At 72.7% G+C, this 56,682-nt stretch carries 49 protein-coding genes (2 of these 49 only partly in view); 26 read left to right on the forward strand and 23 right to left on the reverse strand.

The features are described from left to right. Window positions 1-1,525, reverse strand: partial view of a DHA2 family efflux MFS transporter permease subunit gene (locus tag BM419_RS08685; protein WP_091926200.1) — the 5' portion only. It extends 155 nt beyond the left edge of the window; 1,525 of the gene's 1,680 nt are visible here — the first part of the coding sequence; its start codon is at window positions 1,523-1,525; its stop codon lies beyond the left edge, outside the window. Beyond that, window positions 1,522-2,799 (reverse strand): HlyD family secretion protein, encoded by a 1,278-nt coding sequence (locus tag BM419_RS08690; protein ID WP_091926201.1) that lies wholly within the window; start codon window positions 2,797-2,799, stop codon window positions 1,522-1,524. The genes BM419_RS08685 and BM419_RS08690 overlap by 4 nt, the downstream gene beginning before the upstream one ends. 194 nt (window positions 2,800-2,993) lie before the next feature. On the opposite strand from BM419_RS08690, the gene BM419_RS08695 reads away from it, so the two are divergent. Together BM419_RS08695 and BM419_RS08700 are read left to right on the forward strand one after the other, a co-directional pair. Next, a complete protein-coding gene (locus tag BM419_RS08695) occupies window positions 2,994-3,656 on the forward strand; it encodes an HdeD family acid-resistance protein (RefSeq protein WP_091926202.1) in 663 nt (220 codons plus the stop codon). A 160-nt stretch (window positions 3,657-3,816) separates the two neighbouring features. Then, on the forward strand, window positions 3,817-6,276 hold the full coding sequence (locus BM419_RS08700; RefSeq protein WP_091926203.1) for a PBP1A family penicillin-binding protein: 2,460 nt from the start codon (window positions 3,817-3,819) through the stop codon (window positions 6,274-6,276). Between the two features lie 4 nt (window positions 6,277-6,280). Here the strand turns inward: BM419_RS08700 and BM419_RS08705 are convergent, their stop codons facing one another. Next, entirely contained in the window at window positions 6,281-6,709 is a 429-nt protein-coding gene (locus BM419_RS08705; protein ID WP_091926204.1) for a DUF1810 domain-containing protein, read from the reverse strand. Window positions 6,710-6,823: 114 nt separating this feature from the next. Between BM419_RS08705 and BM419_RS08710 the strand changes: the two genes are divergently transcribed. Next, window positions 6,824-7,204, forward strand: a complete 381-nt coding sequence (locus BM419_RS08710) for a hypothetical protein (protein ID WP_091926205.1) — start codon at window positions 6,824-6,826, stop codon at window positions 7,202-7,204. On the opposite strand, the gene BM419_RS08715 is transcribed toward BM419_RS08710, so the two are convergent. After that, entirely contained in the window at window positions 7,191-7,460 is a 270-nt protein-coding gene (locus BM419_RS08715; RefSeq protein WP_091926206.1) for a hypothetical protein, read from the reverse strand. The two genes, BM419_RS08710 and BM419_RS08715, sit on opposite strands and share 14 nt — an antisense overlap. Before the next feature lie 206 nt (window positions 7,461-7,666). Here BM419_RS08715 and BM419_RS08720 point away from each other — a divergent pair, with 206 nt between their 5' ends. Continuing rightward, the gene (locus BM419_RS08720) at window positions 7,667-7,939 is read left to right on the forward strand and encodes a DUF2061 domain-containing protein (RefSeq protein WP_091926207.1); all 273 of its coding nucleotides are present in this window, start codon (window positions 7,667-7,669) and stop codon (window positions 7,937-7,939) included. Between the two features lie 89 nt (window positions 7,940-8,028). Further along, window positions 8,029-8,826 (forward strand): 3-oxoadipate enol-lactonase, encoded by a 798-nt coding sequence (gene pcaD, locus BM419_RS08725; RefSeq protein ID WP_091926208.1) that lies wholly within the window; start codon window positions 8,029-8,031, stop codon window positions 8,824-8,826. A 57-nt stretch (window positions 8,827-8,883) separates the two neighbouring features. Here pcaD and BM419_RS08730 read toward each other — a convergent pair whose 3' ends face one another. The 7 genes from BM419_RS08730 to BM419_RS08760 all read right to left on the reverse strand — a co-directional run bounded on the left by BM419_RS08730 (window position 8,884) and on the right by BM419_RS08760 (window position 15,240). Continuing rightward, window positions 8,884-9,198 (reverse strand): hypothetical protein, encoded by a 315-nt coding sequence (locus BM419_RS08730; protein WP_091926209.1) that lies wholly within the window; start codon window positions 9,196-9,198, stop codon window positions 8,884-8,886. A 325-nt stretch (window positions 9,199-9,523) separates the two neighbouring features. Continuing rightward, the gene (locus tag BM419_RS08735) at window positions 9,524-9,937 is read right to left on the reverse strand and encodes a CREC-EF hand family protein (RefSeq protein WP_042675620.1); all 414 of its coding nucleotides are present in this window, start codon (window positions 9,935-9,937) and stop codon (window positions 9,524-9,526) included. 194 nt (window positions 9,938-10,131) lie between these two features. Beyond that, window positions 10,132-10,377 (reverse strand): hypothetical protein, encoded by a 246-nt coding sequence (locus BM419_RS08740; RefSeq protein ID WP_091926210.1) that lies wholly within the window; start codon window positions 10,375-10,377, stop codon window positions 10,132-10,134. 98 nt (window positions 10,378-10,475) lie between these two features. Then, the gene (locus tag BM419_RS08745; protein ID WP_091926211.1) at window positions 10,476-12,095 is read right to left on the reverse strand and encodes an ABC transporter substrate-binding protein; all 1,620 of its coding nucleotides are present in this window, start codon (window positions 12,093-12,095) and stop codon (window positions 10,476-10,478) included. A 153-nt stretch (window positions 12,096-12,248) separates the two neighbouring features. Beyond that, window positions 12,249-13,310, reverse strand: a complete 1,062-nt coding sequence (locus BM419_RS08750) for an MBL fold metallo-hydrolase (protein ID WP_020092592.1) — start codon at window positions 13,308-13,310, stop codon at window positions 12,249-12,251. Window positions 13,311-13,438: 128 nt separating this feature from the next. After that, window positions 13,439-13,675 (reverse strand): DUF6894 family protein, encoded by a 237-nt coding sequence (locus tag BM419_RS08755; protein ID WP_020092591.1) that lies wholly within the window; start codon window positions 13,673-13,675, stop codon window positions 13,439-13,441. A 308-nt stretch (window positions 13,676-13,983) separates the two neighbouring features. After that, window positions 13,984-15,240, reverse strand: coding sequence for a transglycosylase SLT domain-containing protein (locus BM419_RS08760; protein WP_091926270.1), 1,257 nt, complete (start codon window positions 15,238-15,240; stop codon window positions 13,984-13,986). A 349-nt stretch (window positions 15,241-15,589) separates the two neighbouring features. Here BM419_RS08760 and BM419_RS08765 point away from each other — a divergent pair, with 349 nt between their 5' ends. The 11 genes from BM419_RS08765 to BM419_RS08815 all read left to right on the forward strand — a co-directional run bounded on the left by BM419_RS08765 (window position 15,590) and on the right by BM419_RS08815 (window position 27,937). Then, window positions 15,590-16,780 (forward strand): inositol-3-phosphate synthase, encoded by a 1,191-nt coding sequence (locus tag BM419_RS08765; RefSeq protein WP_056526026.1) that lies wholly within the window; start codon window positions 15,590-15,592, stop codon window positions 16,778-16,780. A gap of 40 nt (window positions 16,781-16,820) precedes the next feature. After that, window positions 16,821-17,750, forward strand: coding sequence for an HD domain-containing protein (locus BM419_RS08770; RefSeq protein ID WP_091926212.1), 930 nt, complete (start codon window positions 16,821-16,823; stop codon window positions 17,748-17,750). 44 nt (window positions 17,751-17,794) lie between these two features. After that, a complete protein-coding gene (locus BM419_RS08775; protein ID WP_091926213.1) occupies window positions 17,795-18,976 on the forward strand; it encodes a class I SAM-dependent methyltransferase in 1,182 nt (393 codons plus the stop codon). Then, window positions 18,976-19,971 (forward strand): Gfo/Idh/MocA family protein, encoded by a 996-nt coding sequence (locus tag BM419_RS08780; RefSeq protein ID WP_091926214.1) that lies wholly within the window; start codon window positions 18,976-18,978, stop codon window positions 19,969-19,971. The genes BM419_RS08775 and BM419_RS08780 overlap by 1 nt, the downstream gene beginning before the upstream one ends. Before the next feature lie 219 nt (window positions 19,972-20,190). After that, window positions 20,191-21,792 carry a YcaO-like family protein gene (locus BM419_RS08785; protein ID WP_091926215.1) on the forward strand — a complete coding sequence of 534 codons (1,602 nt, stop codon included), beginning with the start codon at window positions 20,191-20,193 and terminating at the stop codon, window positions 21,790-21,792. Next, on the forward strand, window positions 21,789-22,661 hold the full coding sequence (locus tag BM419_RS08790; RefSeq protein ID WP_091926216.1) for a sugar phosphate isomerase/epimerase family protein: 873 nt from the start codon (window positions 21,789-21,791) through the stop codon (window positions 22,659-22,661). Before BM419_RS08785 ends, BM419_RS08790 begins: the two co-directional genes overlap by 4 nt. An 85-nt stretch (window positions 22,662-22,746) precedes the next feature. Further along, entirely contained in the window at window positions 22,747-23,985 is a 1,239-nt protein-coding gene (locus BM419_RS08795; RefSeq protein ID WP_091679479.1) for a glycosyltransferase family 4 protein, read from the forward strand. A 42-nt stretch (window positions 23,986-24,027) separates the two neighbouring features. Then, window positions 24,028-24,786 (forward strand): PIG-L deacetylase family protein, encoded by a 759-nt coding sequence (locus BM419_RS08800; protein WP_091926271.1) that lies wholly within the window; start codon window positions 24,028-24,030, stop codon window positions 24,784-24,786. Beyond that, entirely contained in the window at window positions 24,776-25,405 is a 630-nt protein-coding gene (locus BM419_RS08805; RefSeq protein ID WP_020092581.1) for a uracil-DNA glycosylase, read from the forward strand. The genes BM419_RS08800 and BM419_RS08805 overlap by 11 nt, the downstream gene beginning before the upstream one ends. A gap of 152 nt (window positions 25,406-25,557) precedes the next feature. Beyond that, window positions 25,558-26,646, forward strand: a complete 1,089-nt coding sequence (locus BM419_RS08810) for a lysylphosphatidylglycerol synthase domain-containing protein (protein ID WP_020092580.1) — start codon at window positions 25,558-25,560, stop codon at window positions 26,644-26,646. Window positions 26,647-26,665: 19 nt separating this feature from the next. Next, the gene (locus BM419_RS08815; RefSeq protein ID WP_175556283.1) at window positions 26,666-27,937 is read left to right on the forward strand and encodes an ATP-binding protein; all 1,272 of its coding nucleotides are present in this window, start codon (window positions 26,666-26,668) and stop codon (window positions 27,935-27,937) included. Here BM419_RS08815 and BM419_RS08820 read toward each other — a convergent pair. Next, complete coding sequence (locus BM419_RS08820) at window positions 27,919-28,530, reverse strand: glutathione S-transferase family protein (RefSeq protein ID WP_091926217.1); 612 nt, start codon at window positions 28,528-28,530, stop codon at window positions 27,919-27,921. The genes BM419_RS08815 and BM419_RS08820 overlap by 19 nt on opposite strands. Before the next feature lie 174 nt (window positions 28,531-28,704). Here BM419_RS08820 and BM419_RS08825 point away from each other — a divergent pair, with 174 nt between their 5' ends. From BM419_RS08825 to BM419_RS08835, 3 genes are all read left to right on the forward strand, one after another. Then, entirely contained in the window at window positions 28,705-31,179 is a 2,475-nt protein-coding gene (locus BM419_RS08825; protein ID WP_091926218.1) for a heavy metal translocating P-type ATPase, read from the forward strand. Then, window positions 31,176-31,637 carry a Cu(I)-responsive transcriptional regulator gene (gene cueR, locus BM419_RS08830; RefSeq protein ID WP_056526064.1) on the forward strand — a complete coding sequence of 154 codons (462 nt, stop codon included), beginning with the start codon at window positions 31,176-31,178 and terminating at the stop codon, window positions 31,635-31,637. The genes BM419_RS08825 and cueR overlap by 4 nt, the downstream gene beginning before the upstream one ends. Before the next feature lie 99 nt (window positions 31,638-31,736). After that, a complete protein-coding gene (locus tag BM419_RS08835; RefSeq protein WP_091926219.1) occupies window positions 31,737-32,909 on the forward strand; it encodes a M20 aminoacylase family protein in 1,173 nt (390 codons plus the stop codon). Between the two features lie 107 nt (window positions 32,910-33,016). Here the strand turns inward: BM419_RS08835 and BM419_RS08840 are convergent, their stop codons facing one another. Then, window positions 33,017-34,417, reverse strand: a complete 1,401-nt coding sequence (locus tag BM419_RS08840) for a leucyl aminopeptidase family protein (RefSeq protein WP_091926220.1) — start codon at window positions 34,415-34,417, stop codon at window positions 33,017-33,019. Between the two features lie 126 nt (window positions 34,418-34,543). Between BM419_RS08840 and BM419_RS08845 the strand changes: the two genes are divergently transcribed. The 5 genes from BM419_RS08845 to BM419_RS08865 all read left to right on the forward strand — a co-directional run bounded on the left by BM419_RS08845 (window position 34,544) and on the right by BM419_RS08865 (window position 42,372). Continuing rightward, a complete protein-coding gene (locus BM419_RS08845; protein WP_091679773.1) occupies window positions 34,544-35,365 on the forward strand; it encodes a tetratricopeptide repeat protein in 822 nt (273 codons plus the stop codon). A 436-nt stretch (window positions 35,366-35,801) separates the two neighbouring features. Next, on the forward strand, window positions 35,802-38,501 hold the full coding sequence (gene acnA / locus BM419_RS08850) for an aconitate hydratase AcnA (RefSeq protein WP_091926221.1): 2,700 nt from the start codon (window positions 35,802-35,804) through the stop codon (window positions 38,499-38,501). Between the two features lie 311 nt (window positions 38,502-38,812). Next, the gene (locus BM419_RS08855) at window positions 38,813-39,499 is read left to right on the forward strand and encodes a metal ABC transporter permease (RefSeq protein WP_091926222.1); all 687 of its coding nucleotides are present in this window, start codon (window positions 38,813-38,815) and stop codon (window positions 39,497-39,499) included. A gap of 217 nt (window positions 39,500-39,716) precedes the next feature. After that, window positions 39,717-41,378, forward strand: coding sequence for an OFA family MFS transporter (locus tag BM419_RS08860; RefSeq protein WP_051123735.1), 1,662 nt, complete (start codon window positions 39,717-39,719; stop codon window positions 41,376-41,378). A 76-nt stretch (window positions 41,379-41,454) separates the two neighbouring features. Then, window positions 41,455-42,372, forward strand: coding sequence for a LysR family transcriptional regulator (locus BM419_RS08865; RefSeq protein WP_020092569.1), 918 nt, complete (start codon window positions 41,455-41,457; stop codon window positions 42,370-42,372). Window positions 42,373-42,762: 390 nt separating this feature from the next. Here BM419_RS08865 and rpmG read toward each other — a convergent pair whose 3' ends face one another. The 6 genes from rpmG to BM419_RS08895 form a co-directional block, all read right to left on the reverse strand. Next, the gene (rpmG, locus tag BM419_RS08870; RefSeq protein WP_020092568.1) at window positions 42,763-42,930 is read right to left on the reverse strand and encodes a 50S ribosomal protein L33; all 168 of its coding nucleotides are present in this window, start codon (window positions 42,928-42,930) and stop codon (window positions 42,763-42,765) included. Window positions 42,931-43,036: 106 nt separating this feature from the next. Then, window positions 43,037-44,221 carry an MFS transporter gene (locus BM419_RS08875; protein WP_244540727.1) on the reverse strand — a complete coding sequence of 395 codons (1,185 nt, stop codon included), beginning with the start codon at window positions 44,219-44,221 and terminating at the stop codon, window positions 43,037-43,039. Continuing rightward, on the reverse strand, window positions 44,218-44,961 hold the full coding sequence (locus BM419_RS08880; RefSeq protein ID WP_091926223.1) for an NUDIX hydrolase: 744 nt from the start codon (window positions 44,959-44,961) through the stop codon (window positions 44,218-44,220). Before BM419_RS08880 ends, BM419_RS08875 begins: the two co-directional genes overlap by 4 nt. After that, window positions 44,918-45,382: a DUF983 domain-containing protein gene (locus BM419_RS08885; protein WP_042674345.1), complete on the reverse strand. Its 465-nt coding sequence runs from the start codon at window positions 45,380-45,382 to the stop codon at window positions 44,918-44,920. Before BM419_RS08885 ends, BM419_RS08880 begins: the two co-directional genes overlap by 44 nt. A gap of 23 nt (window positions 45,383-45,405) precedes the next feature. Further along, window positions 45,406-47,727 (reverse strand): ribonuclease R, encoded by a 2,322-nt coding sequence (gene rnr, locus BM419_RS08890; RefSeq protein ID WP_091926224.1) that lies wholly within the window; start codon window positions 47,725-47,727, stop codon window positions 45,406-45,408. A gap of 137 nt (window positions 47,728-47,864) precedes the next feature. After that, entirely contained in the window at window positions 47,865-48,203 is a 339-nt protein-coding gene (locus tag BM419_RS08895) for a hypothetical protein (RefSeq protein ID WP_091926225.1), read from the reverse strand. A 124-nt stretch (window positions 48,204-48,327) separates the two neighbouring features. Here BM419_RS08895 and BM419_RS08900 point away from each other — a divergent pair, with 124 nt between their 5' ends. Both BM419_RS08900 and BM419_RS08905 read left to right on the forward strand, forming a co-directional pair. Beyond that, window positions 48,328-51,411: a D-2-hydroxyglutarate dehydrogenase YdiJ gene (locus BM419_RS08900; RefSeq protein ID WP_091926226.1), complete on the forward strand. Its 3,084-nt coding sequence runs from the start codon at window positions 48,328-48,330 to the stop codon at window positions 51,409-51,411. Window positions 51,412-51,443: 32 nt separating this feature from the next. Further along, complete coding sequence (locus BM419_RS08905) at window positions 51,444-52,334, forward strand: ketopantoate reductase family protein (protein ID WP_091926227.1); 891 nt, start codon at window positions 51,444-51,446, stop codon at window positions 52,332-52,334. Between the two features lie 51 nt (window positions 52,335-52,385). On the opposite strand, the gene BM419_RS08910 is transcribed toward BM419_RS08905, so the two are convergent. From BM419_RS08910 to BM419_RS08925, 4 genes are all read right to left on the reverse strand, one after another. Further along, on the reverse strand, window positions 52,386-52,700 hold the full coding sequence (locus BM419_RS08910; protein WP_012320505.1) for a hypothetical protein: 315 nt from the start codon (window positions 52,698-52,700) through the stop codon (window positions 52,386-52,388). A gap of 17 nt (window positions 52,701-52,717) precedes the next feature. Beyond that, window positions 52,718-54,337, reverse strand: coding sequence for a hybrid sensor histidine kinase/response regulator (locus tag BM419_RS08915; protein WP_091926228.1), 1,620 nt, complete (start codon window positions 54,335-54,337; stop codon window positions 52,718-52,720). 132 nt (window positions 54,338-54,469) lie between these two features. Further along, window positions 54,470-56,443 carry an AI-2E family transporter gene (locus tag BM419_RS08920; RefSeq protein WP_091926274.1) on the reverse strand — a complete coding sequence of 658 codons (1,974 nt, stop codon included), beginning with the start codon at window positions 56,441-56,443 and terminating at the stop codon, window positions 54,470-54,472. A gap of 72 nt (window positions 56,444-56,515) precedes the next feature. Continuing rightward, window positions 56,516-56,682 carry the 3' portion of a response regulator gene (locus BM419_RS08925; RefSeq protein ID WP_020092557.1) on the reverse strand. It continues 214 nt past the right edge of the window, so 167 of the gene's 381 nt are visible here — the last part of the coding sequence; its start codon lies off the right edge, out of view; its stop codon occupies window positions 56,516-56,518.

The raw sequence follows: 56,682 nt of genomic DNA on the forward strand, positions 1-56,682 counted from the left end.
CCGTCGCCTGGTTCTGGGCCTCGATGCCGGCGTAGCCGTGCTCGGAGAAGTACTGCGTCGCCTGCCGCATGGTCTCCTGATAGGCCGGCGAGGCCGGGTTGACGCTCTCCACGAGGCGGCTCTGATGGAACTGGCTCCGGTAGGCCAGGATGTTCTGCGCCAGGGAGACGCCCATCGAGCCGCCGACGTTGCGGGCGACGTTGATCAGCGCCGAGGCCTGGTCGGTCTGGTCCTTGCGGATTCCCTCGTACGAGGCCGAGGTGATCGACAGGAACACCATCGGCAGGCCGATGCCGATATAGACCCGCGACCACGCGAAGAACGCGAAGGTCGTGCTGCCGTCGATCCGCGTCAGGTCGTACATGCCCAGCGCCACGATGGTCATGCCGGTGGCGATCAGCCATTTCGGCTGGACGTAGGACGAGATCCGGCCGGTGAGGAACATCATCACCACCGTGACGATGCCGCCCGGGCCGAGGACGAGGCCCGACAGGGTGGCGGTGTAGCCGTAATATTCCTGCGTGATCTGCGGGATGAACTGCGTGGTGGCGATCAGGATCGCCCCGGTGAACATCATCACCAGGAAGCACGAGCCGAACTGCCGGTTGCCGATGAGGCGGAGGTCGACGGCCGGGTTCTCGCGGGTCAGCAGCCACGGGATCATGGCGATGAACGAGACGACCATCAGCACGCCGGACACGTTCATCAGCGTCGAGGTGCCGAACCAGTCCTTCCGCTGGCCCTCGTCGAGGATCACCTCCAGCGAGCCGAGGAACAGGGCGACCAGCACGAAGCCGACGATGTCGAAGCGGATGCCCTTGCGCACCAGGGCGCGGCGCTCCTTCTTGGCCGCGTCGCTGTCCTCGATCAGCCAGTACATCAGCCCGAGGGCGATCACGCCCACCGGCCCGTTGATCAGGAAGCACCAGTGCCAGGAGGCGTTGTCGGAGAGCCAGCCGCCGAGCGTCGGGCCGATCACCGGCGCCACCACGATGGCGACCCCGTAGAGCGCGAAGGCTTGGCCGCGCTTCGCCGGCGGGAAGGAATCGGCCAGGATCGACTGCGCGAGCGGCGCCATGCCGCCGCCGCCGAGCCCCTGCATCACCCGGAACAGCAGCAGCGATTCCAGGCTCCAGGCGAAGCCGCACAGGATCGACGAGACGGTGAACAGCGCCACCGACCACATGAAGAACGCCTTGCGGCCGTAGCGCTTGGCCAGGAAGCTCGACGCCGTGAGCGTGATCGCGTTGGCGACGAGGTAGCTCGTCACCACCCAGGCCGCCTCGTCCGGACCGACCGCGAGGCCGCCCGAGATGTAGCGCAGGGCCACGTTGGCGATGGTGGTGTCGAGCACCTCCATGAAGGTCGCCAGCGCGACCACGCCGGCGATCAGCCACGGATTGTGGCCGCCCGGCGCCTTCCCGGACGCGGCCCTGCCGCCTGCCGCCTTGCCGCCTGCCGCCTTGCCCGCACCCGGCCTGCGCCCCGGCGCGGCCGCGCTCCCCCGGCCGGCCACGGCGCTCACCGCACCGTGACGGTCGGGACGATCGACATGCCCGGGCCGATCGCCACGTCCGTCGGCCAGGTCTTGACCACGATCTTCACCGGGATTCGCTGGGTCACCTTCACGTAGTTGCCGGTGGCGTTCTGCGCCGGCAGCAGGCTGAAGGCCGTGCCCGAGCCCGGCTGCACCGAGGCCACCGTGCCCTGGATCTTGCGGCCGGGATACGCGTCGATCTCGATGTCGACCGGCTGGCCCGGCCGCATGTCGGTGATCTGCGTCTCCTTGAAGTTCGCCGTCACCCAGATGTCGTCGGGCACGAACATCCCCAGGGTCTGGCCGGCCTGGGCGAGCTGGCCGACGCCGCCGGTGAGCCGCACGACGCGGCCGGCCTGCACGGCGCGGACCGTCGTGTAGCCGAGGTTCAGCTCGGCCTGCTCGACCTGCGCCCGGTCGCGGCCGAGCTGCGCCTGGGTCGAGGCCTTCTGGGCCTGGAGCGAGCCGACCTGCTTCTGCGCGGCGACCACGCTGGCATTGGCGCTCTGGACCGCCGCCTGCCGCTGCTGCAGCGTCGAGGTCGCCGACTGCGACTGCTGGACCGAGCCGGAGCCGCGCTCGGCGAGGTCCTTGTAGCGGGCCGCGTCCTCCTGGGCGAACTTCAGCGCCGCCTCGGCGGTGGCGACCTGCGCCTTGGACACCTCGATGTTGGCGTACTGCGCCTGGATCTGCGCGTCGATGTTCTTGATGCCGGCCTCGTCGGCGGCGACCTGCGCCTTCGCCTGGTCGAGGGCGATGTCGTAGTCGCGCTGGAAGACCTGGAAGAGGATCTGGCCGGCCTCGACGTGCTGGTTGTCGGTGACCGGCACGTCCACGAGGTAGCCGCCGACCTTCGGCTGGATCGAGATGCTGCGCGCGTCGACGAAGGCGTCGTCGGTGCTCTCGTAGGGGTGCATGTAGAGCAGCCAGTAGAAGAACACGCCGACGCAGAGCGCGACGACCGCGAGCCCGCCGAGCAGGAACGCGAGCGGGTGGCGCCGCAGGACGTTGGGGCGCCGCGCCTCGTCCCAGTCGTCGTCGGAATCCGCCGCGTCGTCGTCGGCCTGCCCGTCCCGCGCCTCGGGCGCGCCGTCGGCCTCGTCCGCGCCGGGCTTGCGCGCGGTCTCGCGGTCGGTCTCGAGGTCCGCAGCCGGCGCGGCGCGGTTGAGATCGAGCACGTCGCGCTCGCGCGCGACGGCCCGGCCGTCGGCCGGCCGCGGGCGCGCCTCGTCCTCGGAGAGGTGCCGCTGATCGTCGAACATGGAAAGTCGTCGCCCGATGGGCCGGCCACCCGGGGGTGACCGGGCTTGTCGCATCGCCCGCCTCAGGCAGCAAAAGCCGGCCGCAGGCCCAAGGTTCCACGCGCGGATCAGCCCGCCTAGGAACGCATGCCGCACTGCGGCGTTCTGCGCCCGGAACCTTTGCCGTTCCCGGCCTCAAGGCCCAGGAGTTCGCCATGACCAGCAGCCCATCCCCGACGCCGAACCGCCCCGGTTCCGGCCCCGCGACCACCCCCTCCGGCATCCCGCTCGTCGGCGCGGCGCGCCTCGACGCCATGAGTGCGGCCCTGGCGCGGAACTGGTGGCTCGTCGCACTGCGCGGCGTCGTCGCGGTCCTGTTCGGGGCGATCGCGTTCATCGCGCCGGGCGCCTTCGTACTGTCCCTGGTCCTGTTCTTCGCCGCCTACATGCTCGTCGACGGCGTCGTTGCCGTTGTCGGCGCGGTCCGGGCCGCGCAACGCCACGAGCGCTGGGGCTTCATGCTGGTCGAGGGCCTCGTCGACATCGTGGTGGGCGTCGCCGCGGTGCTGGTGCCGGCCGCGGCCGTCTGGGCGTTCGTGCTGCTGCTCGCCGCGTGGGCGCTGGTCACCGGCGGCCTGATGATCGCCGCCGCCTTCCGCCTGCACCTCCATTACGGGCGCTGGTGGCTGGGCCTCGGCGGCGTCGTGTCGATCCTGTTCGGCCTCGCGCTGCTCATCAACCCGGGCATGTCGGCCCTGGTGCTGACGTGGTGGATCGGCTCCTACACCTTCGCCTTCGGCATCCTCCTGCTGATCCTGGCCTTCAAGCTGCGCGCCCAGCACGGCGCCGTCGGTCCGGGAGCGCCGCTCGGCCGGTGAGCCGGCCGGGACCGGATCGGGCCCCGTGGCCCGATCCACACGGTGGCGGCGCGATCGACGCGCCGCCCGTCCCGCGACCCAACGGCTGCGGGACACCGCGACGGATGCGGCTTAGAAGGCTCGGTCGGCCGGATCGGCCGGTCCCGGAACACCCACCACGATGACGCCCGACGCGCCGGAACGCGCCCCGGCCGACGGGCCGAAACCGCCGAAGCCGGACCCCGCCGCCGACGCCCCGGACCCGCGGCTCGCCGCCCGGGAGGCCGGGCGGGCCGCGCGCGACCTCGCGCGCCATCTCCGGACCCTCCTCGCCGCGGCCGGGCTCGGCCTCGCGCGGGCCGGCCGGGCCCTGTCGGCCCGCGCGGCGGAGCGCGCGGCGCGGGCGCGACGGGCATCGGCGGAGCGCCCGCCCGCCGTCGCCGAGACGGACGCGCGCGCCCTGAACCGGCGTTCCCGGCCGATCCTCGGCCGCCGGCACCCGGCCCTGCTCGCCGCCGCCCTGTTGGTCCTGCTGCCGGCCCTGGCGCTGGCGATCTACCTGTTCGCGGCCTTCGTGAGCCTGCCGCCGCTGGGCGGCGCCGTGGTCGAGACCGGCCAGCGGGCGATCACCGTCGAGGCCGACGACGGCCGGGTCTTCGCCACCCGCGGCAGCTTCCGCGGCCAGAAGCTCACCGCGGCCGACCTGCCGCCGCACCTCGCCCAGGCGATCGTGGCGATCGAGGACCGCCGCTTCTACAGCCACTGGGGCATCGACCTGCGCGGCCTCGCCCGGGCGGCGTGGCGCAATCTCCGCGGCGGCGGCGTGCGCGAGGGCGGCTCGACCATCACCCAGCAATATGTCCGCCTGACCTCCCTCAACCAGGAGAAGACGCTCTGGCGGAAGGTGCAGGAAGCCTTCCTGGCGCTGCGGGTCGAGTCGACCATGAGCAAGGACGCGATCCTGCTCGGCTACCTCGACTCCGCGTATTTCGGCGCCGGCGCCTACGGCGCGGACGCGGCGGCGCGGCGCTACTTCGGCAAGCCCGCCAAGGCGCTGAACCTGCCGGAATCGGCGATGCTGGCCGGTCTGGTGCGGGCGCCCTCGCAGCTCGCCCCGACCCGCAACCTCGGGGGCGCCAAGGAGCGCGCCGACGTGGTGCTCCAGGCCATGGTCGAGACCGGCGCGATCTCGCAGGCCGAGGCCGACGCCGCGCGCAAGCAGAGCGTGACCCTGAAATCGCCCCCCGAGGCGCCGCTCGGCACCAACTACTTCCTCGACATGATCGCGGGCGACGTGAAGCGCCTCGCCGGCACCGACGGCGACATGACGGTGCGCTCGACCCTCAACCTCGACCTGCAGAGCCTCGCCGAGGGCGTCGTGGCCCGCCGCCTCGACAAGGACGGCGCCCGCCGCAAGGTCGGCCAGGCCGCCATGGTGGTGCTGTCGAAGGAGGGCGCGATCCTCGCCATGGTCGGCGGCCGCGACTACGAGGACAGCCAGTTCAATCGCGCCGTCCAGGCCAAGCGCCAGCCCGGCTCCCTGTTCAAGCTCCTCGCCTACCTCACGGCCTACGAGAAGGGCTACACGCCGGAATCCGTGATGGTCGACCGCCCGGTCCAGATCGGCGACTGGCAGCCCGAGAACGACGACGGCCGCTACCGGGGGCCCGTGCCCCTGCGGACCGCCTTCGCGCTCTCGATCAACACCGTGGCGGCCCAGCTCGGGCAGGATGTCGGCATCCCGGCGGTGATCGCCACCGCCCGCAAGCTCGGGATCCAGTCGGACCTGCCCAACGTGCCGAGCCTCGTCCTCGGCTCGGGCGCCGTGAGCCTCCTGGAGATGACCCGCGCCTACGGCTCGGTCCTGTCCGGGCGCACCCCGCTCCAGTCCTACGGCATCCAGGCGATCCGCGGAGCCGCGCCGCAGCCGCTCTACGTCCGCACCGACGCGGCCCCGGGCCCGATGCTGGCGCAGGAGCCGCGCACCATGATGCTCGACTCGCTGCAGGCGGTGGTGGAATCCGGCACCGGCCGCGCCGCGCGGGTGCCCGGCCAGATCATCGGCGGCAAGACCGGCACGAGCCAGGATTTCCGCGACGCGTGGTTCGTCGGCATGACCCCCGACCTCGTGGTCGGGATCTGGGTCGGCAACGACGACGACAGCCCGATGAACCGCATGTTCGGCGGCGAGATGCCGGCCGGGATCTTCCACGACTTCGTCCAGCGGGCCGCCGAGAAGCTCGCGAAGGGCAAAGCCCGCCCCTCGGCGGAGCGGGCCGAGCCGGCCCGGGCCGCCGCCGCGCCCGCGGCCGAACCTGTCGCGGCCGGCGAGGTCCGCGGCGTGCCGGAGGTGATCGATACCGGCACCCTCAACCTGCGCGGGCGGGTCGTGCGCCTCCTCGGCGTGGTCGGCGAGCGCGGCCATCTCGCCCGCCAGCTCGCCAGCTACCTGCGCCGCCGCGAGGTGGTCTGCACCGGCCTGTCCGACGGGGCCACGGCCCGCTGCCGCATCGAGGGCGACGACCTCGCCGGGCTGATCCTGGCCGCGGGCGGCGCCCGCGCCTCCGAGGACGCCCCGCCGGACCTCCTGGGCGCGGAGGAGCAGGCGCGCGCCGAGCGGGTCGGGCTGTGGGGCCGGTGAGGCGCTAGCCTGCCCCGAGCTTCGCCAGCGTCCGCGGGTCGGGGGCGCCGTCGAAGTAGCGCGCCAGCGCGTCGGCGAAGATCGGCTCCTTCGGCACGGCGCGGGCGAAGAGCGTCATGCTGGAGCGGAACTTCAGATCGTCGGGCGAGCCGAAGATCGCGTGGGCCGAGCGCCCGGCGACGGCGTTGACGGCCGCGGTGCAGGCGCGCAGGCGCGCGCCGAGCACCGGGTGCGCCGCGTAAGCCTGCGCCTCCGCGAGAGACCCGATGGCGTAGCGCTGCGCCATCGGGCTCGCGCCGAGCCCGGCGATCTGCGGGAAGATGAACCACATCCAGTGGCTGCGCTTGTCGCCGGCCTGCAATTCCGCCAGGGCGCGCCCGTAGACGCCCTCCTGCGCGGCGACGAAGCGGCCGAGGTCGTAGGTGTCGCTCATGCGCGGCTCCGTTGTTCCGGTCCCGCACCGTCAACCGCGCGGCGCCCGCCGGGGATGCAGGCGCGGGTCCGGAGTGCCGCTGACGCCGTGTCGGGATTGGTGTAAGCGCCGCCCATGCTCGGAACGCTCGTCGCCTTCATGGTCGCGAACCCGGCGATGAGCCACGCCCTGACGGCGATCCCCGAGACCGCCGGGGTGGCGGCCGTTCTGATCCTGCTGCGCAGTCCCCGACCGGAAGGCGTCGCGGCGCTCGTGGTCTCGACCTACTATTACGGCCGCGAGGCCGGGCAGCGGGAACACGTCCTCAAGCACGCGGGCTGGGACGCCGTTCAGGCGCATCTCGGCGCCGAGTTCCTGTACGGCTGGTCCCTGCCGAATCTGCAGCAGTGGGTGGCGCCGACCTGCGCGGCCTGGGCGGTCGCGGCCGCGATCTATCTGGTCCGGTCGCGGATGGCGCGGGCGGCTCCGCCGGGTGCCCAGCTCAGGCGCGGGTGAACGGTCCGTCCGACGGCCCGATCTCGCTCCGGTCTCCGAGGAGCCGCCGGCCCGAGGCGATGATCTGGACCGTCTCGCGGCTGGAGCACTGGCGCCGCGCCAGGGCCTCCAGGTCGCGCAGGTAGTCGATGACGGGACCACGCTGCTTGTCGGCTCGGCCGATCACCGGCTCGACCTTGGCGGTCACGAGGCCGCCGACCGTGTCCCAGAACTCCGCCGGTCGGATCGCGGCGTCGCCCATCGCAGGCTCGTGCATCCCCGGTCTCCTCTGTGCTCGCACCGCTCTTGTCGAGCGTTTCGGCCGCCGGCGCATTGACCCATGTTGAAGACGCTCCTCCGGAGCGCGGGGCTCGCGGCATCGTCATCCGCGCGCCGGGCGATCCGGCGGGGCAGCATCCGGTGCGCCGCCCCATAATGGACCGCGTCACCGCGCGCGTTTCGGATCGACCGCAGGGAGCCCGCATGCCCGCCGACGACGTCCCAACCCGCGATGCCCGCGCACCCGAGCCCACACGGACGCGCGCGCCCCCGGCCGGGGAGAGCCGCCTCCGCTCGATCGCCAAGGCCGTGAGCTGGCGCGTCGTCGGGAGCCTCGACACGCTGCTGCTGTCCTATCTGTTCACCGGCAGCGTGCTGGTCGCCGGATCGATCGCCTCGACCGAGACCGTGACCAAGACCGTGCTGTACTACCTCCACGAGCGCGGCTGGGGCCTGATTCCCCTCGGTCGCACCTGAGATCCGTCCGGGAGGCCGCGTTGCCCGCCAGCTCCGCCCCGCCGCCCGGCGGCGTGACATCCTCGAGAGCCCGAACCGGAGAGAGCCGCATGCCGCAGATCACCGTCGGAGGACTCGGCCTCCGCTACCACCTCGAGGGCCCGGAGGACGCCCCGGTCGTCGCTTTCTCGAACTCGCTGGGGGCGACCCTGGAGATGTGGGACGCGCTGGTGCCCGCGCTGACGGGGCGTTACCGGACGCTGCGCTACGACACGCGCGGCCACGGCGGGTCGGAGACGCGCGACGGGCCGGTCGCGATCGCGGATCTGGCCGGCGATCTCTCGGGCCTTCTGGACGCCCTCGGCATCGGACGCGCCCATCTCGTCGGCCTCTCGCTCGGCGGGATGACCGTGCAGGCGCTGGCGAGCGCCGATCCCGGACGCGCGCTCAGCGCCACCCTGATGGCGACGGCGGCCTTCCTGCCGACCCTGCAGAGCTGGGACGAGCGCGCCGCGACCGTGCGCGCCCAGGGGACGGCGGCCGTGGTCGAGGCGACGCTGGGGCGCTGGTTCACGCCGGGTTTCGCGGAGCGCGCCCCCGAGACGGTGCGGGCTGTCCGCGAGCGATTCCTGGCCTGCGATCCGGCCGGCTACGCGGTGTGCTGTGGGGCGATCGGGCGCATGGATCTCCGTCCGGCGCTCGGAGCCATCACCGCGCCGACCCTGGTGATCGCCGGCCGCGACGATCCCTCGACGCCCCCGGCCATGGCCGAGGAGATCTGCGGCGGCATCGCCCAGGCCGAACTCGTCGTGCTGCCCCGGGCGGCGCACCTGCTCGCCGTCGAGCGCGCCGAGGCGGTCGGCGGCTACCTGCGCGCCTTCCTCGACCGCGCCGCGCCGGGCGCGTAGGCGGGCCGCGGCGGCGTCGTCCCGTCAGTCGCCCGAGTGTTCGGGACCGCGGCCGCTTCAGTGGCAGGCGATCCCGACATCGGCGGGCGACATCTCGCGCGCCAGGCGCCGCCCGGTCCGCAGCAGCGCCTGCCCGAGCAGCGATACGGTCAGCGCGTCGCCGTCCTGCTCGGCCAGCCGATAGGCCGCGAGCAGGGCGTCGCCGAGATCGCCGAGCGTTGCCGCCGGCTCCGCGTCCGCGCCCTCCGGCCGGCTCCCGGCAATCCGGTCGCGTCCGTCCGCCGCCGCCGCGCCGTGCGGTCCCTCGGTCAGCGCGACCGGTCTCGCGCGGCGTCTCGCGTTGCCGTCGTCCTCTGGTGAGCCGTTCCGCATCGTCTTGGTCCCTCAACCACCTCGAGGGTGCACCTACAGGTTGCGGACCGTCAACTCCCTCCGACCGCGCCCGGCGAGCGGTCGAGCGTCGCAGCCGGCGCGGCGGCCGGACGGGGTGTCGGACGGGGTGTCGGATGTTCCGCCGGCGCGGGAGCGGCCGGAGCCCGCAGAACAATCGCCGCGATCCACAACTTTTACGTGCAGGCCCCATGGATCGGCGCGTCCGGGCGAAGGTTCAGGGTCGCCATGAACGCAGCAAGGCCCCCGCGGTCAGCGCCGCGGAGGCCTCGCTCATCCACGCTCCATCAGGAGCGCGCGGACGGTTTTACTTGATGAGGGCCAGGAGAGCCTTGCCGGCCTTGGAGTTCAGCTCCTTGGCGTCGAGGGTGCCGTCGTTGTCCGGGTCGGCCAGCTTGAAGCGCTCGCCGACGGCCGCGAGGTATTCCTTCTTGTCGAGGGTGCCGTCGCTGTCCGGATCAGCCTGCTTCACGCCGGAGGCGCTCAGGCGGCCCTTCAGCTCCTTGGCGTCGAGGGTGCCGTCGGCGTCCTTCTCGAGACGGTCGAAGGTCGCCGAGGCCACCGCCTCCACTTCCTTCATGTCGACGGTGCCGTCGTTGTCGGTGTCGATCATCTTGACGGCGCTCGCCCCGCTCATCGGCTTGGCGAAGGCGGCCGGAGCGGAGAGGCCGCACACCGCGAGGGTGACCGCCGCGAAGCCACTGATGAAACGTGAGGTCATTGCCAGATGCTCCCGAAATTTGATGCTCGATCTTCCTAGTCTCCGACTCACAGTGCCGCAAGTGCGAAATTCGACCCTGTGGGTTGCGTGCTGTCCCGGGTCGCGCTTCGGAGACGCGGCATAGAAAAAGGGGCCGGCGCGAGCCGACCCCCGAAGAGAGCGCACAATCGCCGACAGGCGATTCGCGCGGTGATTCAGTATCCGTAGCCGCGCCGCGTCACCGGGCGGTCGTCGTCGAACCGCTGGCGCCGGTAGAGACGATCCTCGTCGTAGGCGCGGTCGCGCCGATACTCTTCGCGGCGGAAATCGCGCTCCCGCTGGGCGCGGGAGCGCAGGTCGACACTCGGCCCGTCGGGACCGATATCGATTCGCTGCGCCGCAGCGGGGACGACGCTCGTCAGGGAGGCGGCCAGGACGGCGCCGGCAAGCAGGGTCTTCATGGGACTCTCCTTCGTGCGTTCGGAGTCCAACCCGTCCTCGCGCCGATCGTTCCCGATGTTCTCCCGTTCTTCCCGGAGCCGACGCAGATCCGGGCTGATCAGGCGAGCGTCGCCAGGTCCTGAAACCAGTGCTGCGCCTGGACGTAGTTCTTCACCCGCGACGACAATGCGTGTGGATTGGTGTCGTGAACGACCCAGACCTGCACGGCATCGTCCACGACGATTTCGTGGATGCGCGCGAGCAGCCGGTTCTGCTCGGCCACGTCGAGGCTCGCCTTCACCTTGTCGCAGAGGGCGTCGACCTCGGGGTTGCGGTAGTGGCTCCAGTTCACGCCGTTCGGCGCGATCTGCCGCGAATCGTAGAAGCGCAGGATCGCGTAGAACGGGTCGGAGGTGACGTAGGCGATGTTGCCGGCGCTGACGCCCTTGAGGCTCGGATCCGCGGCGCCCTGGCGCCAGGCCGTGTAGGCCACCTCCAGCTCCACGGTCTTGAACGCCACTTGGATGCCGATCTCGGCCCAGCTCTGCTGGACGAACTCGTTGATCGGCAGCGACAGCATCTGCCCGGTGCCGCCGGTCGGGATCAGGACCGTGGCCTTCACGGGGTTCTTCACCGAGTAGCCGGCCTCCTCGACGAGCTTGCGCGCCGCCTCGACGTCGGTCCGGATCTTGAAGCCCGGCTTGCCGAACCACGGGCTCGACTCCTGGACCTGACCGACGGCGGGCTGGGCGAGGCCGCCCATCAGCTCGACGACGCCCGCGCGGTCGATGGCGAGGTTGGCGGCCTTGCGCAGGCGCAGGTCGCGCCAGGGCGAGCCTTCCACCATCGACAGGTGGTAGTTCCAGACATGGGGCGTCTCGTTGCCCACGACCCGCATGCCGGCGGCCTTCAGGCGCGGCACCGCGTCGGGCGCGGGCGTCTCGATCAGGTCGACGCTGCCGGACAGGAGCGCGTTCACCCGGGCGAGGTCCTCGGGGACGCAGGCGAGGGTCAGCTTCGCGAGCTTCGGGACCCGCTTCGGGTTCCAGTAGCCGATGTTCGGCAGCAGCTCGAGGCGCACCCGCGGCACCAGCTGCCCCATCCGGAACGGCCCGGTCCCCGAGGGCTCGAAGGCGAACTTCGCCCAGTCCTTCCCGACCTTCTCGTACTGCGCCGGCGACGAGATCAGGAACCAGAGCATCTGGTAGGGGAACAGGCTGTCGGGCGTCTTGGTGACGACCTGGACGGTCTTGGCGTCGACCTTCCGGTAGCTCGCGACGCCGGGCAGGCGCGGGCGGACCTGGGACGCCTGCCGCTGGTCGAAATGCGGCGCCTCCTTGTTCAGCACCTTGTCGAAGTTCCAGATCACCGCGTCGGCATCGAAGGCCGACCCGTCGTGGAAGGCCACGCCCTCCCGCAGGTGGAAGGTCCAGACCTTGGGGTCGGCCGGGTCGGCCTCCCAGGCGGTGGCGAGGCCGGGCACCATCTTGCCCGGCCGGTCGGCGACGTCGAGTTCCCAGGCGACCAGGGGATCGTAGAGGGTCAGTCCGGTGAACTGGTAGCCACCCGCGCCCCGGTCCGGCTGGCCGGTCGTGAGCGGCAGGTCGGTCATGGAGATGCCGTAGGTCAGGGTGCCGTGGCCCGCGCCCTGCGCGCCGGCGCGGCCCGCCGCCCCCAGCGCCGCCAGGGCGACGCCCCCGGCCATCAGGGATCGGCGTGTCGGCTTGATCGGGTTCATCGTGTCTCTCGGCTGAAGGCGCGGGCGCCGCACGGAACGGCACCCGCCCTCGGGCGCGCGGCGGCGCGGACCGGGCCTCCACCCCATGCTGCATACAGAATGATGCACGCATCGTGCCCAATGGCCGCCGGCGTTCCCCGGATAGCCTGGGGGTCAGGCCTCCCAGACCTGGCCGGGCCTCAGGGCGACGAAGCGCTCGGCCGGGATGCCGGCCCCGCCGAGGGCCGCCGCCAGCGCCTCGGCGGGGCGCTCGACGCCCTCGTCGGTGAGCTGGAACGTGCCCCAGTGGTGGCCCAGCGCCTGCTCGGCGCCGAGCAGGCCGAAGACCTTGACCGCCTCGGCCGGGTCGACGTGCTGCGCCTGCATGAACCAGCGCGGCTCGTAGGCGCCGATCGGCAGCGTCGCGAGGCGCGGCGGCCCGAACCGCGCACGCACGTCGGAGAAGAGGGCGCCGTCGCCGAAACCGGTGTCGCCGACATGGTAGTGCACGCCGCGGGGCGAGGTGATCACGAAGGCGCACCACAGCGCCATGCGCCGGTCGTTGACGCCCCGGGCCGACCAGTGGTTCGCGGGCGTCAGGTGGACCTGCAGCCCGTCGCCGAGATCGACCGACTGTCCCCAGTCGCGGGTCTCGACATGCATCGTGTCGTCGTAGCCGCGCAGGATCGTGTCGTTGCCCAGCGGCGCCACGATCAGCGGCTGGTGCGCCTGCCAGAGCCGGGCGAGGCTCGGCCCGTCGAGATGGTCGTAGTGATTGTGGGTGACCAGGATCGCGTCGATCGGCGGCAGGTCGGCGAAGGCGATGCCCGGCGGGTTGACGCGCTTCGGCCCGGCGAAGCGGACCGGGCTCGCGCGCTTGGCGAAGACCGGGTCGATCAGGATGTTCCGGCCGGCGACCTGAACGAGGTAGCTCGCGTGGCCGATCAGCACGACCCGCAGGCCCTCGACGCGCTCGGGCGGCCGGTCGGCCGGGTAGGGGCTGGGGAAGCTCTTGGGCCAGGGCTCGCGCTGCCGCTTGGCCTGCCAGCGCAGCACGTCGGGGAGCGCCTTGTCGGTGGACTGACCGGGCAGGAAGAACCGCAACCCGTCGAAATGGTCGGAGGTCGGGCCGCGGTAGTACGGGTTCCGGCCGCGCCGGTGCGCGGCGTAGCCGACGCCGCCGAGCGTCATGACCGTGGCCGCACTCGCGACCGTGAGCAGGCTGCGCCGTTTCATGGGTCCGAGATGGCCGGAACCGGGGGCCGGTCAAGCACTGCCGCGGCGCGGCGGGGAGCCTCAGGGCGGTTTCGGCGCCGTCTCAGCGACGTCTGCAGGGACGCATCAGGCGGCCGGAGCGCGCCGGCTCACTCCACCATCTCGGCAGCGAGGGACAGGCGCGCCCGGTAGACCACCTTGCCGACGCCGTCGCGGACGCAGGCCACGTAATCCTGGCGCTCGACCTCCGGCAGCATGTCGCGGGCGATCGCCGACATGATCCGGGTGACCTTGGCGCGGGCCGCTGGAAGGTCCGGCAGGTCGAATCCGACCTCATCGTGGATCGGCTGGGAGCCGTCGTGCAGGTCGATGAAGTAGCGGGGCATCGGCGCCAAGCATCTCTAAGAGAAGTAGTCTGCCGATAGGATTGGTCTTGCTATGGTTAACAGTGCCTTAAAAGCCGAGCTTTGAGGCCGCTCGACGGTCGGGCGAAAGCCGCTTCCGGCCTCGGTGCGCCGCGCCCGCCCCGTCCCGACGTTTCGCGACGCCGCGGGCCGGCGCGGCCCGGCGCGGGAGACTTCCTCGGCGGACGCGGCCGGGAGAGCCGCCCGTCCGACGGATCCGGCGGGCCGAATTCTTCGGGCCGAAGCCGCGAGCCGGCCCGCTCAGGCGGGCCGGCGCCGCGATCCGGTCCTCACACGCCGTCCGGCGGCAGCGCCTCCGTCACCTCGACGCGGCGGTTGCCGGCCACCGGAACCGTCTCCTCGGTGGCGGCGACGTCGCTCTGAGCCGGCGCCCTGTCGAGCGCCTCGGCGACCGCCGCCACGCCCTGATAGCGGGTCAGCCGCCGGTCGATCATGCCGTCGATCCGGTCGTGCAGCTCTGACACGGTCAGGCTGCGGCGCTTGCCGCCCGTCTTCTCGGTGAACAGGCCGCGATTGGCCCGCGCCGCGGTGCGAAACTCGCGGCCGGCGACCTCGTCGGGCTTCTCGGAGGAGAGCGACAGGAAGCGCCCGGCGCTCGCCGTGCCGAGGAAATGGGCGAGGTACAGCTCGGTCGTGGTGAGCGCGCGCCCGACCCGGGCCTCGATCCGGTCGCGGTCGCGCTTGATCAGCTCGGCCGCCATCAGGGCGGCGACGCGCGGGTCGTTGCGCAGGCCGAGCACCCGGGCGCGCATGCTGCCCGTCACGGTGATCGCGGCGCCCCGGCCCTTCACGGCGGCGGCTTCCTCGGCGAGCCCGTAGCGCGCGCCGTAATCGCGGATCATCTCCAGCCAGGTGCGGGCAACGAACTGGAACAGGCCCTGCGCCGAGGAGGTCGCGGCCTTCGCCGCGGTGTCGAAGCTCGATTCCTTGTCGGCGAGCGCCATCATGTAGACGGGATCGACGCCGGCCTCGTCGGAGGCCTTGACGATCGTGTCGACCACCTTGCGCGGCACGCTGCGCTCGCCGAACTTGACCGCGTCCTGCTCCTGCGTCACCCGCGGCAGGGCCGCGAGGTCGTCCTGGATCAGGGCCGTGGTGGCGGGCTCCTGCTCCGGCAGGGGCAAGCCGTTCCAGGCATCCTTCGCCGGTGCCGATGCCGGTGCCGGTGCCTCTGCCGATGCCGCGGGCGCCTCGACGGGAACCGCGGGCTCGAACGCGCGTTGAGCGAGCTCCTGAGCGGCGCGCGGGCTGGTGTCGACCCGGTCGTGGGCCTGAGCGGCCGGAGCGAAGTAGGCGGGCGCGAAGGCGGCCTGCGGCAGGCCGAACCCGGCGACGAGCCCGAGGGCCAGCGTCCCGGAGATCCGGCCGAGGCCGGTGCGGCGAAGTGACCGGCGCCCTGCGTCGCGCCCGGCCCGCGGCAGCCACGCCACGGCTTCATCCTCGAAATGCCCCGTGCCGGTCAGGGTCTGCGGCACGAGTCGGTTCACGTCGTCGGCGCAACGCGCCGGCTCCGGGAAAACCCCCATCATCGGTCCTCTTCTAGATCGGTCCTTGCGTCCGCCCGGCTCTGACGGCCGGGTTTTTTCTGGAAGCGGCGGCCCTATCGACGCCGGCCGTGACCAGAATGGGACGGCCCCGTGATCCAAGCGTGGCACGGTCAAGGAAGGGTTAACCCTCCCACTTAGGGCCCCGTTAACGCCGCCGACCGGCGGCCGACCGGCCGCGCGCGGGACGACGGCGGGGCGATGTTGTCGCATTCGGGTTGGAACGGAGCACCGCCGAGCCAGTTAGGTACGGCCCCGGGGGGGTGAATTCCCGTCTCAGGACGGACCCTTCAAGACGCCACCCGCGTCCGCACAAGGACATCAGTTTCCGATGAGCATGCAGTCCGGTCGCCGCGTCGGTGTCGCCTTCGTTGGCATGGGAGGCGCCGTCGCCACCACCGCCATCGCCGGCATCGAGATGATCAAATCCGGCTCCAACCGTCTCGACGGGCTGCCGCTCGCCGGTCTCTCCGTGGCCGGCATGGCCGACTACAAGGACCTCGTCTTCGGGGGCTGGGACCTGAACGGCGACGACCTCGCCTCCGCGGCGAGCGGGCACGGCGTGCTCTCGAAGGACGACATCGAGAACGGCGCCCAGGTCCTGAAGGGCATCACGCCCTGGCCGGCGGTCGGCAGCGCGAAGTTCTGCAAGAACATCGACGGTCAGAACCGGATCGTCGCCAAGGACCACCGCGAGGCGGTCTCGGTGATCGCCAACGATCTCCGCCGCTTCCAGAAGGAGAGCAACCTCGACGACGTGGTCGTGGTGAACCTCGCCTCCACGGAGCGCTGGCCCGATCTCAGCGACCCGACCCTGAACTCCACCGCCGCCTTCGAGAAGGGCCTGGATTCGAGCGACGAGGCGATCTCGCCGGCGATGCTCTACGCCTACGCGGCGATCAAGAGCGGCATCCCCTACGCCAACTTCACCCCGAGCGTCGCCGCCGACGTCCCGGCGCTCCTCGACCTCGCCAAGGAGCTGAACGTCCCGGTGGCCGGCAAGGACGGCAAGACCGGCCAGACCATGATGAAGACGGTGCTGGCCCCCGCCTTCAAGGCGCGCGCCCTCCACGTCGACGGCTGGTTCTCGACGAACATCCTGGGCAACCGCGACGGCCTCGCCCTGAACGATCCGAACTCGCTGCAGTCGAAGCTCAACACCAAGGGCACGGTGCTCGACTCGATCCTCGGCTACCCGGTCGAGGACCACCTCGTGCACATCCACTATTACCGCCCGCGCGGCGACGACAAGGAGGCCTGGGACAACATCGACGTCACCGGCTTCATGGGCCAGCGGATGCAGATCAAGGTCAACTTCCTCTGCAAGGACTCGATCCTGGCCGCCCCGCTCGTCATCGAGATCGCCCGCGTCCTCGACCTCGCGAGCAAGCGCGGCGACGGCGGCGTGCAAGAGCAGCTCTCGACCTTCTTCAAGGCGCCGATGGTCAAGAACGGCCACGGTCCGGAGCACGCCTTCGGCAAGCAGGAGCAGATGCTCCGCGACTGGCTGGGCGTGCACTAGGCTTCGTCAGAACCAGGGGGCGGCTTTTCGGAACGAGACGATGCCAAGCGAGACTGAGCCGCCCCGTTCCGGCGCCGCCGCGCCGGAAGCGCTGCGCGACCTTCTGGTCGAGATGAACGACCTCAAGCGCGTCCGCTCCGCGGGCCGTACGGGCTCGATCGCCGAGCGGCTGTTCGCGCAGGGCTGGGGGCTGCTGACCGGCGGCGCCGCGCCGGACGACGTCGCCCTCGACATCGCGGCCGTCACGCTGGCCGCGACGCGCCTCTGCGACCTCGACGCGGCCTTCCTGACCGCGGCGGGGCTCTCGGACGAGGCCGCCTCCGCGGTGCTGGTGGCGGGGTTCGACGCCGTCACCGGAGAGCTCGATCCGGACCTCCGCGACCGCCTGCGCGCGCGGCTCGCGCCGCGTCCGGCCGGCCGGCCCGGGCCGCTGCCGGGCTTCGTCGGCGCCCTGGCGCAGCAGCCGCGGGCGGGCGTCACCTGCCCCGGCCGCGCCCGGATCCTGCTGGAGCCGCCGGAGAACCACGCCGAGCACTGCCTGATCGTGGCGGTCTACGGCGTCTGCCTCAGCCCGTTCTACCGGGCCGATCCCGGCACCGTGTTCCTGGCCGCGATGGCCCACCACTTCCACAACGCCGCCATGCCGGATGCCGGCTTTACCGGCGAGATGCTGCTCGGCGACCATCTCGGCCCGATCATGGCCACCACCACCGCGTGGGCGCTCGCCGAGCTCGACGCGCCCCTGCGGGCCCAGGTCGAGCGCGCCCGGGCGGTGCTGCCCGACGACGCCACCGCCGAGGGCCGCGCCTTCCACGCGGCCGACTGCATCGACCGCGTCCTCCAGATCGCCCAGCACCTGCGCGGGGCCTCGACCACGTTGGGGATGGTGCTCGACGAGTGGGAGCTGGTCCATGCCGGCCCGGTGAAGGGCTTCCACGATCGTGTCCTCGCCGACATGCGCATCCCTTGATCGCCGGACCCGGTCGCCCATCTGCCCGGGCGGCCCCGAGAACCATGATCCCGTTCGAACTCAAATCGCCGGACACCGGCAACCCGCTGAAGGCCGACGGCCCGCACGCCCTGCGCGACGCGGAGACCGGCGCGCGCTGGCCCGTGATCGACGGCATCCCGTACCTGCGGATCAACCGCGCGGCCCTGGTGGAGCGGGTGCTCGCCCATCTCGACGCCGGCGAGCCCGACGAGGCGCTGGCCGCGCTGCTGGTCGATCAGGACGATTGGTGGAACGGGCCGCCGGCCGATCCCGCCGGGATCATCCGCCTGATCAAGACGCGCCGCGAGGCGACCCTCCGCGAGGCGGTCGAGCTGCTCGGCTGGGGCCGCGTCGGCGACTACTTCCTGCACCGCTGGAGCGACCCGACCTTCCTGGCCGGCCTGTCGCTGCTGGAGGCGCACTGGAACGAGCCGGTCTGCGTCTTCGAGTTCGCCTGCGGCATCGGCCACTACCTGCGCGAGCTGCAGCGGCGCGGCTGCAAGGTCGCCGGCGCCGACGTGGTCTTCGCCAAGCTCTGGGTCGCGCGCCACTGGGTCGTGGCCGAGAAGGCGCAGCTCGTCTGCTTCGACGCCGGCTCGCCCCACTGGCCGATCCCTGGGGCGCCGGTCGACCTCGTCGTCTGCAACGACGCCTTCTACTTCCTCGACGACAAGGCGGCGCTCCTCGAGAACCTCCGCCAGAACGCCGGTGACGACGGCTGGCTGGCGCTGAGCCACATCCACAACCGCGACTGCCCGGGCTTCTCGGCCGGACGCGCGGTGACGGCCGAGGAGATCGCCGAGTTCTTCCCCGACGCCCTGGTCTACGACGACGCGGAGCTGACCCGGGCGCTGGTCGAGGCGCGGGCGCCGGGCCCGCAGGACCCCGCCGCCCTGCGGAGCTGCGAGGCGTTCTCGGTGGTGTGCGGTCCCGGGATGCGCCCGGCGCCGCGCGCCCTGGTCGACGGCCTGACCCTGCCGAAGCCCGGCACCGTGCTTCGGCTCAACCCACTCTACGTGCCCGAGGGCGGCGGTTACGTCATCCGCTGGCCCTCTGAGCGCTACGAGGCGGAGTACGCCCCCCGCGCAACGTACCCGCTGCACTCCCCGGGACCGGAGTCGCTGACCTTCGACGAAAGCCTCGATGCGTCGGAAACGCAGCGCGTGCGCGTGCGCGAGTTCGTCGACCTGCCGGAGCGGTGGTGATGGACGCGGTCGGCTGGGGCATCGTCGGCTACGGCTGGGTCGCCCGCGACTACATGGAGCCCGGCATCCGCGCGGCCGGGCACCGGCTGGTGGCGGTCAGCGATCCGAACCCGGAGAGCCGCGCGGCCGCCGAGCGGGCCGGTGCCCGCGTCCACGCCGATCTCGCCGGCCTGATCGCCGAGCCCGCGGTCGAGGCGGTCTACGTGGCGACGCCGAACCACCTGCACCGCGGCGCCGTCGAGGCGCTGGCCGCTGCCGGCAAGGCGATCCTGTGCGAGAAGCCCATGGCGGCGACGCTGGCGGATGCCGAAGCCATCGCGCACGCCGTCGACTCCCAGAAGATCTTCTACGGGACGGCCTTCGACCAGCGGCACCACCCGGCCCACCGGACGATCCGGGCGCAGGTCGAGGCCGGCCGGCTCGGCACCGTGACGGCGGTGCGGATCGTCTACGCCTGCTGGCTCGGTCGCGACTGGTCGGAGGCCGGGCAGCCCAATTGGCGGATCGACGCCGCCCAGGCCGGCGGCGGCGCCCTGATGGACCTCGCCCCGCACGGGCTCGACCTCGTGGACTACCTGCTCGGCGAGCCGATCACCACCATCGCGGCCCTGACCCAGACCAAGGCCCAGGATTACGCGGTCGACGACGGCGCCCTGCTGATCGGGCGGACCGCGGGCGGCGCACTGGCGAGCCTGCACGTCGCCTACAATTGCCCCGACGCGCTGCCCCGCCGCCGCCTGGAGGTGGTCGGCACGAAGGGTATGCTCGTCGCCGAGAACACGATGGGCCAGACGGCGGGCGGATCGCTGTCCTTCATCGACGGCGCCAGCGGCCGCACGGAGCCGCTCGCCTTCGACGCCGACAGCTCGCCCTTCACCGAGCAGGTGCGCGCCTTCGGCTCGGCCCTGCGCCGGCCCGAGGAGCGGGCCGCGTACGCGGCGTCCAGGGACCTTCACACGATGCGGCTCGTCGCCCGCGCCTACGGGCAAGGGTAGCGAGCACAGGATACGCAGCCACGGAACCACACTCCGGCATCTCCCACCCACGCCCTCATCCTGAGGTACCCGCGTCAGCGGGCCTCGAAGGAGGGCTCCAGGAATCGCGCGTCCGACTGGAGCCCTCCTTCGAGGCCTCCGCTGCGCTTCGGCACCTCGGGATGAGGGGATGAATGGGAGGGGGTGCGGCGCACGGTTCGAGGAAGACGGGAACACGACGTGACCAACGCAGACGCCTTCCACGACCAAGACGACCGCGCCCGCCACGAGCGGATCAAGGCGCCGCGCCCCTACCGTTTCGGCGCCAAGCGGCCGATCGAGGGCCTGCCCGAGACCTTGCCCGACCCGGTCAGGGCCTATCTCGACGTCCTGCCGGAGGGGCGCGTCGTCGGCTTCCCGCTGGCGCCCCTCGACCGCACCGGCATCCCGGTCTGGTTCGTGGCCCTGTTCCTCGACGACCCGTTCTTCGTGGGCGCGATGCCGTCGGGCATCGGCTACGGCGCCACCGACGACGAGGCGCTGATCGGCGCCGTGGCGGAGATCGCCGAGAACCTGATGCCGTCCCTCGCGGTGCTGCCCCGCGCGAAGGAGCGGGCGAGCTATACCGATCTCGCCCGCGTCTACGGCGCCAAGTCGGTCGCCGACCCGCTGACCCTGTGCCTGCCCGCCGGGTCCCCGGTCGGCCGCGACACGGTGCTCGAGTGGACGCCCGCGATCCGCCACGCCACCGGCGAGATCGTCCTGATGCCGCTCGACGTCGCCGCCACCGACTATTTCGAGCTGTCGGAGGGCTACAAGCCCTTCACCAACCTGATCACCAACGGCCTTGGCGCCGGGCCCGACGTGCCCTTCGCGCTGGGCCACGGCGTGCTGGAGCTGCTCCAGCGGGACGGCAACGGCCTGCTGTTCCGGGCCCTCGACCAGGGCGTGATGCTCGACCTCGACGGCATCGGCCCGGAGAACGCCGCCATGCTGGCCCGGCTGAAGGCGCTGGGCATCCGCGCGCTGCCGAAATTCGCCACCGACCAGTTCGGGCTGACCAACCTCTACGTCGTCGGCTACGACGAGGATCCGGCGCGCACCCCGGCGCCGATCGCCCTCTCGGCCTGCGGCGAGGCCTGCGACCCGGACCGGGAGCGGGCGCTCCGCAAGGCGCTGCTGGAGTTCCAGGCCGCGCGGGTGCGCAAGACCTTCGGGCACGGTCCCCTCGACATGGCCGCCACGGTGACGCCGCCCGGCTACGTCGACGCCTTCATCCAGAAGGCGCTGCCCAGCCTGGACCTCGAGGAGAGCCGCGCACTCCAGGCCATGCTCGAATGGATCGAGATGCCGGCGGCCGACCTGCGCGGCGTGCTGGCCGACACGGTCTACTCGGAGCGGAGCACCAAGCGCTTCGCCGAGCTGCCCTCTACCCCGGCCGGCGACGGCCACGCCCGGGGGAAGATCGCCTGCGACCGGCTGCTCGAGGCCGGGTTCGACGTGCTCTACGTCGACTGCACGCCGCCCGGGGGCGGGGTCGGCGTGGTCAAGGCGATCGTGCCGGGGCTCGAGGTCGAGACCATGAGCTACTACCGGATCGGCGAGCGCAACACGAAGAAGCTCCTCGACCGCGACCATCCGCTGATCAAGTTCGGCGCCGAGAGCGAGACCCTGCGGCCGGTGCGCCTCACGCCGGAGGCCCTGGAGCGGTTCGGCGGCCAGCCGCTGTTCGACGTGGCCCTGGCCGAGCGGATCGTCGGGCGGCACTATCCGCTCTACCGCGAGCCGGAATCGCACCACGCGCCGTTCCGGCTCGCCCAGCGAAAGGGGAGGGCGGCGTGACGCTCCGGTTCGCCTACAACACCAACGGCGCGGCCAACCACCGCCTCGACGACGCGCTCCACCTGATCAAGGCGGCGGGCTACGACGGCGTGGCGCTCACCCTCGACATCCACCACCTCGACCCCTTCGCCGACACCTGGGCGGCGGAAGCCGGCCGGGTGGCGAGCCTGCTGGAGAAGCTGGAGCTGACCTGCGTCATCGAGACGGGCGCCCGCTTCCTCCTCGATCCGTCCGCCAAGCACGAGCCGACGCTGGTGACCGCCGACGCCGCGGGCCGCGCCCGGCGGGTCGGCTTCCTCAAGCGGGCGATCGAGATCGGCGCCATGCTCTCCGCCGAGGCGGTCTCGTTCTGGGCCGGCGTTCCGAAGCCGGGCGTGGATCCCGGCGAGGCCCGGCGCTGGCTGGAGGAGGGGCTGCACGAGGTCGCCTCGTTCGCCGCCGAGGCCGGTGTCGTGCCCTGCCTGGAGCCCGAGCCCGGCATGCTGATCGAGACGCTCGACGACTACGCTTCCCTCTCCGTGCCGGGCTTGAAGCTCGCCCTCGACACCGGCCACTGCCTCGTCACGGGCGAGCGCGAGCCGGCGGCCGCCGTGCGGGAATTCGCCGACCGGATCGGCACCGTGGCGATCGAGGACATGAAGCGCGGCAGCCACATCCACCTGCCGTTCGGCGAGGGCGACATGGACGTGCCGGGTGTCCTGGAGGCCCTGGAGGCGGTCGGCTTCGGCAAGCTGATCTGCGTCGAGCTGTCCCGCGAGAGCCACCGGGCCGACGTGATGATCCCGCAGGCGCTGGACTATCTCCGCGGCTGTCGGCGCCCCGGCCCGGTCCTGGCCGGCGAGCAGGAGACGCGGCGGCAATGGCAGTGAGAGCCGAACCGCGGCGAGGCGAGGATCGGGCACGGGAGAGGGGGCGCCTCGGCGCGTCGCCCGGTCAATGCGAAGGTGCGGCGCGATGAGAATCCTCTTCCTCAGCCGCCGCTATTTCCCGGCGATATCGGGCATGAGCGTCTACGCGCAGAACCTGCTGCGCGAGCTGGTCGGCGCCGGCCACGACGTCACGATGATCTCGCAGTACCGGGGCGACGCCTTCGGCACCCGGGTCTACGGGGGCGGGCCGCCCCCGCCGGTGCCGGGCGTGCGGGTGATCGGCCTGGAGCAGCTCGGCGAGCAGGCGTCGGGCGACTTCGAGCGCGACATCGCCGCGATGGTGGACGCGATCTGCCGCGAGCACGCCCGACAACCCTTCGACATCCTGCACGCGCAATACGGTTACCCGACCGGCTGGGCGGTGCTGCTCGCCGCGCGCGAACTCGGGGTGCCGAGCGTCGTCTCGATCCAGGGTGGCGACGGCCACTGGGTCGGCTCCTGCTGCGAGACCCACCGGGTCGCCATGTGCGAGGTGCTGGCCCACGCCAACGCGCTGCTGATCGGCGGCGCCTCTTTCGTGGACGAGGTCTGCGAGCGGCTCGGGTCGGACCCCGCCCGCTTCACCATCGTGCCCGGCGCGGTCGACACCGACCGGTTCGCGCAGGGCACGCCCGACGGGCTGCCCGCGCCCCATCCGGGCCCGGTGCGGCTGTTCTACCACGGCCGGGTCGACCGCCGGAAAGGCGTGCTCGACTTCATCGAGGCCCTGGCGATCTTGCGCGCGCAGGGCACGCCGTTCGCCGCCACCATCTCGGGGATCGGGCCCGACGTGGACCCGGCCAAGGCGCTCGCCGCCGAGCGCGCCTTCTCGGAGCGGGAGATCGCCTTCACGGGCTACGCCGAGTACGCCACCGTGCCCGACCTCTACCGCCGCGCCGACGTGTTCGTCTCGCCGACCTACGCGGAGGGCTTCTCCAACACGATCCTGGAGGCGCTCGCGGCCGGGCTCGCCACCGTCTCGTGCCACGCGGTCGGCGTCTCGGACTGCCTGCGCGACGGGGAGAACGGGCTGCTGGTGAACCCGGGCGACGTCCCGGCGCTGGCCGCCGCGCTCACCCGGGTCATTGCGGACGCGGATCTGCGCCGCCGCATCGCGACGGCCGGCCTGGAGGAGTGCCGCCGCGTCTACTCGTGGCACGCGGTCGGGCGGCAGATCATGGACGTCTACGCCCGCGTGCGCGGCGAGCGGCCGGCCACCGGCTTCTCGCCGGATCTGCCCCACGATCCGACTTGTCGTTTCCGCGCCGAGCCGCACCTGCTCTGAGCGCGCGGGTTGGAACCCATCGAGACCGTCGCACCCCGGACCATGCCCACCGCGCTCGCCCTCTCGCCCCATCTCGACGACGCGGCCTTCTCGTGCGGCGGCCTCCTGGCAAGCCTCGCGCAAGCTGGCTGGCGCGTGGTGATGGCGACCCTGTTCACCGGCAGCGTCGCCGAGCCGAGGGGCTTCGCGCTCGCCTGCCAGCTGGACAAGGGGCTCGGACCGGAGGTCGACTACATGGCCCTGCGCCGGGACGAGGATGTCCGGGCTGCCGCGGCGCTCGGCATCGCGCCGCCCGTCCACCTGCCGTTCCGGGAGGCGCCGCACCGGGGCTACGGCTCGGCGCCGGAGCTCTTCGCCGACACGCGCGCCGACGACGGCGTCGCGGCCGAGCTCGCACCGGCCATCGCGGGGCTGATCGCCGCCGGGAGTCCCGATCTCCTCCTGGCTCCGCAGGCGATCGGCGGGCACGTCGATCATGTCCAGACCGTGCGGGCGCTGCGCGGCCTCGTGCCGGCGCAGCCGATCCTGTGGTGGCGCGACTTTCCCTATACGGTGCGGGAGGCCGCCCCGAAGGCGCCCCTCGCCGACCTGTTCGCCGACCTCGCCGAGCCGGCGATGCGCCTCGCCCCGGAGGCCCAGGCCCGGAAGCGCGCCGCCTGCGCGGCCTATGCCAGCCAGATCGGCTTCCAGTTCGGCGGCGTGGCCGGCCTCGACGCGCGCCTCGCCCGGGAGGAGGGCACCGAGCGCTTCCGCCGGTCGGGCCGCCTCGTCCCGGCGATCCCCGGCCTCGATGCCGGCTGAGCCGCGGGCGCCGAAGGCGCTGGCCGATCCGGAAGCCCTCGCGGCCCGCCGCGCCCTGATCGACAGCCCCCACATCGCACCGATCCGGGCGCTGGCGGCGCGCGTCGCGGCCGAGCGCGGCGCCCCGGTCCCGGCGCCCGACCCCCTGGACGGCGGCGTCGGCGCGCGGATGCTCCTCCTCCTCGAGACCCCCGGCCCGGCGGTCCTGCGCACCGGCTTCGTCACCCGCGACAGCGCGAACGGCACGGCCGCGAACCTGTTCCGCTTCCTCGCCGAGGCCGGGCTCAGCCGGGCCGACACGCTGATCTGGAACGCGGTCCCCTGGCTCATCCACGCCGAGGGCGCCCGCAACCGGGCGCCCCGCCGGGCGGAGGTGGCGGCGGCCGCGCCCTATCTGGCCCCGCTCCTCGACCTGCTGCCGCGCCTCGCCGTGGCGGTGCTGGCCGGCCGCTTCGCCGGCGAGGCCGCGCCCGCCCTCGCGGCGCTCCGCCCCGACCTTCCGGTGATCCGGGTGCCGCACCCGAGCCCGACCTATGTCTGCACCGCGCCGGAGGTGCCGGAGCGGATCCGGCGCGGCCTCGCGGAAGCGGCCGCGATCCTCGATCGGACCTCCGGCTGAGGATAGATCGCCCGTCACGGGCCTGCCTTCCCTGGCCTTGCGCCCCGGTTCGGCCTACATGCGGGGCAACGGGCCGCGGTCCGGGAGATTCCGGCACGGGCTGACGGCCTTCGGGCCGGGCCGCGCAGCCGGAAGGGCGGACGCCGATCGGCATGAATTTTCAGGGACAGCACCGGAGCCCGGCCGAGCCGGTCGAGCCGGTCCAGCACGATGCCGAGGCGGGCTCGAAGCGGAAGAGCCGGCGCAGCCGCTATGCCTGGATCGGCACGGCGGCCAGCATCGTGCTGTTCGCCGTCTCCCTCGGCGTCCTGTGGAAGCTCGTGCAGAGCGTCAGCTGGGCGGAGGTGCGCAGCGCCATCGCGGCGGCGACCGCCGAGCAGCTCGGGCTCGCCTTCCTGTTCGTCGGCATCAGCTACCTGTTCCTGACCGGCTACGACGCGCTGGCCCTGCGCCAGCTCAAGATCAAGGTGCCGTACCGGATCACCGCGCTCGCCTCCTTCACGAGCTACGCGGTGAGTTTCACCCTCGGTTTCCCGCTGCTCACTGCCGGGACGATCCGCTACTGGATCTACGCCCGGCAGGGGCTCTCGACGGCCAAGATCGCCGCGCTCACCGTCATCGCCGGCTTCACCTTCTGGCTCGGCATGGGCGTGGTGCTGGGCCTGAGCCTGATCATCGAGGCCGGCCAGCTCGCCGGCCTCGCCTTCACGTCGATCCGGATCAACCAGGGCGTCGGCCTCGCGGCGCTCGCCCTGGTGCTCGGCTACCTCGCCTGGGTCTCGGCCAAGAAGCGCAGCATCACCGTCAAGCAGTGGCGCCTGGAACTGCCGGGCGCCTCGGTCTCCATCGGCCAGATGATCGTCGGGATCGGCGACGTCTGCGCGGCGGCGGCGGTGCTCTACGTCCTGCTGCCGCAGGAGACGACGCTCGGCTTCACCACCTTCCTGGCGATCTACGTGCTCGCCGCCATGCTGGGGATCGCGTCGAACGCGCCGGGCGGGATCGGGGTGTTCGAGGCGACGATCCTGCTCGCCCTGTCGAGCCTGCCGCGCAACGAGGTGCTGACCTCGCTGCTGCTGTTCCGGGGCTGCTACTACGTCGTGCCGTTCGTGACCGCCCTGGCGATGCTCGGGCTGTACGAGATCGTCAAGCGCGCGGGCGGCGCCCGCGATCCCGGGCCTCCGGAGGGCACGGCCGGCCCGTCCGGCCGGGCGTGGCACGACGAGTCCGAGCCCCGCTGAGCGGCCGGCCGCGCCCGCCATGTCCGGCCGCCTGCGCAGCTCCCCCGCCTGGACCGGCGCCGCGATCGCCGCGGGCCTGCTCGGGCTCGCCACCGCGCTGGCCGGGCGGCTCGATCTCCCGCTGATCCTGATCGGCCTCGCGGCGGTCTGCCTGGGCGGCTGGCTCGGCGGGCGCGGCCGCGAGGCGCCCGCGCCGCGCCCGGCCACCACCACGCCGCGCCACGCCGTCGCCGAGGCGCTGCTCGCCCACGTGCCGGACCCGGTCATCCTGGTCGACCGGCGCACCCTGGTGCTGGAGGCCAATCCCGCCGCCCGGGCGCTCCTGCCGGCCCTCCACCAGGCCCGGCCGCTGTCCTTCGCGCTCCGCGACCCGGAGGTCCTCGACGGCATCGAGGCGGTGCTGAGTTCGGGCCTCCCGCGCCGCGTCGCGCTGTCGACCCGGGTGCCGCTGGAGCGGACCTTCGATGTCCAGATCGGCGCCCTGCCGATGCCCGACGGGTCCGGCGTCAGCGCGCTGCTGTTCCTGCGCGACCTCACCGCGGCCCGGCGCCTGGAGGCGATGCGGGTCGACTTCGTCGCCAACGCCAGCCACGAGCTGCGCACGCCGCTCGCCACCCTGATCGGCTTCATCGAGACCCTGCAGGGGCCGGCCCGCGACGACGCGCAGGCCCGGGAGCGCTTCCTGGAGATCATGCGCGTCCAGGCCCTGCGGATGACGCGGCTGATCGACGACCTGCTGTCGCTGTCGCGGATCGAGCTGCGCGAGCACGTCGCCCCCACCGCGGTGGTCGATCTCGGGGCGCTCGCCCGCCAGATGGTCGACGCCCAGGGCCCGCCCGCCGAGGCGCGGGGCGCCACGATCCGGCTGGAGGAGGGGGCGGGGCCCTACGCGGTCCCCGGCGACGCCGACGAGCTGGCGCGGGTGATCGAGAACCTGATCGAGAACGCCGTGAAGTACGGCGGCGGTCGGATCAGCGTCGGGCTCGCCCGCGAGGACGACCCGCGCCTCGGGCGCCGCGTCGTCCTGTCGGTGGCCGATGACGGGCCGGGCATCCCGCCCGAGCACATCCCGCGGCTGACGGAGCGCTTCTACCGGGTCGACGTCGCCTCGAGTCGCGCCCGCGGCGGCACTGGGCTGGGGCTCGCCATCGTCAAGCACAGCCTCAATCGCCACCGCGGCCGCCTCGCCATCGAGAGCGCGGCCGGCGAGGGGACGACCGTGCGGGTCAGCCTGCCCGAGTACGGCGCCGCGCCGCCTCGGTTCGCGGCCGATCAGGCCGGCCCGGTATAGGGGCCGATCCCGAGCCCGGCCTCGACGCGCCCGACCCAGGCGCGGATCGCCGGGTAGTCCGTCAGGTCGAAGCCCCCCTCGTGGGCCATGCGCGTGTAGGCGACGAGCGCCACGTCGGCGAGGGTCAGGGTCTCGCCCGCCATGAAGGCCGAGCGCCCGAGGGTGTCCTCCATCAGCCGCAGGGCGTCGGCGCCGCGCTCGGCGAGCTTCGGGTCGAGATCCTCGGGCGCCCGCTTGAGGTAGTGGAGCTGGTAGCGGCGGACCGCGATGTAGGGCTCGTGGCTGTACTGCTCCCAGAACATCCACTGCAGCATCCGGGCGCGGGGCAGGGGCTCCGCGGGGACCAGCGCGGAGCCCTCCGCGAGGTAGACGATGATCGCGTTCGATTCCGACAGCACGGTGCCGTCGGGCAGGACGACGATCGGCACGCGGCCGGCGGGGTTCAGGGCGAGGAACTCGGGTTTGCGCGTCCCGCCGCCCGGGACGTCGACGTCGCGCCAGACCGCCGGGATGCCGAGATGCGCCGCGACCCATTTGACCTTGAGGCAGTTGCCGGAACCCGGGTCGCCGTAGATCGTCAGCGGCTCGCTCATCGGTGTCCCCGTCGCTCCGGTGGGCGGTGACCTTGGCCGGACGGGCGCGATTCGACAACGGCCGCGGCCCGCATCGACCGGCCGGATCCGGAGCCTTGCCCGCGAACCCTTGACCTTCCCATCATGGGAAGCTCCATCTGACCGGGCATGGATGCTTCCAACCGGACCACCGCCATGTCGAGATCCGTCGCCCTGACCCTCCCCGTCACGGGCATGTCCTGCGCCTCCTGCGTCGGCCGCGTCGAGCGCGCCCTCGCGGCGCTGCCCGGCGCCCGTGACGTGGCGGTGAACCTCGCCACCCACCGCGCCAGCCTCGTCCTCGACGGGGCGACGAGCCCGGGCGACGTCGCGACGGCGCTCGCGGATGCCGGCTACCCCGTCCCAGAGACGCAGAGCCTGCTGGCCGTGGACGGGATGTCCTGCGCGAGTTGCGTCGGCCGCGTCGAGCGGGCGCTGGCCGCCGTGCCGGGGGTGACCGGCGCCAGCGTCAACCTCGCCGCCGGCCGGGCCGCGATCCGCCATCCCGAGGGGGTGGTGCCGATGGACGCGCTGGTGGCGGCCGTGGAGGCGGCCGGCTACGTGGCCCGGCCGGTCGAGGCCGGCCACCCGGTCGACCCTTCCGCCCGTCAGGCGGAGGAGGGGCGCGCCCTGCGCCGCGACCTGATCGTCGCCGCCCTGCTGTCGGTTCCCGTCGTGGTCCTCGACATGGGCGGCCACCTCCTGCCCGCGCTGCACGGCGGCCCGGTGACGGCCCTGGTCCAGGCCGCGCTGGCCACCCTGGTCCTCGCCGGCCCGGGGCGGCGCTTCTTCCTGCGCGGCGTCCCGGGCCTCCTGCGCGGCCATCCCGACATGAACGCCCTGGTCGCCCTCGGGGCCGGCGCCGCCTACCTGTACTCCCTGGTCTCGACCCTGGCTCCGCACCTCCTGCCGGCCGGGGCGGCGCACCTCTATTTCGAGGCGAGCGTCCTGATCGTCACGCTGATCCTGCTCGGCCGGACGCTGGAGGCCCGCGCCAAGGGGCGCACCGGCCAGGCGATCGCGCGGCTGATGGACCTGACGCCGAAGACCGCCCGGGTCGTGCGCGACGGCGCGGAGACCGAGGTTCCCCTCGACGCCCTCCGCCTCGGCGACGTCGTCCGGGTGCGTCCGGGCGAGCGGGTGGCGGCGGACGGCGCCGTGGTCTCCGGCACCAGCCACGTCGACGAGAGCATGGTGACGGGCGAGCCGGCGCCGGTGCGCAAGAGCCCGGGCGATCCCGTGGTCGGCGGGACGCTCAACGGCCGCGGCAGCCTCGACCTGCGGGTCGAGGCCGTGGGGGGCGCCACCGTGGTGGCGCAGATCGCCGCCATGGTGGAGCGCGCCCAGGGCGGCAAGCTGCCGATCCAGGCGCTGGTCGACCGCGTCACCGGGCGGTTCGTCCCGGCGGTGATCGGCATCGCCGCGGTGACCTTCCTGGCCTGGCTGGCGCTGGCACCGGCCCCGGCGCTGGGTCCGGCCCTGGTCAACGCCGTCGCGGTGCTGATCATCGCCTGCCCCTGCGCCATGGGGCTGGCGACGCCGACCGCCATCATGGTCGGCACCGGGCGCGCAGCGGCGCGCGGCGTGCTGTTCCGCGACGGCGCGGCGCTGCAGGGCCTGCGCGACGTGCGGGTGGTGGCCCTCGACAAGACCGGCACCCTGACCGAGGGCCGCCCCCGGCTCACCGAGATCGTCCCGGCCGCGGGCGTCGCGGAGGACGCGGTGCTGGCCCTCGCCGCCGCGCTGGAGACCCGCTCCGAGCACCCGCTGGCCGGCGCCGTCGTGGCGGCGGCCCGCGAGCGCGGCCTGGACCTGCCGGAACCGGACAGCTTCGAGGCGGTGGCAGGCTTCGGGATCTCCGGACGGGTCGCGGGCCGGGCCGTGGCCCTCGGCGCGCCGCGCTACCTGGAGCACCTCGGCGTCGCCCTCGACCCGGATCTCGCCGCCCGGGCCGAGGCGCTGGCGGGCGCGGGGCGGAGCCCGATCCACCTCGTCCTCGACGGGCGCCACGCCGCGATCCTGGCGGTGGCCGATCCCGTGAAAGCCGGCGCCCGCGCGGCGGTCGCGGCCCTGAAGGCGCGCGGCCTCGCGGTGGCGATGGTCACGGGCGACGATCCCGTCACCGCCGCCGGCGTGGCGCGGAGCCTCGGCATCGACGCCGTGGCCGCCGGGGTGCTGCCCGGCGGGAAGGTCGAGGCGGTTCAGCGGTTCCGGGCGGAACACGGGCCGGTGGCCTTCGTGGGCGACGGCATCAACGACGCGCCGGCGCTGGCCGAGGCCGATGTCGGACTGGCGATCGGCACCGGCACCGACATCGCCGTCGAGAGCGCCGACGTGGTGCTGATGTCGGGCGATCTGGAGGCCCTGGTCGAGGCCCTGGCGCTGTCGCGGGCGGTGATGGCTAATATCCGCCAGAACCTGTTCTGGGCCTTCGCCTACAACGCCGCGCTGATCCCGGTGGCGGCCGGCGTGCTGGTGCCGTTCGGCGGCCCGGCCCTGTCGCCGATCCTGGCCGCGGGCGCCATGGCCTTCTCGAGCGTGTTCGTCCTGGGCAACGCCCTGCGGCTGCGCCGGGCCGGCGGGCGTCCCGCGGCGGCCGAGGGGCCGGCGCTGGCCGCGAGGCCGGCATGAGCGCGGCGACCCTCACGATCGGCGAGGCGGCGCGCCGGACCGGCGTCTCGGCCAAGATGATCCGCTGGTACGAGGCGACCGGCCTGCTGCCGCCGGCCGCCCGGTCCGAATCCGGCTACCGCCACTACGGCGAGGCGGACCTGCACACGCTGCGCTTCATCCGCCGCGCCCGCGACCTCGGCTTCAGCGTGGACGCGATCGCGGATCTCCTGGCGCTCTGGCGCGACCGCGCCCGGCCGAGCGCCGGGGTGAAGGCGATCGCGCAGGAGCAGATCGCCGATCTGCGCCGCCGCATCGCCGAGATGGAGGGCATGGCCCGGACGCTGGAGCACTTGGCGGAGGCCTGCTGCGGCGACGCGCGGCCGGACTGCCCGATCCTGGACGACCTCGCCGCGGGCGACCATCCACCCGCGCCGCGGCGGCGCGGGCGCGGGATCACGGGGCGGGGTGCGGCGTGAGCGGGACGCCGCGGATACCGAGCTTGGCCGTTGACGGCGGCTCTGGCCCCGGCTTTGCTGGTCCGGCCCACCCGCAAAGGCCACGAGAGCCCCGCCCCGATGCCCGTCCTCGAACGGATCCGCGCTTTCGCCGACACGATGACGGCGTGGCGGCACGACCTGCACGCCCATCCCGAGCTGCTCTACGACGTCGACCGCACCGCCGGCTTCGTCGCCGAGACGCTGCGGTCCTTCGGCTGTGACGAGGTCGTCACCGGCATCGGTCGGACCGGGGTGGTGGGCGTCATCCGCGGCCGGGGACGCAGCTCCAACCGTGCCATCGGCCTGCGCGCCGACATGGACGCCCTGCCGATCCAGGAGGTGTGCGACCTGCCCTACCGCTCCACCGTGCCGGGCAAGATGCACGCCTGCGGCCACGACGGTCACACGACCATGCTCCTCGGCGCCGCCAAGTACCTCGCCGAGACCCGGGATTTCGACGGGGCGGCCGTGCTGATCTTCCAGCCCGCCGAGGAGGGTGGCGGCGGCGGCGAGGCGATGGTCGACGACGGAATGATGGAGCGGTTCGGGGTCGAGTCGGTCTACGGGATGCACAACATCCCCGGCATGGCGGTCGGCACCTTCGCGATCCGGCCGGGGCCGATCATGGCCTCGACCGATCGCTTCACGATCACGATCGAGGGACGGGGCGGCCATGCGGCCCTGCCGCAGAACGCCGTCGACAGCGTGCTCGTGTCGAGCCACGTGATCATCGCCCTGCAGAGCATCGTGTCGCGCAACCTCGACCCGGTGCAGTCGGCCGTGGTCTCGGTCTGCGCGCTGGAGGCCGGCGAGGCCTTCAATGTCCTGCCGCAGACCGTCACCATGCGCGGCACCATGCGCACGCTGTCCCAGGCCGTGCGCGGCGAGATCAAGGCGCGGATCGAGACCCTGGTGGCCGAGATCGCCGGCGGCTTCGGCGCGCGGGGCGGGGTCGCGTACGGGGCGAGCTACCCGGTGACCGAGAACCATCCCGCCGAGACCGATTTCATGGCCGGCGTCGCCGAGGCGCTGGTGGGTGAGGAGAACGTCGACCGGACGGTGGCGCCGATGATGACCGCCGAGGACTTCTCCTACATGCTCGCCCGCCGTCCCGGCGCCTACATGTTCATCGGCAACGGCGACAGCGCCTCGCTCCACCACCCGCACTACGATTTCAACGACGCGGCCGCGCCGTACGGGGCTTCCCTGTGGGCGCGCCTGATCGAGACCGGGCTGCCGCGCACCGCCTGAGCGCGCCCCCAGCCGCACCGTCATCGCGCGCGCAGCGACCCAGCCCACGCCGTTAGAGGTTGCGCAGCCTTGGGTCGCTTCGCTGCGCTCGCGATGACGAGAGGCGATCAGCTGCCGTAGCGGGCCTTGAGCAGCGCGTAGGTCAGCCGCGCCGTCTGGACCTCGCCGCCCTCCGGCCGGCCGGGCTTGGCGGAGGGGTTCCAGCCGTAGAGGTCGAAATGGCCGTGCGCCTTCGTGTTGGGCGCGAAGCGCCGCAGGAACAGGGCCGCGGTGATCGCCCCCGCGAACGGGCCGCCCGACACGTTGTTGAGGTCGGCCACCTTGGAATCGAGCAGGCTCGCGTAGGGCGCGTGCAGCGGCATGCGCCAGACCGGGTCGATCGCCGCCCGGCCGGCCCGCGCCACTGCCTCGGCCAGCGCGTCGTCCTCCGTGAAGAAGGCCGGCAGGTCCGGCCCGAGGGCCACCCGGGCCGCGCCGGTCAGGGTCGAGAAGTCGAGGATCAGGTCGGGGGAATCCGCGTCCGCGAGGGCGAGCGCGTCGGCCAGGATCAGCCGGCCCTCCGCGTCGGTGTTGCCGATCTCGACGCTGAGCCCGGCCCGGCTCGGCAGCACGTCGCCGGGGCGGAAGGCGTTGCCCGCGACCGCGTTCTCCACCGCGGGGATCAGCAGGCGCAGGCGCAGGTTCAGGCCCGCGCCCATGACCATGTCGGCGGCGGCCAGCGCCGCGGCGGCGCCGCCCATGTCCTTCTTCATCAGCAGCATCGCGGCCGACGGCTTCAGGTCGAGGCCGCCGGTGTCGAAGGCGACGCCCTTGCCGACCAGGGTCACGCGCGGCGCGTCCGCCGGCCCCCAGGTCAGGTCGATCAGCCGCGGGGCCCGGGGCGACGCGGCGCCGACCGCGTGGATCAGCGGGTACCCCTCGGCGAGAGCCGCGCCTTCCGTGACGGCGACGGAGGCGCCGTGGCGCGCGGCCACCGCCCGGGCGGCCGCCTCGATCTCGGCGGGTCCGAGATCGTTGGCCGGCGTGTTGACGAGATCCCGGCCCAGCGCCACCGCGGCGGCGACCCGCTCCACCTCGGCCGCGTCGATGCCGGCGGGCGCCGCGAGCCGGGCCTTCGTGCCGCCGCCGGACCGGTAGCGGCCGAAGCGGTAGCTCCCCATCAGCCAGGCGAGGGCGGCCTCGGCCGGCTCGGGGGCGTTGTCCAGGCGGAAGGTCCCCTCCGGCAGCAGCCCCGGCAGCTTGCCGGCGAGGAGCCTGTCGTAGGCCGCGGCCTCCGGATCGCCGAGGCCGAACAGGACCCGCGCGAGGCCGCCGTCCGGGCCGGGCAGGAGCGCGAGGCTGCCCGCCTTCGGCTTGAAGCCGATGGCCCTGGCGAAGCTCTGCTGAGCGGGCTCCAGGCCGGACTCGACCGCCGCCCAGCCCCCGGTGGTGACCAGCGTCACCGGTACGGCCTGGGTGTCGCCGGGCAGGAGCCCGCGGATCGTCGCCGGAATCTCGGCCTGGGTCATGTGCCTCTCGCGTGCCGCCCGGACCGGCGGCTTAACCGGTGATTAGGGTTAACGCTCTATCACCGGCCGGCCGGGAGCGTGAAGCGCGTGCCATCGCGTCCGGTCCCGATGCCGGCGGAGCGCACCATGATGACGGCCCTGTTCCGGGTCACCCGATCCCAGGCACGCCCCGGACGCCGCGCCGCCCTCGCGGCCGCCGTCGTCGCGCTGGGCCTGGCCGGCTGCAACACCCGCTCGCCCGAGACGACCGGGTCGATCGGCCCCCTCGGCGGGCCGTCCGCGGCCGCCGCGGCGCCCTCGCGGCAGGACATCGACCGGCTGGCCGAGCGCTACAACGCCGACCCCGCCGACGGGCGCACGGCGATGGCCTACGCCCGCGCCCTGCGGGCCACCGACCAGATCGGCCAGGCCTCGGCGGTGCTGCAGCAGGCCGCCCTGCGCAACCCGCGCGACCAGGCCCTGCTCGGTGCCTACGGAAAGTCGCTGGTCGAGGCGGGCCGCTTCCGCGAGGCGATCGACGTGCTCTCCAACGCGCACACGCCCGCCAATCCCGACTGGCGCATCCTGTCGGCGCAGGGCTCGGCCTCCGCCCAGCTCGGCGAGCAGGCCCGCGCCCAGGGCTTCTACGAGGCCGCCCTCAAGATCCGCCCGAACGAGCCCTCGCTCCTGTCCAATCTCGGCCTGTCCTACGCGCTGTCGCGCAACCTCGATCAGGCCGAGCAGACCCTGCGCCTCGCCGCCGACCAGCCCGGCGCCGACGCGCGGGTGCGGGCCAACCTCGCCATGGTGCTCGGCCTCAAGGGCCGCTTCGCCGATGCCGAGGCCGTCCTGCGCCGCGACATGAGCGCCGAGGAGGCGGCCACGAACGTCGCGTCCCTGCGCAGGCTCGCGGCCCAGCCGAATCGGTCGAAGGCCCTGTCCGTCGCGGGCGTGCCCGGGCAAGGGTAGGGCGCCCGCGCCACGCGACACCCGCCCTTCTGCGGGCTCGCGGACGTACGCAGCAGCACCGGCAACACCCGTGCGGCTCTCCGCTCCCGCTCGGGAGAGGGGGCCTGTCGCGCTCGGCCGCCACCGTCGATGCCCGCAGGAGATGCGCGAGTCGCCCAGGCCTCCGCGGCGCGCGCCCAGTCGCCGCCACGGTCCCCGACAGGAAAACGCACCTGTCATGACGACCCGGTAGCGGCCAGATTCGAAAAGTTCTATATCCCTCCGCGGCTGCGCCGCGCGGCATCACGGGCGTCCAAATCGCCCCCGCGCATCGTCCTGCCCGGGCACTCCCGGGGCGGCGCGCGCCCGTCGGGCGCTACACAGGCCGAACACGGATCTCGTAGCGCAGGTCTTGCCTGCGCGTGTTCGACAACCCGCAGCGAGGATAGAACCAGCCGTGCCCTCACTCGACAGCTTCAAGGCCCGCCAGACGCTCGAAGCCGGCGGCAAGACCTACACCTACTATTCCATTCCCGCGGCCGAGAAGAACGGCCTCGCCTCGGCGGCCGCGCTGCCCTTCTCCATGAAGGTGATCCTGGAGAACCTGCTCCGCTACGAGGACGACCGCTCGGTCAAGAAGGCCGACATCGAGGCCGCCGTTGCCTGGCTCGACCAGAAGGGCAAGGCCGAGGTCGAGATCGCGTTCCGCCCCTCCCGCGTGCTGATGCAGGACTTCACCGGCGTCCCGGCGGTGGTCGACCTCGCGGCCATGCGCGACGCCATGGTGGCGCTCGGCGGCGACCCGCAGAAGATCAACCCGCTGGTGCCGGTGGACCTCGTCATCGACCACTCGGTGATCGTCGACGAGTTCGGCACCCCGAGGGCGCTGGCCGACAACGTCGCCCTCGAATACGAGCGCAACGGCGAGCGCTACACCTTCCTGAAGTGGGGCCAGTCGGCCTTTGACAACTTCTCGGTGGTCCCCCCGGGCACCGACAACTGCCACCAGGTGAACCTGGAATACCTTGCCCAGACCGTCTGGACGAAGTCGGAGAACGGCGCCGACGTCGCCTATCCCGACTCGCTCGTCGGCACCGATTCGCACACCACCATGGTCAACGGGATGGCCGTGCTGGGCTGGGGCGTCGGCGGCATCGAGGCCGAGGCGGCCATGCTCGGCCAGCCGCTCTCGATGCTGATCCCCGAGGTCGTGGGCTTCAAGCTGTCGGGCAAGCTGCCCGAGGGCACCACCGCCACCGACCTCGTGCTCACCGTCACCCAGATGCTGCGCAAGAAGGGCGTGGTCGGCAAGTTCGTGGAGTTCTACGGCCCCGGCCTCGACGACATGGCGGTCGCCGACCGGGCCACGATCTCCAACATGGCCCCCGAGTACGGCGCGACCTGCGGCTTCTTCCCGGTTGACCAGAAGACCATCGACTTCCTGAAGGTCACCGGCCGCTCCGACGACCGGATCGCCCTGGTCGAGGCCTACGCCAAGGCGCAGGGCATGTGGCGCGACGCCCAGACCCCCGACCCGGTCTTCACCGACACGCTGGAGCTCGACATGGGCGAGGTCCGGCCCTCGCTCGCCGGCCCGAAGCGCCCGCAGGACCGCGTGCTGCTCGACGGCGCCAAGCCCGGCTTCGCCGCCTCGATGGAGACCGAGTTCAAGAAGGCCGCCGACCTCGCGCGCCGCTACCCGGTCGAGGGCACCAACTTCGACATCGGGCACGGTGACGTGGTGATCGCCGCGATCACGAGCTGCACCAACACGTCGAACCCCTCGGTGATGATCGGCGCGGGCCTGCTCGCCCGCAATGCCGTCGCCAAGGGCCTGCGCTCCAAGCCGTGGGTGAAGACCTCGCTCGCGCCCGGCTCGCAGGTGGTCGGCGAGTACCTGGAGAAGTCCGGCCTGCAGGAGCCGCTCGACGCGCTCGGCTTCAACCTCGTGGGCTTCGGCTGCACGACCTGCATCGGCAATTCCGGCCCGCTGCCGGAGGCGATCTCCAAGGCGATCAACGACAACGACGTCGTCGCGGCGGCGGTGCTCTCGGGCAACCGCAACTTCGAGGGCCGGGTGAACCCCGACGTGCGGGCGAACTACCTCGCCTCGCCGCCGCTCGTGGTCGCCTACGCGCTGGCCGGCTCGCTGCAGATCGACATCACCACGGAGCCGCTCGGCCAGGGCTCGGACGGCAAGCCCGTCTACCTCAAGGACATCTGGCCGTCCTCGGCCGAGGTGCAGCAGTTCATCGAGGAGAACATCACCTCCGCGCTGTTCAAGTCCCGCTACGCGGACGTGTTCGGCGGCGACCAGAACTGGAAGGACGTCGAGGTCACCGAGGCCGAGACCTTCGCGTGGAACCCGGGCTCCACCTACGTGCAGAACCCGCCCTACTTCGTCGGCATGGAGAAGACCCCCAAGCCCGTCGAGGACATCGAGGGTGCACGCATCCTCGGCCTGTTCCTCGACTCGATCACCACCGACCACATCTCGCCGGCGGGCAACATCCGCGCGGCCTCGCCGGCCGGCGAGTACCTGCAGTCGCACCAGGTGCGCGTGCAGGACTTCAACCAGTACGGCACGCGGCGCGGCAACCACGAGGTGATGATGCGGGGCACCTTCGCCAACATCCGCATCAAGAACCAGATGGTGAAGGACGCCTCCGGCGGCGTGGTCGAGGGCGGGTGGACGCATTTCCAGCCGTCCGGCGAGAAGATGTTCATCTACGACGCGGCGATGAAGTACGCCGAACAGGGCACGCCGCTCGTGATCTTCGCCGGCAAGGAGTACGGCACCGGCTCGTCGCGCGACTGGGCGGCGAAGGGCACGAAGCTGCTCGGCGTCCGCGCCGTGGTGGCCGAGAGCTTCGAGCGCATCCACCGCTCGAACCTCGTCGGGATGGGCGTGGTGCCGCTGGTCTTCCAGGGCGACACGAGCTGGCAGTCGCTGGGCCTGAAGGGTGACGAGACCGTCACCATCAAGGGCCTCGCCGGCGAGCTGAAGCCCCGCCAGACGCTCACCGCGGAGATCAAGTCCGCTGACGGCTCGGTGAAGCAGGTCCCGCTGACCTGCCGCATCGATACGCTCGACGAGCTCGAGTACTTCCGCAACGGCGGCATCCTGCCCTACGTGCTGCGCTCGCTCGCGGCGTGAGCGTCCGGAGGGCAGCGTCCCCGCTGCCCGCGCGTTAATCAGGCGGCGCCCACCGGGTGCCGCCTGACTCGTTTTCGGTCGGTGCCGTCGTCCGACGCGTCACCCCGTCATCGCGAGCGCAGTGAAGTGATCCAGGGCAGCGCGACGGAGGAAGTCCTTGCGCCGGCTGGACTGCTTCGCTCCGCTCGCAAAGACGGTGGTGACTGACAACCTCGCTTCTGTCGCCGAGCAGGTCGTTTCGCTTGCGCGCAACCTTGTTTCGCGCGCGGGCCGCCCCATAACCCGGCTCCTGAAGCCAGGATGGGACCCCGATGAAGCACCTCAGTAAGACACTCGTCGCCGCCGGCCTGACGGCTCTGCTGTCGAGTGCGGCCTTCGCCGCGCAGGTCGAGCGCGTCCGCGGGACCGTCGACAAGGCCGACGGCGGCACGGTCACGATCAAGACCGACGACGGCAAGACCGAGACCGTCGACGTGAGCGGCGCCAAGTTCGCCTGGGTTGTCCCGTCGAGCCTCGACGCGATCAAGGACGGCGTCTTCATCGGCACCGCCACCAAGGGCGAGAACCCGATGACCGCCCTCGAGGTCGTGCTCTTCCCCGAGTCGATGCGCGGCACGGGCGAGGGCCATTACGGCTGGGATTCGATCACCGACCACACCGCGGGCGCCGGCGCCAAGGTGAAGAGCACGATGACCAATGGCACCGTGAAGGCCGAGTCGTCGAACGCCCCGAAGGTGAAGAGCGCGATGACGAACGGCACCGTGAAGGCCGACAAGGCGGCCTCGGGCGGCGAGCGCACGCTGACGGTGAGCTACGGCAAGGACGGCTCCAAGGAGATCGTGGTGCCGGCCTCGGCGCCGATCGTGGCCTTCGAGCCCGCCGACAAGGCGATCCTGACCCCCGGGTCGAAGGTGTTTGCCGTGGTCGCCAAGGACGGCAGCAAGGCCGAGGGCAAGCTCGTGGCGGTCGGCAAGGACGGCCTGACCCCGCCCATGTGAGGGCGGCAGCCGCTGCGGGCGCCGGACAGACCGGCGCCCGCAGCGGCGGTCCATACGGCCTCCGGACGGCGCGTTGACGAGGAATCCGCATACAGTCGGCGCCGGACTGGATTAAAATCGACGTCTCAGCGTGTCGCGCGCTGGCACCCTGCACACAAATCGCGCATCGTCCGCCGCCGCGAGGCCCGCCAACGAGGCCGCGGCGGAGGAGTCCATCATGGGTGCTGGAGTGGCAGGCGCGATCGCGCCTGAGGGAACGCCGAGTCTGTTGTCGCGCGAGCGGATCGTCGCCAAGCCGGGCTTCAACCGGTGGCTGGTGCCGCCGGCGGCGCTGGCGATCCATCTCTGCATCGGGATGGCCTACGGCCTGTCGGTGTTCTGGCTGCCGCTGACCCGGGCGCTCTCCGTGGGCAAGCCGGCGCCCGCCGCCTGCCCCGACATGGGCGTGATGACGGCCCTGTTCACCACCACCTGCGACTGGCGGGTCAGCGACCTCGTCACGGTCTTCTCCATCGGCATCGTCGTGCTCGGTCTCTCGGCCGCCCTGTTCGGCGGCTGGCTGGAGCGGGCCGGACCGCGCAAGGCCGGCATCGCGGCGGCCCTCTGCTGGGGCGGCGGCTTCCTGATCGGCGCCTTCGGCGTCTACATCCACCAGCTCTGGCTGGTCTGGCTCGGCATGGGCCTGATCGGCGGCATCGGCCTCGGGCTCGGCTACATCTCGCCGGTCTCGACCCTGATCAAGTGGTTCCCGGACCGGCGCGGCATGGCGACCGGCATGGCGATCATGGGCTTCGGCGGCGGCGCGATGATCGGCTCGCCCCTGGCCGACAGCCTGATCAAGAGCTTCCGGACCGCCGATTCGGCCGGCGTCTGGCAGACCCTCGCGGTGATGGGCGTGGGGTACATCCTGTTCATGCTGGGCGGCGCGTTCGGCTACCGGGTGCCCCCGGCCGGCTGGCGCCCGGACGGCTGGACCAGCCCGACCGCCAAGAACGCCATGATCGCCTCGGGGCACGTCCACCTGCGCGACGCCCACAAGACCGTCCAGTTCTGGATGATCTGGCTCGTCCTGTTCCTCAACGTGTCCGCCGGCATCGGCGTGCTCGCGCTGGCCTCTCCGATGCTCCAGGAGATCTTCGGCGGCGAGCTGATCGGCCTGCCCGGGACCGGCTTCTCGGCCCTCGACGCCGGCCAGAAGGCGCAGGTCGCGGCCATCGCGGCCGGCTTCGTCGGCCTGCTCTCACTCTTCAACATCCTGGGCCGGTTCTTCTGGGCCTCGATGTCGGACCGCATCGGGCGGAAGGTCACCTACGCGATCTTCTTTGCCCTGGGCGGCCTCCTGTACGCGGCGGCACCCTGGGCCGCCGGCATCGGCTCGCAGGCGCTGTTCGTCGCGATCTTCTGCGTGATCCTGTCCATGTACGGCGGCGGCTTCGCGACCGTGCCGGCCTATCTCGCCGACGTGTTCGGCACGCAGTTCGTGGGCGCCATCCACGGGCGCCTGCTCACCGCCTGGTCGATGGCCGGCATCGTCGGGCCCTTCGTCATCACCAAGATCCGCGAGGCGCAGGTCGCCGCGGGCGTGCAGGGGGCCGATCTCTACGGCCGGACCATGTACGTGCTGGCGAGCTTCCTGGCGGTCGGCTTCCTCTGCAACCTGCTCGTCCGGCCCCTGGCGCAACGCTGGTTCATGTCCGATTCCGAGCGGGCCTCCCTGGACGTCCGCGCCGGCGCCACGGCCTCGGGGCCGTCCGGCTCCTTCGGGATCGGCCGTGGCGGCTTCAGCGCGGGGGCCGCGCTGGCCTGGGCGGTGGTCGGCATCCCGATCGTCTGGGGCATCGGCATCACCCTGTCGAAGGCGTTCATCCTGTTCCGCTGAGCGGGCACGCTCGGTTGTGGCGGGCCCGGCGGGCCGCTAGGTTTCCGGCGCCTCGCCGTGCCGGGATGCCTTCGTCGTGATCGACAAGCTGGACTTCCTGCTCGCGCTCGCCCGCGAGCAGCATTTCGGGCACGCCGCCGAAGCCTGCGGCGTGACTCAGCAGACTCTCTCGGCCGGCGTGAAGCAGCTGGAGAACCGGTTCGGCGTGCAGCTCGTGCTGCGCGGCTCCCGCTTCCAGGGCTTCACCCCCGAGGGCGAGCGGGTCCTCGAATGGGCGCGGCGCATCGTGGCCGACGCGCGGGCCATGCACGAGGAGGTCACGGGCCTGCGCCGGGGCCTGACCGGCCATCTCCGCATCGCGGCGATCCCGACGGCGCTGCCGATGATCGTGAACCTCACGACGCCCTACCGCGAGCGGCACCCGGACGTGCGGCTGACGGTCGAATCGGCCACCTCCGCCGACATCTTCTCGCTGATCGAGAACCTGGAGGCGGATGCGGGCCTGACCTACCTCGACAACGAGCCCCTCGGGCGGGTGATCTCCGTCCCGCTCTACCGGGAGCGCTACCGCCTCGTGACGGCGATCGGCGGGCCCTTCGAGGGTCGCACCAGCGTCACCTGGGCCGAGACCAGCCGCCTGCCCCTCTGCCTGCTCACGCCGAACATGCAGAACCGGCGGATCATCGACCAGCAGATCCGCGAGGCGGGTGCGGATCCCGCCGCGACCCTCGAGTCGAACTCGATGATCGTGCTGCTGACCCACGTGCGCACCCTGCGCTGGGCCTCGATCATGCCGGAGATCCTGGTCGACGCCCTGGGCCCCATGGAGGGCGTGCGCACGATCCCGATCACCGCACCCGACCTAGAGCACACGATCGGCCTCGTCGCCCCGCGGCGCGAGCCGTCCACGCCGATGGTGACGGCGCTCGTGGCTATCGCGCGGTCCCTGGCACGGACGCTCGATCCGGATCTGGCCGCGCCGGGCCCTTCCTGAGCGGTCGGCTCCGGGCGCGGGCCGGAACGCGGCGTTCCGCGAGCAAGCCGCGGGTCGCCCGGAGCGCGTACACCGGCAGCGTCAGGACGCGCCAGAGCGCGAGGATCGCCGCGGTGATGAGAATCGCCAGCAGGATCCGCTGCATCGAACCCGCCCTCCAACCGCCGAGCTGGCCGAGAACGCGGGCCGGTGATCGGCCGGCGGGTCGGGCAGCGTCCGGGACGAGCGACGGTTAACGAGTCGTGCTGGCGCCGGGCTGTCGGCCGGTCAGGTCGCGGTTCGGGAGATTCCGGCGACGCCGTGCGCGGGAACGCGCCGGGCAAGGAAAAAGCCGCCCCGTCTCCGGAGCGGCTTCCCGTGGGCGGTCAGGCCGCGAAGCGGCCCGCGGCCTTACTTGATCTTGGTTTCCTTGAAGTCGACGTGCTTGCGCGCGACCGGGTCGTACTTGCGCATCGTCAGCTTCTCGGTCTGCGTGCGGGAGTTCTTCTTGGTGACGTAGAAATAGCCCGTGTCGGCGGTGGAGACGAGCTTGATCTTGACGGTGACGGCCTTGGCCATGGCGCGGCGCTCCTGCAGGGTGCGGCATTCCGCGTGAGCGAAACGCAAATGGCCGGGAGGGCCCGGCCGAATACGGGCGGGTGAATGCCCGATCGGGCCCGGCAGGTCAAGAGCGGACGCGCCGGCGCTCCGTCGCGGCGAGCCAGCCGGCGAAGGCCAGGAACAGGGCGAGCAGCGCCAGCGCGAACCCGTTCGGCGGCACGAGGTCGAGCCCGCCGCCGATCACCGGCGGCCCCAGCATCAGCCCGACATTGTAGAGCACCACGAAGGCCGCGTTGGCGCCCGCGAGATCGTTCGGCGGCGTGCGGTCGCCCAGCATCGCGAGGCCGACCGTGTAGAGGGTCCCGGCGATGCCGCCCCAGACGAGGAGCAGCGCGCCGAACGCCGCCGGATGGCCGGCCGCGAGGGGGATCAGGGCCGAGCCCGCCGCCCCCGCGAGGCCCGCGCCGAGGAGCACCGCGCCCCGGTCGAGGCGGTCGGCGAGCCAGCCGAACGGGATCTGGAACAGCACGTTGCCCAGCGCGATCAGGCTGACGAGGCCGGCCGCCCCTTGCGCGTCGTAGCCGAGGCGCAGGCCGTAGAGCGGCAGGATGGCGAAGATGCCGGTCTCCACCGCCCCGTAGGCCAGGGCCGCCGCCAGGGCGCCGGGGGCGAGCCGGACGTAGCCGAGGATGCCGCGGCCGGAGCCCGTCTCGATCGTCGGCGACAGCCCGCGGGCCAGCGCGATGGGCAGGCCGCCGGCCAGCATGAGGGCGGCCCCCGTCGCGTAGGGCGCCAGCCCCTCGGTCCCGACCAGGGCCAGCAGCAGCGGACCGACCGCGAAGCCCGCCGCCAGCACGGTGGCGTAGATGCCCATCACCAAGCCGCGCCGCTCCGGCGGGGCGGCGGCGTTGATCCAGTACTCGGAGAGGACGAACAGCGCGCCGAGCGTTGCCGAGAAGACGAAGCGCAGGGGGAACCACAGGGCGATGCCCGGCAGCATCGGGAACAGCGCGAGGCTGATCGCCCCGACGAGGAGCGCCAGGCCGAGCAGCGGGGCGATGCCGACCCGCGCGGCGAGGCGCGGCACGAACGGCACCGTGCAGATGCTGGCGATGCCCGCCACCGCGGTGTTGAGCCCGATCAGCGTGCTCGACGCGCCGCGCCGCTCCATCTCGATCGAGAGGAGCGGGATCGACAGGCTGAGCCCGATGCCGACGACGGTGACGCAGGTCACGGCCGCCGAGATCGCCGCCACGTCCTCCGAACTGATCCCCCGCCGCCCGTCCTGCAATCCGTCCGGACCGCTCACAAGGGCACCCGTTCGCGCCGCCCGTAGCGCTCGTAATGGAAGGGGATCATCCGGTAGGGCGCGAAATCGACGGCGATCTGCGCCTCCAGCTCGTCGAGGATCGCGCGGGTGATGTAGGGCAGGTCGAGCTTGCGGGCCGCGTCGAGCTGCACCCAGGCGAGTTCGGTGAACTCGGCGTCGGCCTCGACCCGCCCCGGCTCCTCGGCCGCCACCATCCGGCGGTCGACGGTGAAGAAGCGCGTGTCGAAGCGGCGAACGCGCTTCGGTGGGGTGATCGCGCGGGCGACGAGGTGCAGCGCCTCGAGGTCGGGCAGGACGCCGTGCCGGGCGAACCCCTCCCAGCCCGCCGGGACGTCCTCGGGCGCACCGTGCTCGGTCGTGCCGAGGAGCAGACCGGTCTCCTCGTAGGTCTCGCGGATCGCGGCGAGCGCCAGCGCCCGGCCGAGATGGTGCGGGGGCCGGGACACCTGCCGGGTCAGCGCCGCCTCGGCGTAGTCCGGGAGCGCCCCGGCCACCGGCATGTGGCGGTCGCCGAGCTCGATCCGGCCGCCCGGGAAGACGAACTTGCCCGGCATGAAGGCGAGGTTGGGGTTGCGCCGGCCCATCAGGACCTTCGGGCCGCCCCGTCCGCGCCGGTCGATCACGATCATGGTCGCGGCGTCGCGCGGCCGCAGGCGCGCCGCGGCGGGCTTCCGCTCAGGAGCTGTGACGATCGGGGGCTCCCGCTGCGGCTCCGGCAAGGCGCGTCTCCTCAAGCCCCGCTGCGGGGCGGCTCCGCGGTAGCGTGGCGAAGCCGTGCATGCCAAGGGCGTATTGCAGCCCGACGACGGCGCCCTTCACGGGCTGGAGCAGGGCCAGCGCGAAGACGAGGGTGAAGACCGGCCACACGCCCATCTCGACCCAGAGCGGCACGTCGTAGGCGCTCTCGGTCTCCAAGATCAGGTAGCCGACGATGTGGGCGACGATGAAGATCACCACGTAGGGCGGCAGGTCGTCGGCCCGGTGGTGGTGCAACTCCAGGCCGCAGACGTCGCATTCCGGCCGCACCTTGAGGAAGCGGCCGAAGATCCGGCCCTGGCCGCAATGCGGGCAGCGGCCGACGAAGCCGCGGGCCATCGCGGGGATCAGGCGGGTGCGCTCGGGAATCGCGTCGGCGGCCATGCCCTGGCTCTACACCGCCCGGGTCAGCGGCGCGAGCCGCGGTGGCGCGACCCGGTGTTGCGGATGCCGGCGGGGCGACCGGGCGGCGCGGCCTTGAAGGGCCGCCCGCCGGCCTTCTTGCCGGGTCCGGCGCTCCGCGCGCCGGAGCGGGTCCGGCCCTCGCTGAGCAGCTCGAAGCGCAGCGCCCCGGCCACCGGCGCGGCCTCCACGAGCCGCACCTCGACCCGGTCCCCGAGGCGGAACGTCTCGCCGGTGCGCTCGCCGACCAGGGCGTGGCGGCCCTCCTCGTGGCGGAAATAATCGGCGCCGAGCTGCGAGACCGGCACGAAGCCGTCCGCGCCGGTCTCGTCGAGCTTGATGAACAGGCCGGCCCGGGTGACGCCGGCGATCTGGCCCGCGAAGGTCGCGCCGACCTGGTCGGCGAGGTGGTGGGCGATGAGCCGGTCGATCGTCTCGCGCTCCGCCGCCATGGCGCGGCGCTCGGCCGCCGAGATCTGCTCGCCGATCTGCGCCAGCTCGCCGAGGGAGATGTCGCTCGCGAGCCCGTCCGAGCCGAGCCGGCAGGCGGTGATCAGCGCGCGGTGCACGATCAGGTCGGCGTAGCGCCGGATCGGCGAGGTGAAATGCGCGTAGCGGCGCAGGTTCAGGCCGAAATGCCCGAGATTCTCGGGTGCGTAGACGGCCTGGGCCTGGCTGCGCAGGATCACCTCGTTGAGGAAGACCCCGTGCTCCGTCTCGGCCGCCGTGGCGAGGATCCGGTTGAACAGGGCGGGGCGCAGTGCCCCCTCCTTGGGCAGCTTGATACCCACCGAGGCCAGGACCTCGCCGAGCGCCCGCATCTTCTCCAGGGCGGGCTCGTCGTGGACGCGGTAGATAAGCGGCTGTCGGGCCTGCTCCAGGGTCTCGGCGGCGGCGACGTTCGCCTGGATCATGAATTCCTCGATCAGCCGGTGGGCGTCGAGGCGCTCCGGCACGATCACCCGGTCGACCGCGCCCTGGGGGCTCAGGAGAACCTTGCGCTCGGGCAGGTCGAGGGCCAGGGGCCCGCGGCGGTCGCGGGCCGCGCGCAGGGCCGCGTAGGCCGCCCAGAGGGGGCGGAGCGCCGTCTCCAGCAGCGGCCCGGTCGCGTCGTCCGGCCGCCCGTCGATGGCGGCCTGCGCCTGCGCGTAGGCGAGCTTGGCGCGGGAGCGCATCATCACCCGGTGGAAGGCGTGGCGGCGCTTCTCGCCGTCGGCGGCGATGACCATGCGCACCGCCAGCGCCGGCCGGTCCTCGCCCTCGCGGAGCGAGCAGAGGTCGTTCGAGATCCGCTCGGGCAGCATCGGCACGACCCGGTCGGGGAAGTAGACCGAGTTGCCCCGCTCCAGCGCCTCCCGGTCGAGGCTGGAGCCCGGCCGGACATAGGCGGCCACGTCCGCGATGGCGACGGTGAGGATGAAGCCGCCGGGATTGGCCGGGTCGGGATCGGCCTCGGCCATGACGGCGTCGTCGTGGTCCTTGGCGTCCGGCGGGTCGATGGTCACGAGCGGCCGGTCGCGCCAGTCCTCGCGGCCCTTCAGGGTGGCGGGCTTGGCGGAATCCGCCTCCGCCAGCGTCGCGTCGGCGAAGACGTGCGGGATGTTGTGGAGGTGCAGGGCGATCAGGCTCACCGCCTTCTCGGAACCGAGCGAGCCGAGCCGCTCCCGCACACGCCCCTTCGGCAGGCCGAACCGGGTCTCGCGCTCCAGCGAGACGCTGACGAGGTCGCCGTCGCGGGCCTGCCCTTCCTCGCCGGGCGGGATCAGGATCTCGCGGCCCTGCGCGCGCTTCTCGACGGGCACGATCCGGCCGCCCTGCGCGCCGGCCCGGTAGACACCGATGATCTCGGCCTTGTTCTTCCCGATGACCTTGACGACCCGGCCGGTGTAGCCGCCCTCCGCGTCGCGCTCGACCCGGATCAGGGCGCGGTCGCCGATGCCCGGGGCCGGACGGTTGCCCTTCCGGGGGCCGCGGGGCTGCGTCAGCACGATGGCGGGCGGCTTGCCGGTGCCGGTCCACTCCACCGGGACCGCCAGGAAATCGCCGTGGCGGTCGCGGGAGCGGATGTCGGCCAGCACGACCGGCGGCAGGTGACCCGCCGGGGCGAGGCCGCCGCGACCGCGGTCGAGGGCGCCGTCCTCCTCGATCTCCTTGAGGACGCGCTTCAGGTCGATCTTGGCGGCCCCCTTGATGCCGAAGGCCTTGGCGATCTCCCGCTTGCCGACGCGCTCCTTCGACTCGGCCACGAAGGCGAGGATCTGCTCTCGGGTGGGGAAGGGCTGCGGAGCGGCGGGCTCGGCCGCCGGGGCGGTGGTGCGTCGTGCCAAAAGGGGGGTGCCGGAGAGTTCTGCGATAGACGGGACCCGCGTGCGGGCGCGGGACCGAGGCGTCGGTCCTGTGAGGCTAACATGGGTGTCCGGCCCGCGCGCGGCAACGCCGTGCCGGCACTCCTCAACAGGCGCGATCAGCCGGTCGAGGCGCTCTTGCGGATGCGCGCCACGGCCTGATCCACGTCGAGACCGGGTGCGAGGAGCTCGTCCAGGGTGAAGGGGCAGGCGCGCGGCAGGGTCAGGTTCACACGGCCCTCCAGCGGCGCGAGCTCCGGGCTCTCCGCCGCCTGGACGGCGAGCGTCCAGGCGCCGTCCATCCGCAGGCTCTCGGGCTCGGGCGGATCGCTCGCCAGGGCGGCGAGCCTGGCGCGGCCGGCCGCGCGGCAGGCGTCGCTCAGGCCGTCGTCCGAGAGTAGGGCGGCCTTGATCAGCTCGGCCAGGGCATCCCTGACCCGTTCGAGGCTCGCGTTCATGGGCATCCGTTCCGGAGATTGCGGGAGGTCGCAGGAGGTCGCGGGTGCGTGGCAAGCCGGATGCCAGCGCGCCCCGTCCCGTCGCCGATGGTCTCCCGCGATCCGCCGGGTGTAGAAGGCGCGGATGATCCCGGTCCTGACCCGCCACACCGAGGCCGTGCCGCTCTACGCCGCGGCCTGCGCCGAGCTGCGCCTGCGCGGCTTCAAGGGCGACCTGACGCTCTCGGACGCCGACCGCACGGTCTTCTCCACCGACAACTCGATCTACCAGGTGGCGCCGGGGGCCGTGGCCTTTCCGCGCACCCGCGACGACCTCGTGCGCGTCGCCAAGCTCCTCGCGGATCCGCGCTTCACCGAGATCGTGATCCGGCCCCGGGGCGGGGCGACCGGCACCAACGGGCAGTCGCTGGGCCACGGCCTCGTGGTCGACACCTCGCGGCACATGAACCGCATCCTGGAGATCGACGTCGCGAACCGCATCGTCCGGGTCGAGCCGGGGGTGGTGAAGGACCAGCTCAACCGGGAGCTCGCCAAGCACGGCCTGTTCTTCGCGCCGGAGCTCTCCACCTCGAACCGCGCCACGATCGGCGGGATGATCTCGACCGATGCCTGCGGACAGGGCTCGTGCCTCTACGGCAAGACCCGGGACCACGTCCTCGCGCTGACCTGCGTGCTCACCGACGGCACGGTCTGGACCGCCGAGCCCCTGGACCCGGCCGGGCTCGACGCCGCCAAGGGCCGCGACGACCGCGTCGGCGCCATCCACCGCACCGTCGACGCCGTCGTCACCGAGAACGCCGCGCTCATCGCCGAGCGCTTCCCCAAGCTCAACCGCTGCCTCACCGGCTACGACCTCGCGCATCTGCGCGACGCGGGCGGCCGATTCGACCTCAAGAGCGTGATCTGCGGCTCCGAGGGCACGCTGGCGCTGATCGCCGAGGCGCGGCTGAACGTGCTGCCGATCCCCAAGGCCGCCGTGCTGGTCGCGCTCTCGTACATCGACTTCGACGCGGCGCTGCGCGACGCGCAGGCGCTGCTGCCGTTCGGCGCCGCCTCCGTTGAGACGATCGACTCCACGGTCCTGGCGCTGGCCCGCAAGGACCCGATCTGGGCCGAGGTGCGGGCCTTCTTCCCCGACGATCCGGCCGGGCGGCCGGTGGACGGCATCAACCTCGTGGAGTTCGTCGGCGACGACGCCGCGACCGTGGAGGCGGCCCTCGCGCGGCTCACCGGGACGCTGGAGGCCGAGCGCGGCACCGACACGAGGCGCCTCGGCTTCACCATCGCCCGGGGCGACGCGATCGAGCGGCTCTGGACCATGCGGAAGAAGGCGGTGGGCCTGCTCGGCGCCGCCAAGGGCGACGCGCGCCCGATCCCGTTCGTCGAGGACACGGCGGTCCCGCCGGAGCGGCTCGCCGACTACATCGCGGAGTTCCGCGCGCTCCTCGACGGCAAGGGGCTGCGCTATGGCATGTTCGGCCACGTCGATGCCGGCGTGCTGCACGTGCGGCCGGCCATCGACCTCAAGGACCCGGCGCAGAACGGCCTGATCCGCGAGGTCACGGAGGGGGTGGTCGCGCTCACCGCCAAGTACGGCGGCCTGCTCTGGGGCGAACACGGCAAGGGCTTCCGGTCGGAATTCGTGCCGGCGACGTTCGGGCCGCTGATGCCCGCGCTGGAGGCGGTCAAGCGCGCCTTCGACCCGGACGACCGGATGAACCCGGGCAAGATCGCCTCGGCCATGGGTGCGGGCCTGACCCGGATCGACGGCGTGCCGCGCCGGGGCGAGCGGGACCGCACCATCCCGGCGCCGGTCCGGGAGGATTTCGACGAAGCGCTCCACTGCAACGGCAACGGCGCCTGCTTCAGCTTCGACGCGGACGAGGCCATGTGCCCGTCCTGGAAGGCGACGCGGGAGCGGCGCCACTCCCCCAAGGGCCGCGCCTCGCTGATGCGCGAGTGGCTGCGCCGCGCGGCGGAGGCCGGGATCGACCCGGCCGCCGAGCTGGCGCGGCAGCGCGCCGGGTGGCTCTCCGACGTGACGGCGACCCTGCGGAGCCGCCTCCGCGGCCGGTCCGAGGCCGACGACTTCTCCCACGCCGTCAAGGAGGCGATGGACGGCTGCCTCGCCTGCAAGTCCTGCACGGGGTCCTGCCCGATCAAGGTCGACGTGCCGACCTTCCGGGCGAAGTTCCTGGCGCTCTATCACACGCGCTACGCGCGGCCGCTGAAGGACCATCTCGTGGCGGCGCTGGAGCCGCTGCTGCCGCTGGCGGCGCGGGCGCCGCGCCTGAGCAACGCGGTCCTCGCCAACCCGCTGGCCCGGCTGATCCTGGCCCGGGCCGGGCTGGTGGCGATCCCGGCCCTGTCGCCCGTCGACCTCACGGCGCGGCTGGCGGAACGCGGCGTCGCCGTCGCGACCCCGGACGCCCTGGCCCGGCTGGACCCGCAGGAGCGCGCGCGGTCCGTGCTGGTGGTGCAGGACGCCTTCACCAGCCACTTCGACGCGGAAGTCGTGGCCGACAGCTGCGACCTCCTCGCCGCCCTCGGCTTCTGGCCCTGGCTGGTGCCCTACCGGCCGAACGGCAAGCCGCTGCACGTGCACGGCTTCCTGGCGCGGTTCGCCGCCGTCGCCCGGTCCAACGCCGCGATGCTGCGCGACCTCGCCGGGCACGGCGTGCCCCTGGTCGGGATCGACCCGTCGATGACGCTGACCTACCGGTCCGAGTACGCGCAGGTGCTGGGCGGCGATCTCCCGAAGGTCCACCTCCTGCAGGAATGGCTCGCCGCCCAGCTCGACCGGATCGCGCCGGGGCAGGGCGGGCGCACGATGCGGCTGCTGCCCCACTGCACCGAGCGCACCAACGCGCCGGGCGCGGTGCGGGACTGGCAGGCCGTGTTCGCCCATCTCGGCCTGCGGCTCGAGGTGCCGGCCGCCGGCTGCTGCGGCATGGCGGGGACCTACGGTCACGAGGCGCGCCACCGCGCCACCTCCGAGGCGATCTACGGCCTGAGCTGGGCCCGCCACGTCGCCGAGGCGCCCGGCTGCACCCTGCTGGCGGACGGCTATTCCTGCCGCTCCCAGGCCAAGCTGGTCGACGGTGTGCGGCTGCGGCACCCGGCCCAGGCGCTGCTGGAGCATGTCCGCGCGGCTGAGGCGGGCGCGGCGCCCTTCCACCCCGAGCGCGCCGCGGCGGTGGCACCGTGAGCGCCGCCGTGAGCCCCGCCGTGAGCCCCGCCATGGCCGTCGCCGTCGTGGGGGCCGGCGCGGTCGGCTGCTACTACGGGTTCCTCCTGGCGCGGGCCGGCCACGCGGTGACGCTGATCGGCCGTCCCGCCCTGGTCGAGGCGGTCGAGAAGGACGGTCTCGTGCTGGAGAGCGCGGCCGGGACAACCTCGGTGCCGGTCCGGGCGACCGATACGGGGGCGGGCGTGTCGGGCGCCGACCTCGTGCTGGTCTGCGTGAAGTCGGGCGACACTGAGGCGGCGGGCGCGATGATCGCGCCCCACCTCGATCCGGCCGCCACGGTCCTCAGCCTCCAGAACGGCGTCGACAACGCCGAGCGGCTCGCCGCCGTGCTGGGCCGGCCGGTCGTGCCGGTGGCGGTCTACGTCGCCACCGCGATGGCCGGCCCCGGCCACGTCCGGCACAACGGGCGCGGCGACCTGATCCTCGGCGCGTCCGAGACGAGCGGGCGCGTCGCCGCCGCGTTCGCGGCGGCCGGCATCCCGACCACCGTCTCGGAGACGGCCGTCGACGCGCTCTGGGCGAAGCTGATCATCAACTGCGCCTACAACGCCCTGTCGGCCCTGACGCAGCTGCCCTACGGCCGCCTGGTGGAGGGCGAGGGCGTGGCCGCGGTCATCGCGGACGTCGTCCAGGAATGCGCGCGCGTCGCGGAGGCCGAGGGCGTGTCCGTGTCGCCCGGCATCCTCGACGACGTGATGGCGCTCAGCGCCGCCATGGCCGGACAGCGCTCGTCCACCGCCCAGGACCTGGCCCGCGGCCGGCCGAGCGAGATCGACCACCTCAACGGCACCATCCTGCGCCGGGGCGCGGCGCACGGGATCCCGACGCCGGCGAACCGGCTGCTGCACGCGCTGGTCAAGCTCGCCGAGCGGTGGGACTGAGATCGACCCCGCACCGGCACGGAGGCCGGAGGCCCGGCTCGCGACGGGCGGTCAGGCCCGCGCGGCGGCGTTGGCCTTGCGGGTCGCGGCGGCCTTCCGGGCGGAGGCGGAGCGCTCGGCGGCCGTCCGTCCGGCCGAGGCCTTGCCGCCGGACGCGCCGCCCTTGTGGGCGGCCGGGTGACCGGTGGCCTTGCCGCGGCCCGAGCCGCCCGGCTTCTTGCCGCCGCCGTCGTCCTTGTTGACGGTGGCCCAGGCCCGGGCCTCCGCCTCCTTCTCCGGCACGCCGCGGGACTCGTACGACTCGGCGATGTGCTCGGCCTTGCGCTTCTGCTTGTCGGTGTATTTCGACTTGTCGCCCTGGGACATGGGCCGTCTCCCGAAGCTCAGCCCACCCCGGTCGGACCGTCGAGGATCGCGCGCACGCGGCGGACCAGCTCCGTGCGCCGGTAGGGCTTGTTCAGGAGATCAAACTCCGAGCCGCCGATATCGGTTCGCTCCAGGCTCGCCTCCGCGTAGCCCGTGGCGAGCAGCACCTTGAGCTTGGGCTGGCGGCGCCGGGCCTCGCGGGCCAGGAGCACACCGTTCATGCCTCCCGGCATGATCAGGTCGGTGAAGAGCAGATCGACCTTCCCGCTCGAGTCCAGGATCTCCAGCGCCTCGCGGGCATTGCTCGCGACCAGCGTCGTGTAGCCGAAGTCCCGCAGGATCGTGCGGGCGAGCTCGGCCACGTCCTCGCGGTCGTCGACGATCAGGATCGTCTCGGTGCCCTGGCGGTCCACGGCCCGCAGCGAGACCTTCGCGGGGGCGTTGACGTCGCCGTCGGTCGCGGGGAACGACAGGCGCACCGTGGTGCCGGACCCCACCGCCGACTCGATCTGCGCGGCGCCGCCCGACTGCTTGGCGAAGCCGTAGACCATCGACAGGCCGAGACCCGTCCCCTTGCCCTCCTCCTTGGTGGTGAAGAACGGGTCCATCACCCGGGCGAGCACGGCGGGCGGGATGCCGGTGCCGCTGTCCCTGATAGCGATGCTGACGTAGCGGCCGTCGCGCAGCGGCCCGATCTCCCGGCCGCGCGCGGCGATCTCGCTGTTCTCGGTGGAGATCCGGACGGTGCCGCCCTCCGGCATCGCGTCGCGGGCGTTGATCAGCACGTTCAGGATCGCGACCTCGGCCTGGGTCGGGTCGACGCGGCAGTTCCAGAGATCGGGCGCGAGGTCGAGTTCGACCTTCACGGACTCGCCCACCGAGCGGGCGACCATCTCGCCCATCCCCTCGATCAGGGTGTTGAGATTGACCGCGCGGCCGTCCAGCCGCTGCTTGCGGGCGAAGGCCAGCAATTGCTGCGTCAGCGTCGTGGCGCGCTCGGCCGCCTGCCGGATGTTCTCGGTGGCGCGGCCGAGCCGCGCACGGTCGGCGTCGGGCTTCTCCAGTCCGGCCGCCAGGATGTCGACGTAGCCGACGATCACCTGCAGCAGGTTGTTGAAATCGTGCGCGATGCCGCCGGTGAGCTGGCCGAGCGCCTCCATCTTCTGGGCCTGACCCAGCGCCTCCTCGGCGTCGCGGCGGCGCGAGACGTCGAGCTGCGAGCCGAAGTAGTACACGAGCTCGCCGTCGGCATTGTAGACCGGCGAGACGAACAGGGCGTTCCAGAAGGTCGAGCCGTTCTTGCGGTAGTTCAGGATCTCGGTGGCGAACTCGCGCTTCTCGGCGATCGCCGCGCGGACCTGCGCGACGCTCTCGCGGTCGGTGTCGGGACCCTGGAGGAAGCGGCAGTTGCGCCCGATCAGCTCTTCCGGCGTGTAGCCGGTCATCGCCAGGAACGCCCGGTTGGCGAAGATGATCGGGTTGTCGGGCTGGCGCGGATCGGTGACGATCATCGGCATCCGCGTCGTCTCGACGGCCGCGAAGAAGATGTCGCTCTTGCGATCGGTGATGTCGCTCGGGGCGCCGTCCCGGATCGGGGGACTCGGCCCGGAGGGCGGTGTTTCTGGCGTCTCAGACATGCGAGGCGGTCGTCACCTTCCTGGCCGGGAAAGACCTCTGCGCCCGGTCGATCACGCGAGGCGTGCGCGAGACTAGCGGCCGGACGGCCGAAGTCGACCTTGTATCCCCAGCGGCGGTGTCGCGCGAAGGGCTCATGCCGCGGCCGGCCGCGCCGCCTCGGAAGGCGCGCCCACGGGGGCCGGGACGAGCCGGGGCGGCGCGGCCTCGCGGCAGGCGCCCAGCACCGCCGACAGCGCCTCGTTCAGCGACGTCACCAGGAAGTCCGCCGAGGTCGCCCGGCGCAGCCGCTCCAGGGTCGCCGGATCGCGCTCGCGCCAGAAGCCGACCAGGATGCGGACACCCGGCACCGCGGCCCGGGCCTGCCGGACGGTGAACCGGATCTGCGACAGGCTCACCGGCTCCAGGTAGGAGAAGCAGATCAGCGCGAGGCCGTCCGGGTTCTGCGGCCGCTCGCCGGCGCGGATCGCCGCCATGGACAGGATCTGCGAGGCCAGCCCGTGGCGCGCGAGGATCTGGCTCAGCATCAGCGTCGCCGCCTCGTCGAACGGGCCGCGGCTCGACACGCACAGGACCGGCGTCTCGCCGCGCCAGTTGGGCGCGAGGTCCTCGCGCTCGAGGACGATGCCGGCCACCTGCCGGTCGGGCCCGACGGCGGCGAGCGCCGCCGCGGTCTCGGTGTCGGGGCCGCGGCCGGATCCGCGCCGTGGCCGACGCGCGACCGGGGCCGTGCCGAGGCGGTCCACCACCGTCCCGATCGCGGCACCGACCTCCGCCTGCCGTTCCCGATCCAGGGTGCCGCGGGACAGGTCCTCCTGCGCCAGCAGGAGGCCCGCGAGGGCGACCTCGTCGTAGTAGGTGACGAGGGCGCGCTCCTTCAGGAACTGCCAGCCCTGGTCGATCGCCTCGACCGGGTCGCCGGCCAGCATGCGCTGGTAGAAGATCTCGGGCGGCGACAGGGCGGGCTGATCGCCGAGCAGCACGTCGAGGTACCAGAGCCGCTCCACGTGCCGGCCGAGCACCACGAGGCAGACGGTGAGGGGGGTGGCCAGCACGAGGCCGATCGGGCCCCACAGGAACGTCCAGATCGTCGCGGCCAGGATGACGGCGACCGGCGAGAGGCCGGTCGAGTGCCCGTAGAGCAGCGGTTCGATCACGTGGCCGCAGATCGGCTCGACCACGAGGAACAGGGCCGCGGTGGCGATCACCATGCTCCAGCCGGGATCGACGGCGGCCGCGAGGATCAGCGGCAGCAGGGCGCTGATAGCCGCGCCGATATAGGGCACGAACCGCAGGATCGCGGCGAGCACGCCGAAGAGGGTCGGGCTCGGCACGCCGATCAGCCAGAGGCCGATGCCGATCACCAGCCCGAAGGCGATGTTGAGGGCGAGCTGGGCCAGGAAGAACCGGCTCAGCCGGCTCGTGGCGTCGTCGATCGCCGCCGTCGTGCGCCGCAGGTCGCCCGAGCCGCCGGCGAGCCGGATCGCCCGGTTCCGCAGGTCCTCGCGCTGGAGCAGGATGAAGATCGTGAAGATCAGGATCAGGCCGGTCGTCGCCAGCGGGTGCAGGATCGGGCCCGCGAAGGTCTGGAGCGTGTCGACGACGCTGGCGCGGGCGGGGGTGAGCTCGACCGTGAGCGGGTGCGTGCGCGATCCCGGCTCGCCGCGGACCTCCGCGGCCGGCGGCGGCTGCAGGGTGGCGCTGAGATCCTGCACCATGTCGACGATCCGCGAGAGCGTGCCGGTCCCGGCCGTCGCCCCGCGCAGATCCTTGATCTTCGTGCGCATCACCTGGGTGTAGCGCGGCAGGTCGGAGGCGAGCTGGGACGCCTCGCTGGCGATCAGGCTGCCGAGGCCGAACAGGGCGCCGAAGACGATCACCACGACCAGCAGGACCGCGGGCGCGCGGGGCACGCGCAGCCGCCGCAGCATCCGCACCGCCGGCACGAGGACGAAGCTCAGGAGGATCGCCAGTGTCACCGGCACGAGAATCTCGCGCCCGAGGTAGAGGGCCGCCATCGTGGCGACCACGAGGAGGAGCGACGCCAGCGCCACGAAGATCGGCAGGCCCTGCCGCAGGCGCTGGGCAGTGACGGGATCCTCGCTCACGGACACGCTCCACTCACATCAGGTCTCGGGGCCGCAGATCTCGGGGCCGCAGGTCGCGCGTCCGCTGCCGGGTCAGCTCGCCTGCGCGGTCTCGCCCAGGGCGGCGCTGATCTGGCTGAGCAGCTTCGAGAAATCGACGGGCTTCGGGTGATAGTCGTCGCAGCCCGCCTGGATGGCCTTGTCGCGGTCGCCCGACATGGCGTGGGCCGTGAGCGCGATGATCGGGATCGCCCGGGTGT

Origin of the sequence: Methylobacterium sp. yr668 (assembly GCF_900116245.1) — a bacterium.
Taxonomy (GTDB): Bacteria; Pseudomonadota; Alphaproteobacteria; order Rhizobiales; family Beijerinckiaceae; genus Methylobacterium.

What these genes read in the sequence shown, in the direction of transcription:
- BM419_RS08690 (WP_091926201.1), bottom strand. Translation starts at nt 2,799, where the DNA reads ATGTTCGACGATCAGCGGCACCTCTCCGAGGACGAGGCGCGCCCGCGG.
- BM419_RS08695 (WP_091926202.1), top strand. Translation starts at nt 2,994, where the DNA reads ATGACCAGCAGCCCATCCCCGACGCCGAACCGCCCCGGTTCCGGCCCC.
- BM419_RS08700 (WP_091926203.1), top strand. Translation starts at nt 3,817, where the DNA reads ATGACGCCCGACGCGCCGGAACGCGCCCCGGCCGACGGGCCGAAACCG.
- BM419_RS08705 (WP_091926204.1), bottom strand. Translation starts at nt 6,709, where the DNA reads ATGAGCGACACCTACGACCTCGGCCGCTTCGTCGCCGCGCAGGAGGGC.
- BM419_RS08710 (WP_091926205.1), top strand. Translation starts at nt 6,824, where the DNA reads ATGCTCGGAACGCTCGTCGCCTTCATGGTCGCGAACCCGGCGATGAGC.
- BM419_RS08715 (WP_091926206.1), bottom strand. Translation starts at nt 7,460, where the DNA reads ATGCACGAGCCTGCGATGGGCGACGCCGCGATCCGACCGGCGGAGTTC.
- BM419_RS08720 (WP_091926207.1), top strand. Translation starts at nt 7,667, where the DNA reads ATGCCCGCCGACGACGTCCCAACCCGCGATGCCCGCGCACCCGAGCCC.
- pcaD (WP_091926208.1), top strand. Translation starts at nt 8,029, where the DNA reads ATGCCGCAGATCACCGTCGGAGGACTCGGCCTCCGCTACCACCTCGAG.
- BM419_RS08730 (WP_091926209.1), bottom strand. Translation starts at nt 9,198, where the DNA reads ATGCGGAACGGCTCACCAGAGGACGACGGCAACGCGAGACGCCGCGCG.
- BM419_RS08735 (WP_042675620.1), bottom strand. Translation starts at nt 9,937, where the DNA reads ATGACCTCACGTTTCATCAGTGGCTTCGCGGCGGTCACCCTCGCGGTG.
- BM419_RS08740 (WP_091926210.1), bottom strand. Translation starts at nt 10,377, where the DNA reads ATGAAGACCCTGCTTGCCGGCGCCGTCCTGGCCGCCTCCCTGACGAGC.
- BM419_RS08745 (WP_091926211.1), bottom strand. Translation starts at nt 12,095, where the DNA reads ATGAACCCGATCAAGCCGACACGCCGATCCCTGATGGCCGGGGGCGTC.
- BM419_RS08750 (WP_020092592.1), bottom strand. Translation starts at nt 13,310, where the DNA reads ATGAAACGGCGCAGCCTGCTCACGGTCGCGAGTGCGGCCACGGTCATG.
- BM419_RS08755 (WP_020092591.1), bottom strand. Translation starts at nt 13,675, where the DNA reads ATGCCCCGCTACTTCATCGACCTGCACGACGGCTCCCAGCCGATCCAC.
- BM419_RS08760 (WP_091926270.1), bottom strand. Translation starts at nt 15,240, where the DNA reads ATGGGGGTTTTCCCGGAGCCGGCGCGTTGCGCCGACGACGTGAACCGA.
- BM419_RS08765 (WP_056526026.1), top strand. Translation starts at nt 15,590, where the DNA reads ATGAGCATGCAGTCCGGTCGCCGCGTCGGTGTCGCCTTCGTTGGCATG.
- BM419_RS08770 (WP_091926212.1), top strand. Translation starts at nt 16,821, where the DNA reads ATGCCAAGCGAGACTGAGCCGCCCCGTTCCGGCGCCGCCGCGCCGGAA.
- BM419_RS08775 (WP_091926213.1), top strand. Translation starts at nt 17,795, where the DNA reads ATGATCCCGTTCGAACTCAAATCGCCGGACACCGGCAACCCGCTGAAG.
- BM419_RS08780 (WP_091926214.1), top strand. Translation starts at nt 18,976, where the DNA reads ATGGACGCGGTCGGCTGGGGCATCGTCGGCTACGGCTGGGTCGCCCGC.
- BM419_RS08795 (WP_091679479.1), top strand. Translation starts at nt 22,747, where the DNA reads ATGAGAATCCTCTTCCTCAGCCGCCGCTATTTCCCGGCGATATCGGGC.
- BM419_RS08800 (WP_091926271.1), top strand. Translation starts at nt 24,028, where the DNA reads ATGCCCACCGCGCTCGCCCTCTCGCCCCATCTCGACGACGCGGCCTTC.
- BM419_RS08805 (WP_020092581.1), top strand. Translation starts at nt 24,776, where the DNA reads ATGCCGGCTGAGCCGCGGGCGCCGAAGGCGCTGGCCGATCCGGAAGCC.
- BM419_RS08810 (WP_020092580.1), top strand. Translation starts at nt 25,558, where the DNA reads ATGAATTTTCAGGGACAGCACCGGAGCCCGGCCGAGCCGGTCGAGCCG.
- BM419_RS08815 (WP_175556283.1), top strand. Translation starts at nt 26,666, where the DNA reads ATGTCCGGCCGCCTGCGCAGCTCCCCCGCCTGGACCGGCGCCGCGATC.
- BM419_RS08820 (WP_091926217.1), bottom strand. Translation starts at nt 28,530, where the DNA reads ATGAGCGAGCCGCTGACGATCTACGGCGACCCGGGTTCCGGCAACTGC.
- BM419_RS08825 (WP_091926218.1), top strand. Translation starts at nt 28,705, where the DNA reads ATGTCGAGATCCGTCGCCCTGACCCTCCCCGTCACGGGCATGTCCTGC.
- cueR (WP_056526064.1), top strand. Translation starts at nt 31,176, where the DNA reads ATGAGCGCGGCGACCCTCACGATCGGCGAGGCGGCGCGCCGGACCGGC.
- BM419_RS08835 (WP_091926219.1), top strand. Translation starts at nt 31,737, where the DNA reads ATGCCCGTCCTCGAACGGATCCGCGCTTTCGCCGACACGATGACGGCG.
- BM419_RS08840 (WP_091926220.1), bottom strand. Translation starts at nt 34,417, where the DNA reads ATGACCCAGGCCGAGATTCCGGCGACGATCCGCGGGCTCCTGCCCGGC.
- BM419_RS08845 (WP_091679773.1), top strand. Translation starts at nt 34,544, where the DNA reads ATGATGACGGCCCTGTTCCGGGTCACCCGATCCCAGGCACGCCCCGGA.
- BM419_RS08855 (WP_091926222.1), top strand. Translation starts at nt 38,813, where the DNA reads ATGAAGCACCTCAGTAAGACACTCGTCGCCGCCGGCCTGACGGCTCTG.
- BM419_RS08860 (WP_051123735.1), top strand. Translation starts at nt 39,717, where the DNA reads ATGGGTGCTGGAGTGGCAGGCGCGATCGCGCCTGAGGGAACGCCGAGT.
- rpmG (WP_020092568.1), bottom strand. Translation starts at nt 42,930, where the DNA reads ATGGCCAAGGCCGTCACCGTCAAGATCAAGCTCGTCTCCACCGCCGAC.
- BM419_RS08885 (WP_042674345.1), bottom strand. Translation starts at nt 45,382, where the DNA reads ATGGCCGCCGACGCGATTCCCGAGCGCACCCGCCTGATCCCCGCGATG.
- BM419_RS08895 (WP_091926225.1), bottom strand. Translation starts at nt 48,203, where the DNA reads ATGAACGCGAGCCTCGAACGGGTCAGGGATGCCCTGGCCGAGCTGATC.
- BM419_RS08900 (WP_091926226.1), top strand. Translation starts at nt 48,328, where the DNA reads ATGATCCCGGTCCTGACCCGCCACACCGAGGCCGTGCCGCTCTACGCC.
- BM419_RS08905 (WP_091926227.1), top strand. Translation starts at nt 51,444, where the DNA reads ATGGCCGTCGCCGTCGTGGGGGCCGGCGCGGTCGGCTGCTACTACGGG.
- BM419_RS08910 (WP_012320505.1), bottom strand. Translation starts at nt 52,700, where the DNA reads ATGTCCCAGGGCGACAAGTCGAAATACACCGACAAGCAGAAGCGCAAG.
- BM419_RS08915 (WP_091926228.1), bottom strand. Translation starts at nt 54,337, where the DNA reads ATGTCTGAGACGCCAGAAACACCGCCCTCCGGGCCGAGTCCCCCGATC.